Raw genomic sequence first — 54,864 nt, forward strand, 5'->3', positions numbered from 1 at the left:
GCCGTGAGCGGGCTTGCCCTCTCCGTCATCGCTTCGCGATGCCACCTCTCCCAAAGTGAGAGGCCTTGGCAGTCCGCCAAGTTTCCGGTTTCACACTTTACGCCTTGCTGCCGCAAGGGGAGCCGTCAGGTGCTGTGCGGAGACTTCACGCCTTTGCCAAGGGCTCCCACTTTGGGGGAGCTGGACGCCGTTAGGCGGCCTGAGAGGGCAAGCCCGCTGGCGGGGAGACTGCACCCCGGTTTAGCAGGTACTTGCGGCGGGGCGAAGTCCCATCCGCCTCCGCCCCCCTATTCTACCACTTTCTCAAAAAAATATCAAAATCCTCTTGACTTCAGGAAACTGAAGTGATATGATAAGCCCATGCTTCAGGAAACTGAAGTTTGACGAAACAAGCTTACGGCAATGGAGCCGGTCTCCGGTGCCGTTTTTGAGAGGAAAAAGGCAAAGGAGAGATTCCCATGATCATCGTATTGAAACAGGACGCCCCCGACGTACAGATCCACGAATTCTGCCGCGAGCTGGAAGGCATGGGCCTCCAGATCAACGACTCCAAGGGCAGCGACACCCACATCCTCGGCCTCATCGGCGACACCAAGGCCGTTGCTGAGAGCTGGGTGCTGGCGAACCCGGTGGTCGAGACCTGCCGCCGCGTGTCCGAGCCTTACAAGAAAGCCAACCGCAAGTTCCACCCGGACGACAGCGTCATCGACGTGGACGGTGTGAAGATCGGCGGCGGCAACTTCGCGGTCATTGCAGGTCCCTGCAGCATCGAGAGCGAGGAGCAGATCACCTACTGTGCCCAGCGCGTGAAGGCCGCGGGTGCTTCCCTGCTGCGCGGCGGCGCGTTCAAGCCCCGCACCTCCCCCTACTCCTTCCAAGGGATGCGCAGCGAGGGCCTCGACCTGCTCAAGCTGGCCCGCCGCGCCACCGGCTCCCCCATCGTCACCGAGATCATGAACACCGAGCACCTGCCCCTGTTCGAGAACGTGGACCTCATCCAAGTCGGTGCCCGCAACATGCAGAACTTCGAGCTGCTCAAGGCCGTCGGCCGCCAGAAGAAGCCCGTCCTGCTCAAGCGCGGCCTTGCCAACACGCTGGAAGAGTTCGTGATGAGTGCCGAGTACATCATGGCCGAGGGCAACGAGAACGTCATCCTCTGCGAGCGCGGCATCCGCACCTTCGAGACCAGTATGCGCAACACCCTCGACCTTGCGGGCGTGGTCATGCTCCACAAAATGACCCACCTGCCCGTCGTCGTGGACCCCAGCCACGCCTGCGGCCACGCATGGATGGTGCCCCAGCTGGCCAAGGCAGCCGTCGCCGCCGGTGCCGACGGCCTGATGATCGAGGTTCACAACAACCCCGCCAAGGCCAAGTGCGACGGCGCCCAGAGCCTGACCCCCGACCAGTTCGATGAGCTGATGCAGTTCGTCAGCAAGGAAGTCGAATTCTTCGGCAAGAAGATGAACTGATTTTTTCACCCGGAAGCTTCTCCGCTGTGGAGGAGCTTCTTTTTATTTGCCCCTGTTTGTGCTATACTATAGTATATTTTTGAAACACGAGGTCATCAACATGAAAGCACATATCGCACGCAACCAGAACGCCGGGGTCCCGCTGGCGCTGAGCTGGAACCTTTCCGCTGCCGACCGCGGCATCTTGGAGGGCATGGCCCCCGCCTTCGGGATGAAGCTGCTCCTCGTCTCCCCCGCCGACGCGGGCAAGACGGTGGCACAGCTGCTGGGCGAAGTGGAGACGAAGAGCACCCGCACGCTGGTGCTGGAATCCAGCGCCTACCCGCCGGCCCTCGTTCTCGCCAACTTCAAGGATAAGGACGTGGACACTCTGCTGGACCTGATGAAACAGGCGCAGGTGAACATCCCCCTCAAGGCCGTGGTCACCCCCACCAACAAGAGCTGGGTCTTCGGCGACCTGCTGGCCCACCTGCAGGAGGAGCACGCCACCTTCACTGCCGCAAAGGAGACCACCCAAGCATGAACATCCGACGCATCCTGTCCGTTTTCCTTTCTGCCGCCCTTTGCCTGAGCCTGCTGGCCGGGTGCGGCGGGGTCGCTTCGTCCGGCTCCGGCAGCACCTCCGGCACCGCCGACGGCCCGCAGCGCTACTCCACCGTCTTCTACGATGCCTTCGACACCGTGACGCAGGTCATCGCCTACTGCGACAGTGAAGAGGACTTCAACGCTCAGATGACCGCCCTTCACGCAGACCTGCTGGAATACCACAAGCTCTACGACATCTACAACGACTATGACGGCATCGTGAACGTCAAAACCATCAACGACAACGCGGGCAAGGCTCCCGTCACGGTGGACGACAAAATTTTGGGGATGCTGGAACTGGCCCAGCAGATGTACGACACCACGGGCGGCAAGCTGAACATCGCCATGGGCAGCGTGCTGAACATCTGGCACAACTACCGCGAAGCCGCCCTTGCCGATGACGACGACTCCAACAACCAGCTTCCCACGCAGGAGGAGCTGACTTCCGCCGCCCAGCACTGCGGCATCGGAAACCTCGTCATCGACGATGACGCCAAGACCGTCTACCTCGCCGACCCGGAAATGTCGCTGGACGTGGGCAGCGTGGGCAAAGGCTACGCCGTGGAAATGGCGGCACAGGCCGCCGAAGCGCGGGGCCTGACCAGCGCCCTCATCAGCGTGGGCGGCAATCTCCGGGCCATCGGCACCAAGCCCGACGGCTCCGCGTGGGTCGGCGGCGTGGAGAACCCGTGGGACTCCTCCGAGGTCTACACCACGGCCAGTTCCACCGTCGCCGCCGTGAAGATGAGCGACCTTTCCCTCGTCACCAGCGGCGACTACCAGCGCTACTACGTCGTGGACGGCGTCCGCTACCACCACCTCATCGACCCGGCCACCCTTCAGCCCGCCGCCTACTTCGACAGCGTGAGCGTCCTCGCCCCCGACTCCGGCGTGGCCGACTGCCTCACCACCGGCCTGTTCTGTATGCCGCTGGAAGAAGGCCAAGCCCTCGTCGAATCCCTCGACGGTGTGGAGGCCCTCTGGTGCACCACCGACGGCCAAGTGATCCCGTCGAGCGGCTGGAACAGCCACAGCAATTGATCCAAAGATACAAAAAGACCTGACAGTTTTCCCGCTGTCAGGTCTTTTTTGTTGTTATTTAAGATCCAATTCCGGCGGCACATCGATCTCATCCGAGACATATCTGCCGTTCTTTTTCCGCTGACGCACGCACTCGGTGAGCAGATACTCGATCTGCCCGTTCACCGAGCGGAAGTCGTCCTCCGCCCATGCGGCAATGGCGTCGTAGAGCTTCGCGTTCAGACGGAGCGGGACCTGTTTTTTCGGTTCGGCCATCAGTACAGGCTGCCGCTGTTCACAATGGGCTGAGCGTCACGGTTGCCGCAGAGCACCACCAGCAGGTTGGAGACCATTGCTGCCTTGCGCTCATCGTCAAGCTCCACCACCTTGTTTTCATTCAGACGTTCCAGCGCCATTTCCACCATGCCGACCGCACCATCCACGATCATCTTGCGGGCGTCGATGATGGCGCTGGCCTGCTGGCGCTGGAGCATGACGGCTGCGATCTCCGGCGCGTAGGCCAGATAGGTGATGCGCGCTTCGATGATCTCGATGCCCGCCTCGGTCACGTTTTTCTGGATCTCGTTTTGGATGCGCTTGGCCACGACTTCGGAGGAACCGCGAAGGCTGCCCTCATCGGCCACACCGTCGCCGGTGGTGTCCACATTGGGAGACACATCGTAAGGGTACACCCGCACGACGTTACGCAGGGCGCTGTCACACTGCAAAGACAGGTACTCCTTGTAGTTGTCCACATGGAAGACCGCCTTTGCGGTATCGGTCACTCGCCAGATGACCGCAATGCCGATCTCCACCGGGTTGCCGAGGCAGTCGTTGATCTTCTGGCGGGAGTTATTCAGGGTCATCATCTTCAGCGAGATCTTCTTGCTGGTCAGCTCAGCGGTCTGGGTGCTACCGCTGCCGCCTGCCTTGAACTGGGTGTTTTCCCCGTTGTTCACGTCTCCGCTCTGGCTCAGGCGGGTGCCTGCGGCCGGGTTGACGGCGGTGCAGAAGGGATTCACCCAGTAAAAGCCCTGTCCTTTCAGGGTGCCGATGTAATCGCCGAACAGGGTAAGCACCAGCGCTTCCTGTGGCTTGAGGACCCTCAGGCCGCAGAGCACAAAGATGCCCGCGACCACATACACGATGGACACGATCAACAGCGGCACACCCAGAATGTAGTTTTCCAGTTCCATCTGGAACACGGCCAGCACAAAGGCAGCGATCGCCGCCACATAGCCCACCAGCGTCAGCAGCAGGACGGCCATGCCGTTTTTCTTCGTTTGCAGAATCTTTTCTTCCATAACAGAGTTCCTCCTTGTGGGATCCGGAAGCGTTTCTTTCTGATATCATAATCATATCATTTTGTTCCGGCATTGTCAAGACTTCCGGAAGGAGCCACATACAAAAAAAGACGCCCCCGTCTTTCGACGAGAGCGCCTTCATTTTCAAGAATAAAGATTCAAGAAAGAACGTTCAGGGGGACCAAATCACTTGATCTCGACCTTAGCGCCAGCCTCTTCCAGCTTCTTCTTGATGTCCTCAGCCTCAGCCTTGGAAGCCTTCTCCTTGACAGCCTTGGGAGCGCCGTCAACGATAGCCTTAGCTTCCTTCAGGCCCAGACCGGTGATCTCCTTGACCAGCTTGATGACCTGCATCTTGGTGGCGCCAGCCTCAGCGAGGATGACGTCGAACTCGGTCTTCTCTTCCTCAGCGGCAGCAGCAGCGCCAGCAGCAGCGGGAGCAGCAGCAGCAACAGCGGAGACACCGAACTCTTCGCAGTAAGCGTCGATGAGTTCCTTCAGCTCCAGAACGGACAGCTCCTTGACGGAGTCGATGATGGCAGTAATCTTCTCAGAAGCCATGGTAATAACCCTCCAATATAAATGGTTTTGTGTTTGTTGATTTCAGATTGTTAAGCAGCGGTCACGCAGCCATTAGGCAGCGGGCTCCTCCTGCTTGTCGGCATAAGCCTGCATTGCAACGGCCAGACCAGACAGAGTGCTGGTGAGGGCGCCTGCAAACATGGACAGCATGCCTTCGCGGTTGGGCAGCTTTGCGATGGCGTTGGTCTCGGCAGCGTCCATGACCTTGCCTTCCATGAAGCCGCCCTTGACGACGAACTTCTTGGACTTATCGCCATCCTGATACTTGCACAGGATGCGGGCAGCGGACATGGGGTCTTCCTCGTGAGCAAAAGCGATAGCGGTATCGCCCTTGAAGTTCTCGGACAGACCCTCCAGAGAAGTACCCTTAACAGCCAGACGCAGCATGGTGTTCTTCACGACCATGTAATCGACGCCTGCCTCACGCAGCTCCTTACGGAGCTTGGTGTCGTTCTCGACGTTAATGCCGCCGTAAGCGACGACGCAGCCGGAAACCGCACTCTCAAACTTTGCCTTCAGATCAGCGACATAAGCCTGCTTTTCAGAAAGAATCTTTGCACTGGGCATTCGGTTTCACCTCGTTTCAAAAACTTGTATCGAAAAACCGGAGTTCTGCATGAAAAAAGCCTCTTTCCCGCACTGTGTCCGAGAAAGAGGCATAAAACAACGTTACGCGCGTTTCTCGGCAGGCGGCATAGCCTTACGCTGGAACTCCAGCACCTGCTGTCTCAAAAACAGCATGATTATTTTACCGCAAACGCGCGGTGTTGTCAAGTACTTTTTTGAAGATTTTTTATTTTCCTCTATTTTGCTCCCCCGCTGGGGGAGCCGGCTGCGCCAAAGCGCAGACGGAGAGGTTTTATTTCTTCAAATCAGACACCGTACTTCAGGGTGTTCAGGCGGATGCCGGGGCCCATCGTGGTAGCGATGGTAGCGCTCTTGAAGTAGGTACCCTTTGCAGCAACAGGCTTTGCCTTTGCAATGGCGCTCATAACGGTGTCGAGGTTGGTGTACAGCTTCTCTGCACCGAAGGATGCCTTGCCCACGGGGACATGGATGATGTTCTGCTTGTCCAGACGATACTCGATCTTACCAGCCTTGGCCTCGGTGACTGCCTTGCCCAGATCGGGAGCGACAGTACCAGCCTTGGGGTTGGGCATCAGGCCGCGGGGGCCCAGCACCTTACCGAGACGGCCAACGCGGCCCATCATGTCAGGGGTGGTGACAACAACGTCGAAGTCCATGAAGCCGCCGGCGATGCGGGCGATCAGCTCGTCATCACCAACGATGTCAGCGCCGGCTGCCTCAGCAGCAGCGGCAGCAGCGCCCTTTGCGATGGCGCAGACGCGGACAGTCTTGCCGGTGCCGTTGGGCAGAACGACAGCGCCACGGACCTGCTGGTCAGCATGGCGGCCGTCAACGCCCAGACGGACGTGCAGCTCAACGGTCTCGTCGAACTTGGCGGAAGCGGTCTTGCAAGCCAGCTCCAGAGCCTCGTTCATATCATACAGCTTAGAAAAATCGACCTGCTTAGCAGCATCGACATAGTGCTTGCCATGTTTCATTGTATTTCCTCCTATGTGGTCATGCGGGCAGTCTTATGCCCTCCCACTGTTGTTGTCTCAGCCCTCGACGGTGACGCCCATGGAGCGGCAGGTGCCACGGACCATGCTACATGCAGCTTCCAGAGAAGCAGCATTCAGGTCGGGCATCTTGGTCTTTGCGATCTCTTCCACCTGAGCGGCAGTCAGAGAAGCGACCTTTTCCTTGTTGGGCTTGCCGGAAGCGGTGTTGATGCCAGCGGCCTTCTTGATCAGAACGGCTGCCGGAGGAGTCTTGGTGATGAAGCTGAAGGAGCGGTCAGCGTAAACGGTGATGACGACGGGGATGACATAACCCATCTGGTTCTTGGTACGCTCGTTGAACTCCTTGGTGAAGGCCATGATGTTGACGCCCTTCTGACCCAGAGCAGGGCCAACAGGGGGAGCCGGAGTCGCCTTGCCGGCCTCGATCTGCAGCTTAATGTAGCCAGTAACTTTCTGTGCCATGATAAATGCACCTCCAAAAATCTGTGGTGAGTTGCGGCGCCCGTGTAGGCGCCTCCCACGAGCATGAGCCCAATGCCCACGCTCTATAAGAACCGCACTGCGGTCTTACCTTGGTAAACGGATGCCGGTTGGTTACGGCAGCTCGACCTGCGCGATGTCCACTTCTGCGGGCGTCTCGCGGCCAAACATATTGACCTTGAGCTTGACTTTGAAGCTCTCGGTATCGACGCCCTCGACAAGGCCCATAAAGCCTTCCAGCGGGCCGGCGGTGATCTGCACGGTGTCGCCGACTTTGAAATCGACGGTCAGCGGAGCCGCCTTCTCAACACCCATCTTCTCGACCTCTTCCGCCGAGAGAGGAACGGGCTTGGATGCGGGGCCGACGAAGCCGGTGCAGCCGCGCGTGTTGCGCACGACGTACCATGTATCGTCGTTCATGACCATCTTGACCAGAACGTAGCCGGGGAACAGCTTGTGCTCCACCATACGCTCCTTGCCGTCCTTGATCTCCGGGACCATCTCGGTGGGGACCTTGATGTCGCAGATCAGGTCTTGCAGCCGGCGGTTCTCCACCATGGTCTGTAAGTCGTTCGCAACCTTATTCTCGTAACCGGAATAGGTATGGACTACATACCAGAGGGCTTCATTGGATTGTTCTTCCATTTTTCAAACCTCCGTTCAAGATGTTTAGGCGCCGATGATCAGCCCCAAGATGCCGCCGAAAATGGCATCCAGTGCGATCATGACAACGGCTGCGATCGCCACGGTGACGAGCACGACGATGGTGTTGGTCTTGGTGTCCTCTTTGGACGGCCACACCACCTTCTTCAGCTCGCTCTTCGTGTCGCGGAAGAACTTTGCAACGCGGTCACAAAAGCCCTTCACGGCGGCCTTCATTCTGGCCACAAAGCCCGGCTTTTTCTCGGTTTTGTCTGCCATGATGTTGTCCGCCTTTCTTACTTGGTCTCGCGATGAACGGTGTGCTTCTTGCAGAAGCGGCAGTACTTCTTCATCTCCAGACGATCGGGGTTGTTCTTCTTGTTCTTCGTGGTGTTGTAGTTGCGCTGCTTGCACTCGGTGCAGGCCAGAGTGATTTTAACGGTCATTTGTTGACACCTCCATTATAACGGTTGTTTTGAACCTCCCTCGGCTTGCGGTCAGCGCCCTAAAAACAGGGCGCACTTAATAACCCCGCAAAAGAGGTGTTATCATTGTATCACGTCCTTTTCCATCCGTCAAGCGGATTTTTTCGTTTTTTCAACTTTTTTGAAAATTTTTTCTTTGCCTCCCTTTGTCGTTCTGCCCGCTTGCATCCCGCGCATAGATATTGTATAATAACAGCGTCTATACCTATATAGAGAATTTTCGCAAGATCAGGAGAGATCATGATGCAATCTGAAGATAAACTTTGTGTCGTCGTTTTGTTCGGCGGCATGTCCAGCGAGCACGAGGTCAGCTGCGTGTCCGCCGGGACGTTCGTAGACAACCTCGACCGCAGCCGCTACGAAGTGCTCACCGTGGGCATCACCAAGGAGGGCCGCTGGCTGTACACCGAGGCTTCCAGCGCCCAGATGGCCGACGGCAGCTGGGAAGAGCTGCCGGGCAATATGCCCTGCGTGCTCAGCCCGGACCGGGCCGACCACGGCATGATCCTGTTCACCCCCGCCGGGCAGGTGGAGAAGCTGCATGTGGATGTGGTCATCCCAGCGCTCCACGGCCTGTGGGGCGAGGACGGCACCGTGCAGGGTCTGCTGGAGCTGGCCGGCATCCCCTACGTGGGCTGCGGCGTGCTGGCAAGCGCAGTCTGCATGGATAAGGCGGTAGCCAACGCCCTGTTCGACGCCGCCGGCATCCCCCACACCAAGTGGCTGGCCGCGAACCGCTGGGAGATTGAGTCCGACCTCGAAGGCGTCTGCGACGGTGCCATCGCCAAACTCGGCTGGCCCATCTTCGTCAAGCCCGCCAACGCCGGTTCCAGCGTGGGCATCACCAAGGCCCATGACCGCGCCGAGCTGAAGGACGCCATCGCCCTTGCGCTGAAAAACGACCGCAAGGTGGTCTTCGAAGCCTTCGTGGACGGCCACGAGGTCGAGTGCGCCGTCATCGGTTCCGACCCCGCTGTGGCCACCCGCCCCGGTGAGATCCTCGCCGGTGCCGAGTTCTACACCTACGACGATAAGTACAAGAACGGCGTCAGTCAGGTGGTCATCCCGGCCAAGCTCGACGAAGCCAAGCTCGACGAGGTCAAGACCTACGCCGCCATGGCCTATACGGCCCTGAACTGCGAGGGCCTCGCCCGCTGCGACTTCTTTGTGGAGCACGGCACCAACAAGGTGATGATCAACGAGATCAACACCTTCCCCGGCTTCACCCCCATCAGCATGTACCCCAAGCTCATGGAGCATGAGGGCACCCCTGTTCCGGCTCTGATCGACCACCTGATCGAGCTGGCGCTGGAAAGGACGGAAAAGCAGCATGGATAACCGCCCCATCGGCGTTTTCGACAGCGGCCTCGGCGGCCTGACCGGCGTGAAGGAACTGCGCAAGCGGCTCCCCCACGAGAACATCGTCTACTTCGGCGATACCGGCCGCGTCCCCTACGGCAGCCGCAGCCCGGAGACCATCTTGCAGTACGCCCGGCAGGACATCGCGTTCCTGCTCTCCCAGAACGTCAAGTGCATCATGGCCGCCTGCGGCACGGTGTCCAGCACCTACCCCGCCGCAGAGGCCGCCAAGCTCCCCGTGCCCTATCTGGGCGTCGTGGACGCTGCCGCGCGGGAGGCTGCTTTTGCCACCCGCAACCGCCGCATCGGCGTCATCGGCACCGCCGCCACCATCCGCTCCCGCAGCTACGAGACCCTGCTGCGCAAGCTGGTGCCGGGCGTGGAGATCACGGCCCGCCCCTGCCCCCTCTTTGTGCCGCTGGTGGAAGCCGGGTACGTGGACCACAGCTCCCCGGATAAGGAGCAGATCACCAAGCTGGTCATCGCCCAGTACCTCACCGAGGTGCGGGACGCCGGGGTGGATACCCTCATCCTCGGCTGTACCCACTACCCCCTGCTCAATGCCATGATCGGCGAGTTCATGGGCCGGAACGTGGTGCTGGTGGATCCGGCCAAGACCGCCGCGCACCACTTGGAGCGCACCCTCAGCGAGCGCGGGCTGCGGGCCGACCACCCCGCCGGGCAGGCGCATTTCTATGTCAGCGACACGCCGGACAGCTTTGCGCAGACGGCCGACCTCTTCCTCGGCGAGTACAAGGGCGGCCCGGTGGAGCAGATCGCCATCGACAAATTCTAAAGCGAAGGATAAACAACTGTGAAGGAAGATTTCATCATCCGCATCAAGAGCCGCACCGAGCAGTTCGACCACATGCAGCCCGTCCGTACGGGCGAGGACGACCGCATCGAGATCATGACCTACGGCAGCCTCGTCAAAAAGGGCGACACGTATTATATCACCTACAAAGAGACCCAGACCATCGGCTTTGAGGGCTGCACCACCACCATCAAGATCGCCGCCGACGGCAGCCGGGTGGCGATGCTCCGCTTCGGCCCGGCCAACGCCCAGCTCATCATCGAGCGGGACCGCCGCAACATCTGCTACTATGAAACGGAGGTCGGCGGCCTGACGCTGGGCGTCACCGGCGACGGCATTGAATGCGCCCTCTCCGAAAAGGGCGGCACCGCCGCCTTCAGCTACCTTCTCGACGCCGACGACCCCATCTCCATCATCAACCGCAATACGCTGGAGATCAGCGTACAGAAGCCGAACTAACCTCTCAGTCTCGCTCACGCTCGCCAGCTCCCCTAGTAGGGGAGCCCTTGGCAAAGAGGTTTTCTCTCTGCGCAAAGGGGAACTTGCAAAACTTCCCACAACGCCAGAGAGGTTGTACGAAGGACAGCCTGATAAAAAAGCAATCGATTTACAGGAAAGGATCTACTAAATGACAGACTTTGAAAAGACCTACCAGAACTACAATCCCCGTCAGGCGGCGCTGGATGAGGCCCGTGCTCTGCTGACCGAGGCTGCCAAGGCCGCCATGGCCGACGGCACCCTGCCCGAAGCCGAGCTGCCCGCTTTCATCGTGGAGATCCCCGCCGACGTCAAGAACGGCGATATCGCCTCCAACCTCGCCATGGCCGGTGCCCGCACGTGGCGCAAGGCCCCCAAGATGATCGCCGATGCCCTCATCGCCCATCTGCCCTCCATCGAGGGCAGCGTCTTCTCCAAGGTCGAGGTGGCCGGCCCCGGCTTCATCAACCTGTTCCTGTCCCAGTCCTTCTGGGCCGGCGTGGTGCTAGGCGCTTGTGCCAATAAGGAGTACGGCCGCACCGACCACGGCAAGGGTGCCAAGTACAACGTGGAGTTCGTTTCCGCCAACCCCACCGGCCCCATGCACATGGGCAACGCCCGCGGCGGCGCTCTGGGCGACTGCCTTGCTGCCGTCCTCGACTGGGCGGGCTACGATGTGACCCGTGAGTTCTACATCAACGACGCGGGCAACCAGATCCAGAAGTTCGGCAAGAGCCTTGCCGTCCGCTATTTGCAGCAGTTCTGCGGCGAGGAGGCCTATCCCCTGCCCGCCGAGTGCTATCAGGGCGGCGACATCAAGGTACTGGCCGGTGAGTTCGCCGAGATCCACGGCGACGCCTATGTGGCCCCCTGCAAGGGGATGAGCGAAGAGGAGCTGTTCGCCAGCGAAGCCTTCGAGACCCTGAAGAACGCCCTCGTGGACTACGCCCTGCCCAAGAACATTGCCGCCCTCCAGCGCGACCTCGGCAAGTACCGCATCGATTACGATGTCTGGTTCCACGAGAGCACCCTGCACGAGTCCGGCGCGGTCAAGGCCGTGGTGGACAAGCTGCTGGAGCTGGGCGCCTGCTACAAGGCCGAGGACGGCGCTGTGATGTACCGCAGCGCCCAGTACGCAGCCAAGTACGGCACCGTCAACAAGAAGAAGACCGAGGACGGCACCGAAGAGGAAGCCAAGGACGAGGTCCTCGTCCGCGCCAACGGCATCCCCACCTACTTCGCCGCCGACATCGCGTACCACTACAACAAGCTGGCCACCCGCGGCTTTGCCAAGGCCATCGACGTCTGGGGTGCCGACCACCACGGCCATGTTGCCCGCATGAAGGGCGCCATGGACGCCATCGGCCTGAACGGCAACGACCTCGACGTCGTCCTGATGCAGATGGTCAACCTGATGCGCGACGGTCAGCCCGTCCGCATGTCCAAGCGCACCGGCAACGCCATCACCCTGACGGACCTGCTGGAAGAGGTGCCCATCGACAGCGCCCGCTTCCTGTTCAACATGCACGACGCGGGCAGCGGCATCGACTTCGACCTCGATCAGGCCGTCAAGACCGACAACGACAACCCTGTTTATTACGTTCAGTACGCCCACGCCCGCATCTGCTCCATCCTCAAGAAGATGGAGAGCGAAGGGGTCTCCTTCGCCGGTGCCGAGCAGGTGGACGCCACCCTGCTGACCGAGCCCTCCGAGATGGACCTGATTCGGATGCTGGCCGCCTTCCCGCAGGAGATCGTCATGGCCGCCGAGAAGTATGACCCCAGCCGCATCAACCGCTTCGTCATCGACCTCGCCAGCGCCTTCCACCGCTTCTACGGCAGCTGCCGCATTCAGGGCGCAGACCCCGCCCTCCAGCAGGCCCGTCTGGCCCTCTGCATCGGCGTCAAGAACGCCATCTTCAACGTGCTCACCATGTTCAAGATCAACGTCCCGGAGAAGATGTAAGGCTCTCTTCTGATCGCTAAAAAACCGCACCGTTCCTCATCTTTGAGGTACGGTGCGGTTTTGTTTTTATAGTGGCTGCTATGATCGTAATACGGACAAAGTGGTGGCTTCCCTTATTGTGGGAGGCCACCGCCTTTTGCTGTGTCTATGCAAAAAGAAAAGCACCATACTTCCTACAAAGTACAGTGCTTTTTTGGTGGAGAATAGCGGGATCGAACCGCTGACCTCTTGCATGCCATGCAAGCGCTCTCCCGAACCACGCACTCACGCACCCCCACACAAAGGTGCGGGGATGATCGATATTCGTCGTTATAACGCTTTATTTCGAGAAAGACGCATTCTCACCCAGAAGCAACTCTGTTGCTTAAACGAGTTTTATTGACGATGTATAGTTTACAACCTGTCTCTAGGTGTTGTCAAGATGTTTTATCCCTCTTTCGGTACCAAACAGGTTGAAATCTTCTTATTTATCAAGCTGAAAAGCGCAATTTTGATTTTCAAAAATCGGAATTGCGCTTTTTTATTTCAAAAAATCTATTGCGAGGAGGTTTTCTACAATGTCAACATCTTACCGACGCTATTTCAGAGCACAGCCGCATGACCCTTGATTACTTCTATGGACAAGCCGGAGAGCTTTTCTCATTCTACCGCATACCCAAAGCACTGTTTCAGGAACCACGATTCCAGAGCCTGTCAACCAATGCCAAAACACTGTACGGTATCCTGCTCGACCGCATGAGCCTATCTGCTAAAAATGGTTGGCTGGACGAACAAGGCCGGGTGTTCATCATCTTCACAATCGAAGATGTCAAGAGGGCATTGTGTTGCGCAGACAACAAAGCCACCAAGCTGCTGCGGGAACTTGAAGAATTTGGTTTGATTGAACGAAAACGCAGAGGTTTGGGCAAACCAAGTTTGGTGTATGTGAAAAACTTTTCGGCAGAATCGTCAAAATCAATATTCCAGAATCGTGATTTTCACGATTCTGGAGGCTTCAAAAGCGCAAGTCAAGACCCTGCAAAACCACGATGTAATAAGACAGAGGAGAATAATACTGAAATGAGTGAAACTTATCCATTCTATTCGGAAGAAGAGGATGGGATGAGCAAACGCGAACAACTGGAAGAATATTTTTCACAGTCTTTGGAGGTGGATACCCTGCTCCGGCTCTGCCCTGACGATGAGGACACCATCTATCAGATCGTAGATCTGCTGGTGGACACCTGCGCCACCAATCGCAAGATGCTGCGCATTGCTGGGGACGATAAGCCTGCCGAAGTCGTGCGCAGCCGCTTTATGAAGCTGAACGCCGACCACATCCAATTTGTGTTGAAGTGCCTTGCAGAGAACAGCAGCCCGATCCGAAACATGAAACAATATCTGCTTGCCTCTCTGTACAACGCACCGACCACAATGCAGCTAGTCTATCAAAATCGAACGAACCATGACTTTGCGCATGGCTCCACGAGGGGGTGATTTTATCGCAAAGAAATGTACCACGATTGCCATTGTCAACCAAAAGGGCGGCACCGGCAAGACCACCACCTGTGAAAATCTGGGCATCGGGTTGGCGATGGAGGGCAAAAAGGTCTTGTTGGTGGACGCTGACCCACAGGGGTCACTGACCATCAGCATGGGCTGGCAGCAACCCGATGAACTGCCCACCACCCTTTCCACCTTGATGGCAAAAGCCATGAACGACCAGAGCATTCCGCCCGGCGAGGGCGTTCTGCACCATGCAGAAGGCGTTGACCTGATCCCTGCAAACATCGAACTGGCAGGGCTGGAAGTTTCCCTTGTCAACTGCATGAACCGCGAAAAAATGTTGAAACAGGTGCTGGAAGGTGCAAAGCATGAATACGATTTCATTCTGCTGGACTGTACCCCTTCCCTTGGGATGCTGACCGTCAATGCCTTGGCAGCAGCCGACACCACCCTGATTCCCGTGCAGGCGCAGTACCTTTCGGCCAAAGGTCTGGAACAGCTTTTGCAGACCGTCCAGAAGGTCCGGCGGCAGATCAACCCCAAGCTGAAAATTGAGGGCATCCTGTTGACCATGACCGACAGCCGCACCAACTACGGACAGCAGATCGACAATCTGATTCGGGGTGCTTACGGCAGCAGGATCAAGGTGTTCGACCAGACCATTCCCCGGTCTGTCCGTGCTGCGGAGATCAGTGCCGTGGGTAAGAGCATTTTCCAGCACGACCCCAAAGGCAAGGTGGCAGAAGCCTACCGCTCTCTGACGAAGGAGGTGATGGCGAATGCCGAAAGGCAGCTTAAACGTGTCGCTGAAAGGGGCAGATGACATTTTCTCCACGGAAGAATCCCGACAGGAACAGCAGCGGGAGCAGGTGCAGCAGATTCCCATTGGAGAGCTGTTCCCTTTCAAGAACCACCCCTTTAAGGTTTTGGACGACGAGTCCATGCAGCGCACTGTAGAGAGTGTAGAACAGTACGGTGTGCTTTCTCCGCTGATTGCCCGCCCACGCCCGGAAGGTGGCTATGAGATCATCTCCGGGCATCGCCGCCAGCACGCTGCACAGCTTGCCGGGCTGGATGCCCTGCCGGTCATTGTCCGCAACATGGATGATGATGCCGCAGTTTTGCTCATGGTGGACAGCAATCTCCAGCGTGAGAACATCCTGCCCAGTGAAAGGGCTTTTGCCTACAAAATGAAGCTGGAAGCTCTAAAAAATCAAGGTGCTAGGTCGGATTTAACTTCCGCCCAACTTGGGCGGAAGTTGGAAACAGCAGACATTGTTGGTCAGGAATCTGGCGACAGTAGGAATCAGGTTCGGCGCTTTATCCGCCTGACCAATCTTGTACCTGAACTGCTGGACATGGTAGACGAAAAGAAGATTGCCTTCAATCCCGCTGTGGAGTTGTCGTATCTCGACACGAACCAACAGCGGGATTTTTTAGAAGCGATGAACGACACCCAAAATGCGCCATCCCTTTCCCAAGCGCAGCGGCTTAAAAAGCTGGCGCAGGAGGGGCACTTCTCGTATGATGTTGCCTTTGCCGTCATGGGCGAAGAAAAAAAGGACGAGCTGGACAAGGTGGTCATCAAAAACGACACCCTGCGGAAATACTTTCCCCGCAGCTACACCCCGAAACAGATGGAGGACACCATCATCAAGCTGCTGGAACAGTGGCAGCGCAAGCTCCAGCGGCAGAACGAACGCTGACTCACACCGTAACGAAAGACCCGATGGGGTCTTTTTCTTTTGCAAACAAAGGAGAAAAAGCCTATGAAAAATAACGCCATCCGTACCATCCGCTCCGAAGAGATCACCATTGACGTGCGTATCTGCGCTGCACTGGCGGCAAACAGGGGCAGCGGTGAGGTCTACCTCGCAGCCATTGCCCCGGATATGGAGTTGACCATCATCACGCTGGATGAGGCTCCCGGCATTCTGCCCTGCTTTGAGGAGGACGATGCCTGCCTGAACCTCCCTGACACCTCGCTGCTGCTCTGCTACAATCCGGCGCAGGTGCTGAAGATGGGCGGCAAGCACTACCTGACCGGCCCGGTGATTCTGGCTCGTACCAACATGGACGGCAGGGTCATCTCTCTGACCATTGATGAGGTCTACCTGTTCCAGAAGTATCTGGAAAGCCACAGCATCACCCTGATGGCAGATGACCAGAAGCTGCCCTGCATCTGCATCGACTGAGGTGCCACTATGTCAACGAGAGCGGAATTTTTCCAGAGTATGTATCCGGGACTGTCCGATGGTGAAGTCATTGATGAACTTATCAAAGCCAGTATATACGGTTTTGAGCACGGCCCGGAAGTTGTGACCATCAGTGCCGCAGAGGGCATCCATTATGTTCCTTATGATGCGGCAATGCAGAAAAAATCCCCGTATTGGGAGGGCACCTACAAAGCCTGCAATATTCCTTTTACGGATTTCCAAATCCGCTATCAGCCGGAGCAGGTTCGCATTGTGGATGGCAAACGCATCCTAGAGGATACAGCCTTTCTCTGCCGGAAGGACAATGACCACTTCCTTATTCTTCCGAGCATATATGAGAAGCTGGACTTGGATGACTGGCTTCTGGCACACCTGTTTTTCTACGACAAAGACGGAAAACGGTGTATCGGTGTGGAACTGTCGGAGGATGACTGATGCGATTTGTCTTTGGATTTATGCTTTTTGAAGCCGGCGCTATTTTTGGCTTCTTTGTGGCAGCGCTGTTGAACGCCGCCCGTGCCGGGCAGGAAATCACGATCAAATTCAAGGAGGACGATAATGGAACAGAACGAGAACACTCTGTCAGTGCTGAAAATTGCACCGGGACAGTATCCGCAGCAGGTCGAGATCGATAACGAATTGAAGGCTTTGCAGCAGGCTGTGGGCGGCTCCATCGGCGCAAGCTATCCTTTTGAAGATCCGGTCGCCATTGTCTACAACGATGATGGCAAGCTTATGGGACTGCCGTTGAACCGTGCCCTGTGGGACGAGGACGGGCTTATGTACGATGTCATTGCCGGAACCTTTCTGGTGGTGGGACTGGGAGAGGAGGACTTTGTATCGCTCTCCCCGGAACTGGCGCAGAAGTATGAAGAAGAATTCCATCAACCCGAAGCCTTTCTCCCTCTGGGGCGTCGCCTGATGGTCATTCCGGTGCCGGATGAATCGATTCGGAGTGATGCAGAAAAGGCTGTGAGCAAGCCCCCGGTGGAACATGACCGTTAAGCTGAATTTCTCTCAGGGAGGTGGTAACGATGCAGGAAGAAATCGAGCATAAGACGGTCAACTTTGCCATCTCGACCACAAAACTGTCTGCCCGCACCCTGCTGCGCGGGATGCAGTTTCTGCTGCGGCAGTACGACAAGCACGCTTCGCAGGGCAAGCAGTCCATGAAGCGGCTGGTGCGGCAGAATCGTGGCGTGACAAATGTGGAGATCCAGAAAACCGGCATCAAGGATTTTGACCGCTTCGCCAAGCGGTATCACATCGACTACTCCATCCAGAAAGACCTGTCCTGCACGCCGCCCCGGTATATGGTCTACTTTAAGGCACAGGACACGGACGCATTGAACGCAGCTTTCAAGGAATATTCGGCATCGGTGCTGGATAAAACCAAGCGTCCTTCCGTGCTGGCAAAGCTGCATGATCTGGCGCAGTCCGTTGCAAACCTACCGGACAAGGTGCGGCATAAGCAGGAGGAGCGCGGTCTATGAGCAAAAAGAAACTCTCTAAGCTGCTGGCGCTCTATCTGCCCTATGTGGTAATTGGCTTGCTGGCAACCAATCTGGGCGAGGCATGGCGGCTGGCTGTGGGCAAGGAACTGGGCGATAAAATCGTATCGCTGATGGATACGCTCCCGGCTGCATTTTCCAATCCGCAGCCCAGCCTGCATCCGTTTGACCTGTTCATTGGTCTGTGCTGCGGTGCAGGGATGCGGCTGGCGGTGTACCTGAAAGGCAAAAACGCCAAGAAGTACCGTCACGGCATGGAGTACGGCTCTGCCCGGTGGGGCGGGCCTAAAGATATCGAACCTTTCATGGCTCCGAAATTTGAGGACAACATCATCCTCACCAAAACAGAACGCCTGATGATGTCCAACCGCCCACCTGACCCCAAGAACGCCCGGAACAAAAATGTGCTGGTAGTCGGCGGCTCCGGCAGCGGTAAGACAAGGTTCTTTATCAAGCCGAATCTGCTGCAATGTGATTCCAAGAATTTTCCGGTATCATTCGTGGTTACAGATCCGAAAGGTAGTATCGGCGTGGAATGTGGAGAAGCTCTGTTAAAGCACGGCTACAAGCTAAAATTCTTCAACACCATCAACTTTTCCAAGAGTATGCGCTATAACCCCATGGCGTACATCCACAGTGAAAAGGATGTTCTGAAACTCGTGACCGCACTGATGACCAACACCAAAGGCGAGGGTCAGGGCGGCGATCCATTCTGGGACAAAGCGGAACGGCTTTTGCTCGTTTCGCTGATCGCATACCTCCACTATGAAGCCCCAGTTGAAGAGCAAAACTTCGCAACGCTGTTGGAAATGCTCAACACCATGCAGGTCTCGGAAGATGATGAAACTTACCAGAATCCGGTAGACCTGCTGTTTGAGGATTTAGGCAAGAAAAAGCCCAATTCTTTCGCTGTGCGTCAGTACAAGCTCTATAAATTAGCTGCCGGCAAGACGGCTCGCTCGATACTGATCTCCTGCGGTGCCCGGCTTGCGCCCTTCGACATTCAGGAAGTTCGGGATGCCACCATGTACGATGAACTGGAACTGGACAAGCTGGGCGACCGGAAAACGGCGCTGTTCCTTATCATGAGCGATACGGACAGTACGTTCAATTTCCTTATCAGTATGATTTACACCCAGCTTTTTAATCTGCTCTGCGACAAAGCCGATGATGTGTACGGCGGTAAGCTGCCTGTCCATGTCCGCTGCTTGATCGACGAGTGTGCCAACATTGGTCAAATTCCGCAGCTGGAAAAGCTGGTAGCCACCATCCGTAGCCGAGAGATTTCGGCTTGCCTTGTCCTGCAGACCCGCAGCCAGTTGAAAGCCATCTACAAGGATAATGCGGATACCATCGTGGGCAACATGGACAGCCAGATTTTCCTCGGCGGCAGCGAACCCACCACCCTGAAAGATCTTGCCGAAGCACTCGGCAAGGAAACCATCGACAGCTACAACAATTCCGATACCCGTGGCAATAGCCCAAGCTATGGCACCAACTATCAAAAACTCGGCCACGAACTTATGAGCCGGGATGAACTGGCGGTGCTGGATGGCGGTAAGTGCATCCTGCAACTGCGGGGTGTGCGCCCGTTTTTGAGCGACAAGTACGACCTGACCCAGCACCCGAACTACAAGTACACCTCCGACTATGACCCCAAGAACGCACTCGATATCGAGAAGTTCTTGAACCGAAAAGAAAAAATCCACCCGGATGATACCTTCATCATGGTGGATGCCGATTCACTCCCGCCCGCCTGATAAGACGAGCGGTTATTTTTTACCCATCGACCCAACAGGTACACCGGAAAATCAGCCTTCGCCGTGGTTTTCGGCTTTTTGCAACCGGATTTCAGGTGTGTGCAGGGTCACTTTTTCAAAACAAAGGAGACTTTACTATGGAATTCTTTAACAGCGCAGTGGACGTTCTGAAGACTCTGGTCGTGGCACTGGGTGCCGGTCTGGGCGTGTGGGGTGCCGTGAACCTGATGGAGGGCTACGGCGGTGATAACCCCTCGGCCAATGCTCATGTACGGTAGAGAAGCACAAAGCAAAACAAGGATAGCCAGCCCTGCCACTATTCCGAAGTCAGGGGAACGCAATAGAAAAATTCATAGCTGTATGCTATACTTAATTAGCATTTGAACATATCAAGCTGACACAGCAATCTCTTTACTTGCCGTTAATGCGCGTCTACCAATAGTCCGCACAAAGCAAGAGTAGCGTAAAGGTATAAAAATTTCAAACTTCTTTGTAACGAAATTCCGATTTCTCCGTCTAACCTATGAAGCTGAAGGAGGTGATGACAAGTATGGACTATGAAAAACTCTATAAAGCCTACTATTTACAGGTATACTCGTATACTATTTCTCTTGCCAAAAATCGTGAGATAGCAGAGGAAATCACGCAGAACACATTCTATAAGGCTGTTTCTACAACATCACAATTCAAAGGTAAGTCAGATGAATTGACATGGCTCTGCTCCATAGCAAAAAATCTTTACCATGATGAAATGCGAAGCCGTCAGCGAGTAGCTGATGTGAGTGAAATCAATGACTTGCCATCAAATGAAAATGTTGAGAACTCAGTTGCAGATTCTGACATGGCGTTCCGCATACACCTCGTTCTTCACCGTTTGGAAGAACCATACAAAGAAGTCTTTCAGCTTCGCGTATTCGGGGAACTATCTTTTTCACAAATCGCTGCAATTTTTGGAAAAACAGAATCATGGGCGAGAGTTACTTATCATCGTGCAAAGCTAAAAATTCAAGAAAGGATGGATGAAAAGCATGAGTAAACAATGCGATATTGTTCGAGATATTCTTCCGCTGTATGTTGACGATGCTTGCAGCGAAGCAAGCGCAGAGATGGTAAAAGAGCATTTGAACGCCTGTGCTGACTGTAACGCAATTTATCAGAAATTGCTTTCTCACACGAGCGAAGATGTTCTTCACGAAGAAAGCGAAAGCGTTATTATGCGCCATGAGGCAAAAGAAAAGCAGAGAGGCAGAAAAAAGATAACGATTGCTGTTCTCGTTTCCATCGCTCTTTGTATCATTGCAATTTTTACAGCTCTCTTTCTGTTACCTATAAACATTGCTTATGAGCCTGTCAAAATCGACTTCCCATTTGAGGTTGAAGATGTCGAAAACGTTGAAATGTACCACTATGACGGAGTGCCTGCATCAGCAGAAAAGAAAGTAGTTGTTGCTGAAAATGATATAAAGACCCTGTATGATAAGTTCAAGGGCTTATCCCTAAAAGACAAAACGACTGAGGAAACTGCCGGAGCAGATGTGACCAGCTTTAGATTTAACCTCTCAGATGGAACAAGCTACGATTTGATTTACGCCTGCTATGGGGTTAAAAACGGCGAATTGAAGTCAGCAGCAGGCGGTTTTAAGTATTTCACAAGTGCGGATATCGGCTCTTATTGGAACAATTTGAATACGGAACTTGAGGCAATTCCTATCAATGAGAGTGAATTGCCGTGAGCAGATAGCAAACCCAGCCGAGCCTGTCAACGGTCAAGATGAACGGCGCAAATGCGCCGCCGTTGACAGCCCCGCCCGTCTTTGCTGTTCGGTAATCAAGAGGGCGACAGCACAAGATGCTGCCGCCCTCTGCCATTATTCAGAAAGGGGGATTTTCCATGACCGAACACGAAAAGTATCAAGAACATATCCGGCATACACACGATGCCTTTTGCAAGACTGTTATTCGCCACGCTGCCATAGACGCAGCCCGGAGCATACGGAGCCGCCGCAAGCGGGAAATCTCGCTTGAATATCTGATAGAAGAAAAACACTATCCATTCAGTACCACAGATAAATACTTTGCGGAGCAATCCGGCATGACCAGCTATCCGCTTTTCGTCTGTGGTCAGATGGTGCTTTTGGAAAGTCCAGAGCTTGCCGCAGCCCTGTCCGCACTATCACAGATGGAACAGGAAATCATTTTCTTGTACTACTTCCAACGATTGACGCATAGGGAGATTGGACGGAGATATGGACGGGCTGGCAACACAACCGGGCGGCGTATTCAGATGATTTTACGGCGGCTACGGGCAGAGTTGGAGGGTTTGTCCTATGAGCCAGCTACTTCCCTATGAGACAATCGTTAAGGCAAGCGAGGGCGACCCGGAAGCTGTTGCCGCCGTCCTATCCCATTATGCGGGATATGTCCGCTCTTGTGCGAAAATGGACGGACAGATTAACACGGATATGCAGGAGCATATCGTCAGGCAACTGATAGAAAGCCTGTTGAAGTTCCGCTTTGACCGCTAAACAGAAAAGTTGTATAATTAGAGCCTGACAAATTAAACTTCAATGAGGGTAGAGCAAATGGAACAGATTATCAATTATAGAGACATACCCACAGATAAAAGGATTGACATATTAAATGCTCTTGAGCGAATAGGTTTTTTTCCGGCATACGGCGGCGTGAGAACAATGCAGCAAATTATGGAAAAGTCAGTTCCAGGTTCAGGCCCACAATTCTATTTCGTTTTCCGTGAAAATGAGTTGATAGGGTACAATTTTCTCATTGGGGACACTAAGAAATATAAAGCGTTCCCATGGCTTGCTATTAGCAATATGGATGAGCAGAAGTTGACTGTTTGTGAAGAACTGATGAAAATACAAATTGCCTTTTTTGAAGAACTCGGAATGCAAAAGATAGCAGATCATTGCGTTAGGATTATGGAAGATTACAGAAAAGGAATTGGAAAGCGGAAAGAAAGCGATTGCAGATAAATTCCATTTGAAAAACGGCTGACAATTTAATACCGCCGCCCATCACATCGGCATATAAGCAGTAAATCTTGAAAAAGGTTTGCTGCTTTTTTTGCGCCCGTTTTCAAAAATCTTTGGCAAACCATACCGCCAGATTGTTGTAGGGAGCAGACAGGGAAAATAAAAAAATTTTCGCTGCGTTTGCCAAAACGCCCCCTTTTCACCGTTGTAGTGGTGAACAGCGGGCAGAACACGCCGCCGCAATCGCTATATTGGTGGAGCAAGCCAGTATATCCGCAAACCAGAGCCGCCGAGGAAAGCGGTAGTTTTTTAGAGCAAGATTCTACCGCAGTACCAAATTTCGCTTATCGCTCATTTTGTCCTTGCGGGAATCTTGTTGGGGAGTGCCTTCCCCAAACCCTGCTTATGCGGCTTACGCCGCTTGAAAAATTCCCGCAAATTCTTTTCGGATTATTTCAAAAACAGTTCCGCTACACACCCCGTTTTTCTCCTATTAGTGAGAGGACACCACGCACAGAAAGGAGGTCAACCACCTATGAAACGATATAACATGCCCCACCGCAGCAGGGTAGTCAAGACCCGGCTGACCGATGAAGAATACGCCGACTTTACCGCCCGGCTTGCCCCTTATGGTATGAGCCAGTCCGAATTTATCCGGCAAGCCATTACACGGGCAACCATACGCCCCATTGTTACCGTTTCCCCGGTCAATGATGAATTGCTTGCCGCTGTCGGGAAGCTGACCGCCGAATACGGCAGGATCGGCGGCAACCTCAATCAGATTGCCCGGTATCTGAACGAATACGGCGTACCGTATAACGCCCTGTCCGGCGAAGTCCGAGCCGCCATTTCCGACCTTGCAGCCTTGAAGTTTGAAGTCTTGCAGAAAGTGGGTGAAGCTGTTGGCAACATTCAAACATATCAGCTCTAAAAATGCCGACTACGGAGCAGCGGAAGCCTACCTCACTTTTGAGCATGACGAGTTTACCATGAAACCCACCCTTGATGAAAACGGGCGGCTTGTTCCCCGTGAGGGCTACCGCCTTGCCACGCTGAACTGCGGCGAAGAAGATTTTGCTGTTGCCTGTCTGCGCTCCAATCTCCGCTATGGCAAGAACCAAAAACGGGAAGATGTGAAATCCCACCACTATATCATCAGCTTTGACCCACGGGACGGAACGGACAACGGTCTGACCGTTGATAAGGCGCAGTCGCTGGGCGAGGAATTTTGCAACGAGCATTTCCCCGGACACCAAGCCATTGTCTGCACCCACCCGGACGGGCACAATCACTCTGGCAACATTCATGTGCATATCGTCATAAACAGCTTGCGGATTGAAGCCGTCCCGCTTCTGCCCTACATGGACAGACCAGCGGACACGAAGGACGGCTGCAAGCACCGCTGCACAGACGCAGCTATGGAATATTTCAAGTCCGAAGTCATGGAGATGTGCCACCGGGAAAATCTGTATCAGATTGACCTTTTGCATGGCAGCAAGAACCGAGTGACCGAGCGTGAATACTGGGCGCAGAAGAAAGGGCAGCTTGCCCTTGATAAAGAGAACGCCGCCAGAGAAGCCACCGGACAGCCGACCAAGCCCACCAAGTTTGAAACGGACAAGGCGAAGCTGCGCCGGACGATACGGCAGGCACTTTCCCAAGCTGGCAGCTTTGACGAGTTTGCTTCCCTGCTTTTGCGGGAGGGCGTAACTGTCAAGGAGAGCCGGGGGCGGCTTTCCTACCTCACGCCGGACAGGACAAAGCCTATCACAGCCCGGAAGCTGGGGGACGATTTTGACAAGGCTGCTGTCCTTGCCCTGCTCACGCAGAACGCCCACAGAGCCGCCGAACAGACCACAGCCATACCCGAATACCCCCACACCCAAAAGGAACGCTTGCGAGAGGAAAAAACCGCAAAAACCGCCCCGGCAGACAACACCTTGCAGCGCATGGTTGACCGGGAAGCCAAGCGAGCTGAGGGCAAGGGCGTGGGCTATGACCGTTGGGCTTCCCTGCACAACCTCAAACAGATGGCGGCTACCCACAACTTCCTCATGGAGAACGAACTGCTTGACCTTGACAAGCTGGACGCAGCCGTGGAGAGCAGCCGGAAAGCTCTTTCCGAAGCAAGGGAAAGTCTGCGGGGCATTGAGCAGAGCATTTCCGACAAGAAAAGTCTGCGAAAGGTTGTCAACGATTACCGCCGCACCCGCCCCACCATTGACGCTCATAAAAAGCTGTCCGGCAGAAAAGCGGAGAACTACCGCCAGTCCCACGAAGCGGAATTTATCATCTATGAAGCTGCCCTGCGCCAGCTAAAGGTGCTTGCACCGGGAAAGAAGCTGCCCGCCACTTCCAAGCTGAATACGGAGATTGAAGCCCTCATTTCCGAGAAAAACGCAGCTTACAACACCTACCGCACCGCAAAAGCCGAGTATGAGCAGCTTGCCACCGCCAAACGGAACGCAGAGCAGATACTACACGGCACACCGAGCCGACAGAAAAAGCATGAACAGGAGCGTTAAAAACCGCCCCGAAATGATACCGAAACCATACAAAAGGCAGGGGGGTATGCCATACCCTATCCGCAATACCCCTGACCTTTCCAACGGGGCTTACAGGGCAGATTTTTCCCGAAAATGGCACCGGGAACATACAGATTTTGCCCCTGTCCCCTCATACCCGGCCAAACCGAAGAAAGGAGCGTTTTTTCATGCCGAGAATGAGCAAGAAGCGGCGGCTGGAATGGGCGTTCTTCCTCAATGAGCGAAACCGCATTACTTTCAATGCCCTTTGCCGGGGCTGTACCCATGACTGCAAGCAGAGTTTTAGGGCTATCGTGGTACTCTGCCCCCCGGTATTATTCAAAGAGATGGAAAGCCCGCCCCACAGATAAGGAGAACCAAGATTATGTCAGATAACCGCAAATATTATTACCTCAAACTGAAAGAAAGCTATTTTGACGATGACGCTATCGTGCTGCTGGAAAGTATGCAGGACGGTATGCTGTATTCCAATATCCTCTTGAAGCTGTACTTAAAATCGCTGAAATACGGCGGCACTTTGCAGCTTGACGAAAATATCCCCTACACCGCCCAAATGATAGCCACCATTACCCGCCAGCAGGTCGGCACAGTCGAGAGGGCTTTGCAAATCTTTATGAAACTGGGGCTTGTTGAACCGCTGGACAACGGGGCTTTGTATATGAGCAATATCGAGCTTTTCATCGGTCAGTCCTCTACCGAGGGGGAGCGTAAGCGCAGGGCAAGAATGAAGATTTCAGAGCAAAAACGGCTTAGTGGACAAGTGTCCGAAGCAAAAGCGGACATTTGTCCACCAGAGATAGAGATAAAGAAAGAGATAGATATAGAGATAGAAAAAGAGAGAGAGTTAAAACCGGGACGAGCCGCCCCCGCAGCTTACGGCAGATATAAAAATGTGATTTTGACAGATACAGAGCTTTCTGAACTGAAAGCAGAACTGCCCGACAAATGGGAGTATTACATTGACCGGCTATCCGGCTATATCGCTTCTACCGGGAGGAAATACAAGAACCATGCCGCCACTATCCGCAGATGGGCGGCTGACGATACCGCTAAAGCTGCCCCGAAAAAGGGCATACCCGATTACAGCTACAAGGAGGGAGAAAGTCTATGAAACCAGCTTTTGAAGATATGAGTTTACAGATACCAGCAGCCACCGCCGAGCCGGAGGACTACACAGGTGAGGACGGTCTACTCTACTGCGGCAAGTGCCGGACACCGAAAGAAGCCTATTTTCCGGCTGATAAGGTTGCCCTGTTCGGGCGTGACCGACACCCGGCAGAGTGTGACTGCCAGCGGGCGCAGCGCATGGAGCGTGAAGCCGCCGAACAGCAGAGAAAGCACCGGGACAAGGTAGAAGAACTGAAACGCCTGGGCTTTACCGACCCGGCTATGCGGGAATGGACTTTTGCCAATGACAACGGCAGAAACCCGCAGATGAAAACCGCCCGTTTCTATGTGGAGCATTGGGAGGACATGAAAGCCGGGAACATCGGCTATCTGCTCTGGGGCAGCGTCGGCACAGGCAAAAGCTACCTTGCCGGGTGCATTGCAAACGCCCTCATGGAGCAGGAAATCTCCGTAAAAATGACGAACTTCGCCGCTGTCCTCAATGACCTTGCCGCCACCTTTGAGGGCAGGAACGAATATATTTCCAAGCTCTGCCGCTATCCGCTGCTTATTCTTGATGATTTTGGAATGGAGCGTGGAACAGAGTACGGCTTAGAGCAGGTCTACAATGTGATTGACAGTCGTTACCGAAGCGAAAAGCCGCTGATCGTCACGACCAATCTAAGCCTTGACGAGCTGAACAATCCCCCGGACACAGCCCACAAGCGGATTTATGACCGGGTAACAGAGATGTGTACCCCTGTCTGCTGCTCCGGCGTGAATTTCCGCAGGGAAAAGGCACAGGAGAAAATGGAACGGCTGAAAAAGCTGATGAACGATTGAAAGGAGTTTGCCTATGACCGATAAAAAAGAGCATATCAAACACAGCATGAAAAGCACCGCACCCGCCGACTGCGTGACGGAAATCCGCATAGGGAACTCTGTTCTTGTGGTGTCCGGCTTTTTCAAGCAGAGTGCCACGGAAACCGCAGCCGACAAAATGGCTAAGGTGCTGGAAGCGGAAGCTGCTACACAAAAATCGGCAATATGACGGGCGGTAAAGAAGCATTTTTCACATTTTGCCGCTATACACGCCGCCCCGCCATGTGGTACAATCGAAGTACGGAATAGTGGGGCTGGCTGTCAGAAACGGAGGAAACCATGTTAAGACAGACAACCCAAAACCTTATTACCGCCCTTTATCCGAGATTATCCCATGAAGATGAATTGCAGGGGGAGAGCAACTCTATATCCAACCAAAAGCGCATTTTAGAAACCTACGCCAAGCAGAACGGCTTTACCAATCTCTGCTGGTACACGGACGATGGTTATAGTGGTGCGAACTTCCAAAGACCCGGGTTTCAAGCCATGCTTGCAGACATTGAAGCCGGAAAAGTCGGCACAGTCATAGTCAAGGATATGTCACGTTTAGGGCGAAATTATCTCCAAGTGGGAATGTACACAGAAATGCTTTTCCCACAGAAAGGCGTCCGCTTTATCGCTATCAATGACGGAGTGGACAGCGCAATGGGCGACAACGATTTTACCCCGCTGCGTAATCTTTTCAACGAATGGATGGTGAGAGATACGAGCAAAAAAATCAAGGCAGTTAAGAAAGCAAAAGGTCTAAGCGGAAAGCCTGTTACCAGCAAGCCCGTGTACGGCTACCTCATGGACGATGACGAGAATTTCATCATTGACGAGGAAGCCGCCCCGGTAGTCAAGCAGATTTACCAGCTTTGCCTTGCCGGAAACGGGCCTACCAAGATAGCCCGTATGCTGACCGAGCAGCAAATCCCCACGCCGGGGACGCTGGAATACCAGCGCACAGGCAGCACACGCCGCTACCACCCCGGCTATGAATGTAAGTGGGCGACCAATACTGTTGTTCATCTTCTGGAAAACCGGGAGTACACAGGCTGTCTTGTGAACTTCAAGACGGAAAAACCGTCCTACAAGATGAAGCACAGCATAGACAATCCCATTGAGAAACAGGCGATTTTCGAGAACCACCATGAGCCAATCATCGACTTGCAGACATGGGAACGGGTGCAGGAGTTACGCAAGCAGCGCAAACGCCCCAACCGCTACGATGATGTGGGCTTGTTCTCCGGCTTGCTGTTCTGCGCCGACTGCGGTCATGTGATGTACCAGCAGCGGTATCAGACCGACAAGAGAAAGCAGGATTGCTACATCTGCGGCAGCTATAAGAAGCGCACCGCCGACTGTACGGCGCACTTCATTCGCACCGACCTTTTGACGGCGGGTGTGCTGGACAATCTGCGGAAAGTGACCGCCTATGCACAGAAGCACGAAGCCCGGTTCGTGAAGCTGCTTATCCAGCAGAATGAAATGGGCGGCAAGCGGAAGCTGGCGGCGGCAGCCAAGCAGCTTGAACAGGTGCAGAGCCGCATTGCAGAACTTTCCCGCTACATCAAGCGTCTGTATGAGGACAATGTAAACGGGAAAATCAGTGATGAACGTTTCATGGAAATGTCCGCAGACTACGAAGCCGAGCAGCGGGAACTGAAAGACAGAGCCGCCGCTTTGCAGGGCGAGCTGGACAAGGCACAGGAAGCCACGGTAAACGCTGAAAAGTTTATGAGCGTTGTCCGCAAGTACCTTTCTATCGAAGAACTGACACACACTCTTTTGCGTGAAATGGTGGAGAAAATCGTTGTTTATGAATGTGAGTATGACGAGAACGAAGTACGCCGCCAGCGCATTGATATTTATTACAGCTTTGTAGGCAAGATTGACTTGCCCGAAGAATAAAGCCCGACCTATCCGACACCCTGCGCAAGTGCCGGATAGGAACGGCAAAATTTTTTACACTTCTATTACTTCTTTATCACACATAAGCAAAGAGTCAGGGTATGAAGCAGTTCATGGCTAATTAAAGGGAACAAAAAGAAAGGAAAAGCACAATCCAGACGGTATCAGCGGCAGTCTACAAGAATAAATTGTGATTACACAAGATTGGTGCTATAATAAGAGAAAAGTTCCTGCCGGGGCAGCCGCCCCGGTGGTATGGATAGAAAGGCAGGAAAGCAATATGCACATCAGCTATAAACCACTCTGGCATACACTGTTAGAGCGTGATATGAGAAAAGAAGATTTAAGGCTTGCCGCCGGTATGACAACGAATATGATTGCCAACATGAGCAAAGAGGGAAAGCACATCAGCATGGACACATTAGCCCGTATCTGCGAAACGCTGAATTGTGAGATTACTGATGTAATTGAGTTAGTACCAGACGAGCCTGCTTCCACAGGAGGTAAGGAACATGAGCGAACTGAAACCAAGAATAACGGAAAACGGAATTGATTATATCCTTGTCGGAGATTACTATATCCCGGATTTGAAGCTGCCGAAGGAACACCGCCCTATTGGAAAGTACGGACGGATGCACAGGGAATATTTAAGGGAAGTCCACCCAGTCAGATTGAACACATTGACCTTGACCGGGGAGTTATGGACATACCTTGCAGACCTGAACGAACAGGCACAGGAACGGTTAGACACCATCATGGAGCAGATGAAAGATGCCGAGGGCGTGACCGAGGAATTGAAACGAACCCAAGAAATGGAATGGGTGCGGCGTTGCAATAACATTCACAACCGGGCAGAAGAAATTATTTTGCAAGAGATGATTTATTCATAACGGTATGATAGAATGATTATGACAAATCGGGATTTGCAAAGGAGCGTGATTGTATATTTTGTTGGACGCGTTGTTGGAAATGTTGTGCCGTTTAAGTTGGATAGGTAGACGAGCGACAATTTGAAGTTGTGGAGGAAAAGCATTATGAAAAAAATTATGTTTGGTAACAGTTTAATGCTCTTAGGTATTGCAATAATGATTCTTGCAGGTTTAGAGCTGATATACATTGGTATTGTGTGGGCGTCTTTTCTTTTAATACCTGTAGGATTTATTATGGCTGTTATAGGGTTTTTTAGCAAAGACAGTTAAATACCGGTTTGTCGAATTAAGAAAATCGGTAGTTGACAAGGAGTTTTGATAGCATGAAAAAAATATTTCTTAAAATTGTGATAGGGGTTGTTCTTGTTTGTATTTTATTTGTTTGTTTTCTTTATACGAACAATGAGATCGGCGTGACTTCATCTAAGCTGGAGACAGATATTCGTTCGTCGCAGAAGATTAAGGATGATTGGACGGTCGATGGAAGCGTTTCCAGCACGATGGCTGCATATATTTCTTACCCTCAGGATTTGAGTGACCATTCTTTTTCCGTCTATGTCAACCGCCCTGGTCTTTCCTTTGGATACTTTTTCCGTGGGGGTGGAAAACTTTCGGGGGTTCAAAGAGGAATTGCCGAGTACACTGTAGAAGGATATAATGAGCGAGCATTTATTTCTATGAATCAGCAACAGGTAACACAGCTTGAAATAGATGACGGCAACACAATTCAAGCGCTTGACATTGACAGCAATAAACCTTTTGCGATTGTTTTGCCTATAAATGCGGGAACCATTACATTCTATGATGTGAATGGCAATACTGTGGAATACTGGAACAATTCTCTTTGACAACTTCCAGTTTGTCGTTCTAAAAATTCAACTGAATAATCCCAGCAAAAACCGCTGCTACATGGAAGCCAACAAACCATGCAACAGCGGTTTTTCTTTACCGTTTTTTCCTTTGGCTGATAGGCGTTCCCATTTTCTTTGATTTTTTGAGAATCCGAATCAGCCAGCGAAATTCTTCGTCTGACAGATTTTTATAGTTGATACCGAGCTGTTTACAGTAAAGGACAACCAGCTTTTCATCCCGGCTGCCCTTGAAATTTTCGACCGCTTCCAGATTTTCTTTCAGTTCATTGGCAACAGTGGTCTGGGGTGCACTCTCACTGTCCTTTTTATGGGCTTCTCGAATATCCCGGATAATGAGGTTGAGGTCATCCCGTACCATCTGACTGAAATATTCATCATCACTGATATGGGCGGCTTGTAGCACTTTCAAATGGGGGTCGTCTTCGCCAGGGCGATACCGTTCAATGATTTCATGTCGGACAGTATCAACAAGGGCATTGAGGTTTTGAATCTGCATGGTGGCAATCCCGTCCACATAAATCTCAATGTCCGCAAGAAACTTGATAAAATCTTTATGTGTGGCAAGCTCACAGAGCAGACGGTTGTTAATCCGACCGCTTTTCAGGAGAGCAACCATCTCATCATTCAAATGCAACTCCGTCAATGGCGTGTTGATCTGCTCCCTGTTCTCTGTCCGGCACAGCAGATAATCAACGGAAACCCCATAGAAGTCTGCCAGTGTGATAAGGTTGCCATGATTGATTTCTTTATAATCCTCTTTCTCATAACTTCCAAGAGCTGATTTGGAAATACCCGTCAACTCTGACAACTCTTCCAGATTTAAGCCTTTGTCCTTGCGGAGTTCCCAAAGGCGTTCCTGTATGCTTGTCGCTCCTTTCATGGGCGCACGCTCCTTTCCGGCGGTTTCATTGTTGCCGTTTAACTGGATTATATCACACTTTCCGCAATCGTGGAAATTTCTGATTTTTACCCCTAATTCCTACTTTGTGGACATACGGCACAGGGCACAAAAATGTTCTATGATACAGGTAGTTCATCGATGGATTATTCCAATCGAATGACCAGCCTGTGTGGGATATGCTTCCCCGGCGATGTAGCGCCATGACTTTTGGCAGGGATATGGAGGAACCCTGACCGAAACGAGCGTACCAAAGGGAGCGATACGCCGCTGTGAGATTCAGGGGAGGAACGACACCGGGGAGAACTGGCGAACTGACACCGAAATGATACCGAAACACGACAATCTGATAGGGGGATAGTCTACCCTATCGCTGATACTTTGGGAGATTTTAAGCGGCTCTATGGCTGTAATTTTGCCGAAAATCGCCCCGAAACCATACACGAAAACGGGAGGAAACACAATATGCCGAGAATGAGCAAAAAGAGGAAGCATGAGCTTTCCTTTTACCTCAATGACCGGGGGCGTGTCACTTACAACGAATTATGCCGGAAATGCCAGCATGGGTGCAAGCAGAGCTTCCGGGCGGTTGTGGTTGACTGCCCCCGTTATTTATCCAAACGAGCAAAGAAAAAGGAGGAACACACAGAATGAATTTTGAATTTATGACGATAGACACACCATTGCCGCTCTGTATGTCCTTTCCCAGAGCGTTAACAGGATTTCCAGTCAGCAGCACCGCAAAGGTCATGTACTGCCGGATGCTGGACGCTATGCTATCCAAAGGGCAGGAGGACGAGAACGGAATCCTGTTTGTCTGCTTCCCTGTCACAGCCCTTGCCGCAGTCCTGTCCCGCAGCTCTATGACGGTCAAGCGTTCTTTGAATGAACTGGAAACCGCCGGACTTATCATGCGGGTGCGTCAGGGCGTGGGAGAACCAAACCGGATTTATGTGCTGATACCGGGAAAGGAGGACGCTGCCCTTGCCTGATACATCAAAGCTGGAAAAGCTCAACCGGGAGCTGGAGAAAAGCGAAAAGAAACTGCGGAAAGCCATCAATGATGAAAAGGCATTGCAGCACCAGTTGAAGCAGCTTACCCGAAAGGAACGGACACACCGGCTCTGTACCCGTGGCGGTATGCTGGAAAGTTTTCTGCAAGAGCCGGAACGCCTGACAGATGATGATGTAATGCTGTTGTTGAAACTCATTTTTCACAGACAGGACACGCAGGAACTATTGAAAAAACTGCTGGAACGGGAGAAGCCGGAAACCCCTTAGTTTACTAAGGGCGCAATTATACACCACCCAGAGGTTGGTGTATTGCGTTCTCCGAAGGCTCCTCGCCGGAGGGCTGTGATTTTCCGCAGTCATGGTCTGCTTCAAATCAAACAGGGGACGCTACGCTTCCCCTGCGCTGGCTGCTGCCAGCTACCCTTTTGTGGACTTGCCATCTGGGGACACCTTGCGTTGCAAGCTGTTCCCAGCCGACAGGTTTCATAAAATATGCTATCTTTTCTATAAGCAATAAAGTATAATGAAGTCAGTAATAAATCAGGAATTTGAGGTCAAGGCTTAAACGGGAGGTTTATATGAAAAAATACCAATGTCCTTGCTGCGGATATTTTACCTATAATGTTCCGGCAAATGAAGATTGTGGGTATATCTGTCCCGTTTGTTTTTGGGAGAAGGACCCGTTCATTGCTTCTGATAACGAACCAAGTGACTCTAATCATGGAATAACGCTAAAAGAAGCGAAATCCAATTTCTCAAAATTTGGTGCTTGTGAAAAAGAAATGTTATGTTATGTCCGACCACCAAGAGATGATGAAAAAGAAATTTCATAGTAGTGTGTAAAGGAGAATCAAATGAAGCATAAAAAGTTTTTGTTAATTGCACTGATATGTTTAATCGGTATAGGTATTAGCTTTCTTTTGTTTTCTGCTCATAGACCATTCAAAGATTTAGAGGCAGCAGATATTACTTCGGCAAGTGTTCGGTTATCGCCACCTGATACAACAATTCAGATAGTAGAAACAGAGGAATTAGTATCATATCTCAATGAGGTAGTTATTTACAATAAGGACAACTCATATACAGAATATGCCGGACAAGCAGTTATTTTCACTCTGTCTTTGGCAGATGGTTTTCAAGTGGAGATTATAGCATACAATCCATTTATTATAATTGACGGTATTGGTTATAAATGCAAATATGAACCTTGTGAAGCTCTTAATCATTATGCTAATGAGCTAATGACAAGAGAACCATAATTTTTAAGTGTACCATCTACCCATCGGGTCAACTTGTCCCGAACTTTTACAACTAAATATCCGCCGCCCTCACAGCGGCACACCGAGCAGGAAATCTGAAAAAGGTCTCCTGCTTTTTTTCTGCCCAAAATGAGGTGGTAAAACGCCACCCCATCCACCAAGCGTAGAAAGGAGGGACACGAAATGCCCTGTCCACACAATGAAATCACGATTGTGCAGCGCAGCCAGCGACAGTCTGCGGTTGCCGCCGCTGCTTACCAGAGTGGCGAAAAGCTGTTCTGTGAATACGACCAGCAAGTGAAGCACTACCCGGAAAAGCGTGGCATCGTCCACAATGAAATCCTGCTCCCGGCAAATGCCCCACGGTCGTATGCAGACCGCAATACCCTATGGAACGCCGCCGAAGCGGTGGAAAAGCAATGGAACTCCCAGCTTGCAAGGCGGTGGGTGCTTACCATTCCCAGAGAGATACCGCCCGACCAGTACGCTGTCCTTGTCCGGGAGTTTTGTGAGCAGCAGTTTGTTTCCAAAGGCATGATCGTTGACTTTGCCATCCATGACCCCCATCCGCCGGGACACAATCCCCACGCCCATGTCTTGCTCACTATGAGGGCAATAGACGAACATGGGAAATGGCTTCCCAAGAGCCGCAAGGTTTATGACCTTGATGAAAGCGGAGAACGGATAAAACTTCCGTCCGGCAGGTGGAAAAGCCACAAGGAGGATACGGTTGACTGGAACGACCAGAAATATTGTGAAATCTGGCGGCATGAATGGGAAGTAATCCAGAACCGCTATCTGGAAGCCAATGACCGCCCGGAGCGTGTGGACTTGCGTTCCTATGCCAGACAGGGGCTTGATATTATCCCTACTGTCCATGAGGGGGCTGCTGTCCGGCAGATGGAAAAGCGTGGTATCCAGACGAATATCGGCAACCTGAACCGGGAAATCAGAGCCGCCAACAGTCTGATGAAGTCTATCAGGCAGCTTATCCAAAACCTCAAAGGCTGGATTACCGAGTTGGGAGAAAAACGGAAAGAACTGCTTGCACAAAAAGCGGCGGAGGAAGCGACACTTCTTCCCAATCTGCTGATGAAGTATATGGAGATACGAAAGGAAGAACGGAAGGACTGGACAAGAGCTGGACAGAACCGGGGGACTTCACAGGACTTAAAGGCAGTCAGCGAAGCCCTGTCCTATCTCCGGCAAAAGGGGCTTTCTACTGTGGAGGACTTAGAAGCATTTCTGGAATCTTCCGGGAAATCAGCCGCAGATTACCGCAATCAGATGAAGCCAAAGGAAACCCGCAGCAAAGTGATTGACGGGATTCTTGCCAGCCGGACAGACTGCAAGGAAGGTAAGCCTGTCTATGAGAAGTACCAGAAGATATTTTTTAAGAAAACAAAGGAGAAATTCAAACAGGAACACCCGGAGGTTGCCCGGTATGAGAAAGCCGCAGCCTACCTTGCCAAGCACCCGGACGATAAGGACAGCACCCAAAAGGAGCTGCAAGAGGAGCAGGAAACGCTTCTTAGCGAAATCGCAGAGCTGAAAGTACCGCTGACCGAGGTACAGGAGGATTTGAAGAAGCTGCGGGACATCCGCTACTGGGTACGGAAAGCCACACCCGGCACAGAGGAAAGCAAAGAGCCGCCCAAGAAACAGCCCATCAAAGAAGTCTTGCAGGATAAGGCAGACGAGAAAAAAGCACAAAGAACCGCCCCGGAACAGACGAAACACAGACAACAGGATATGGAACTTTAACAGGCACTTGCCATTTTCAATCAGAGAATGTCAGGTGCTTTTCTTTTTTTCAAGGAGGGATAGATTTGAATGTATTTGAAGCTGTGAAGCAGTCCGTCACAACCAGACAGGCTGCGGAGCATTATGGAATCCATGTAGGTCGGAACGGGATGGCTTGCTGCCCGTTCCATCACGATAAAACCCCAAGCATGAAGCTGGATCGGCGTTACCACTGCTTCGGCTGTGGTGCGGATGGGGATGTGATTGATTTTGCCGCCGCCCTGTATGGGCTGGGAAAGAAAGAAGCCGCCGTACAACTGGCACAGGACTTCGGGCTTTCCTATGAGGACTGGAAGCCGCCGGGAAAGGCGAAAAAGCCCAAGCCCCGGCAGAAATCCCCGGAGGAACAGTTTCAGGAAGCAAAGAACCGCTGCTTCCGTATTCTTGCCGATTATCTCCATCTGCTTCGGGCATGGAGAAGGGACTACGCCCCGCACTCCCCGGAAGAAGCCTTTCATCCCCGGTTTGTGGAAGCCTTACAGAAGCAAGCCCAAGTGGAATATCTGCTGGATGTGCTGCTGTTCGGGGAGACAGAGGAAAAAGCGGCTTTGATTACGGACTACGGAAAGGATGTGATACAGCTTGAACAGCGAATGGCAGAGCTTGCAGCCGCAGACGCAGAAAGAACTAAAAAACACCATGAACGCCATGCAGCCGCCCCAGAGCATTGAGGAAATCAAGGCGGGGCTGGAAACCACCGAGAAAGGCGGTGTCCGTCAGAGCATCCGGAACTGCCTGACCGTATTCCAGCGTGACCCTCTGCTTTCCGGGGCTATCGCATACAACATCCTAACTGACCGCAAGGACATCATAAAGCCCATCGGCTTCCACAGAGAAAGCACCGCCCTGAACGATACGGACATGAAGTATCTGCTTCTCTATCTGGAAGAAACCTACGGGCTTACCAATGAGAAAAAGATTGATAACGCCATCGGGATTGTGGCGAATGAAAACAAGTACCATCCCATCCGGGACTACCTAAGTGCCCTTGTGTGGGACGGGACAGAACGAATCCGTTTCTGCCTGCGGCACTTTCTGGGGGCTGACGCAGACGATTACACCTATGAAGCGTTGAAGCTGTTCCTGCTGGGTGCAATCTCACGAGCCTTTCAGCCGGGGTGTAAGTTTGAAATCATGCTCTGTCTGGTAGGCGGTCAGGGGGCTGGCAAGTCCACCTTCTTCCGTCTGCTGGCAGTCCGGGACGAGTGGTTCTCCGATGATTTGCGGAAGCTGGACGATGACAATGTGTACCGCAAGCTGCAAGGTCACTGGATTATCGAAATGTCGGAAATGATGGCAACCGCCAACGCCAAGAGCATTGAGGAAATCAAGTCATTTTTAAGCCGGCAGAAAGAAGTTTACAAGATACCCTATGAAACCCACCCGGCAGACCGCCCCCGTCAGTGCGTGTTTGGCGGCACTTCCAATGCCCTTGACTTCCTGCCCCTTGACCGTTCCGGCAACCGCCGCTTTATCCCCGTCATGGTGTACCCGGAGCAAGCCGAGGTTCACATTTTGGAGGACGAAGCTGCTTCCAGAGCCTATATCGAGCAGATGTGGGCAGAAGCTATGGAGATTTACCGAAGCGGCAGGTTCAAGCTGGCTTTCAGCCCCACCATGCAACGGTATCTCAAAGAACACCAGCGGGATTTTATGCCGGAGGACACCAAAGCCGGAATGATACAGGCGTATCTTGATAAGTACACCGGGAGCATGGTCTGTTCCAAGCAGCTTTACAAGGAAGCCTTGAACCATACCTTTGACGAGCCGAAGCAATGGGAAATCCGGGAAATCAACGAGATTATGAACCAGTGCATTACCGGCTGGCGGTACTTCCCGAACCCAAGAATGTTTTCCGAATATGGCAGACAAAAGGGCTGGGAGCGTGAAAACCCGGCAACGGACTCCGGAAACCCGTCTGAAAAAACGATGGATGGTTTTGTGGAGGTCACAGAACAGATGGAGCTTCCATTCTGAAAATGACCGCCCGTTGCACCCCCTGTTGCTATCCCGTTGCCGAGCCGGTTGCAGGACATTAGCCCGGGAAAATCCCTTATTTCCGGGCTTTTCTCCTTTATAACAACCAAAACAACAGAAAAATAAAAGAAAAGTATAAATAGTAACCATCGCCAGATTGAGATTGTTTGCAAGGTCTTTTGAAGCCCGTTGCCGGACTTCGTTGCCGACACCCTCTGTCTGGCTATTTTCATGTATGGAGGATAACTGCCTATGGCAAAAAACAAAACAGAGATTCATGTTACAACGGTGTTTGACGGGGAACTGGACGCAACCGATGTGTTCGTCAGCCTGATTTCCCAGAAATATGGGAAGACAAATACAAAAGAATATCTTGCTAAAAAGAAAGATTTGAAGTATAATGAAGATGAGGTTCAAAAGAGCCAGATACCGTCTGGATTGTGTGGGTAAATGGCTATGATGAACGAAATGGAATATAGAACAATCGGAAAGGCACTTGCCGGGGGCTATCGTGCAGCGGTCTATTGCAGGCTGTCAAAGGACGATGACCTGCAAGGCGAAAGTGCCAGTATCGCAAACCAGCGTGATATGCTGGAAAAATACTGCGAAAAGCAGGGATGGGAGGTTGTGGCAGTCTATCAGGACGATGGTTTCACAGGTCTTAATATGGAGCGTCCTGATTTACAGAGAATGTTGAGAGCCATTGAGCGCAGGCAGATCAACCTTGTCATCACGAAAGACCTCAGCCGTCTGGGGCGTAACTATCTGCAAACCGGGCATTTGATTGAGGACTTTTTCCCAAGAAACGGTGTCCGCTATATCGCCATGAATGACGGTATCGACACCCTGCGGGATAACAACGATATTGCCCCGTTCAAGAATATCCTGAACGAGATGTACAGCAAGGATATTTCCAAGAAAGTCCATTCCTCTTATCTTCTGAAAGCGCAGAAAGGACAGTTTACCGGGTGTCTTGCCCCGTTTGGGTATCGGAAAGACCCGGAGGACAAAAACCATCTGCTCATTGACGAGGAAACCGCCCCGATTGTGCGGCTGATTTTCGGATATGCCCTAAACGGTCATGGTCCGAACTATATCCGCAGACGGCTGGAGGAAGAAAAAATCCCCTGCCCCACATGGTGGAACCGGGAACGGGGGCTTCGCAATACCCGCACCAAATGGGAAAAGAAAGACCCGGAAAACGGGCGGTATATGTGGGACTTCTCAGTTATCAAAGACCTTTTGATGAATCCCGTCTACACCGGGGCGATTGCTTCCCAGAAAAAGGACTACCGTTTCAAAATCGGCACGATTGGGGAAAAGAAGCCGGAGGACTGGATTGTAGTGGAGGAACAGCATGAACCGCTGATTGACCGCATGAGCTTTGACATTGTGCAGAACAAGCTGAAATCCCGCCAGCGTCCGGGGCAGACCAATGAAATCAGCCTGTTTGCCGGACTGATAAAATGCGGCGAGTGTGGGAAGTCGCTGACGGTACGCTACACAAACGCAAAATATCCCCAGCGGATTTACTCCTGCAAGACCTACAACGCCTTTGGAAAGAACCACTGCACCCAGCACCGGATTGACTATGACACCCTTTACAGCCATGTGCTGCGGAAAATCCGGGAATGTGCCAGAGCTGCCCTGATGGACGGGGAAGCGGTTGCTGACCGCCTGACCAATACCTGTGAAGCCGAGCAGCGGGAACATCGGGAAGCAATGGAACGCTCCCTTACAAGGGACGAGGAACGGATTGGGGTTCTGGACAAAATGGTCATGCGGCTTTATGAGGATATGATTGCAGGGCGTATCAGTGAGCAGAATTTCAACACCATGCTGGAAAAGACACAGACCGAGCAGACGGAGCTTAAAGCAAAAGTGTCCGAGGGCAGAAAGCGGCTGTCCGATGAAGTCCAGCTTGCCAATGACGCAAAACAATGGGTGGAAGCCATTCAGGAATACGCCAACATCACAGAGCTGGACGCAGCCACCCTCAACCGCTTAATCAAAGAAATCGTCGTGCATGAGCGCATTGACGAAGATAAAACAAGACACATTTCTATCGAAATTCATTTTAATCTCAAACCCATCCCGGAGGTGGAACAGGTCACTGCCTGACCTGTCCCGCCGGGACGGTTCTCTTAACAACACCATATAGATTTTTTGTACGCCGCCGCCCGCCATCGAGCAGAGTTTTACACCTAATTGGGGATAAAACAGCTCATGGCTGGCGGCGGCGTTGCTCTGGTGGGCATCACCCTGATTCCCCTGCTGAGCGGTCTGTTCGGCTAAGAGCCGCAGGCGGGTTTTCCCGCCTGTACATAATCAATCTGCCAATTTATATGCCCAGTAGCGACCATTTCGCACTTTGACGAGCTTTCCTTCTTTTGTCAAGGTGTTCAGAACTCGACTTGCAGTGGCAGGAGAAACATCGAGAAGATTCTGTACATCGACGTTCTGGATAATATGGTTTGTGCGGAGAAATGCTGCAATTTTCGTCCAACGCACTTCTTCCTTGCTCTGTGCAACAGGCTGTTCATTGATTGCTTCGGTCAAAGCCTCTTTGATGATTCCCAGCATAAATTCGATAAAAACAGTTCCTTCACCCTGTGCATTAGACTGATTGATTGCTGCGTAATACTCGGTCTGATGGTCGTGAATGATGGATTCGATGGGAAGCCATGCGAATAAGGGATTCCATTTTGACAGCAGCAGTGTGTGCCAGAGCCGTCCAATACGGCCATTGCCATCTGCAAATGGATGGATCACTTCAAATTCATAATGGAAAACACAGCTCTTAATTAAAAGAGGAAAGGGACTATTTTCTGTCCACTGAATCAGTTCCTCCATCAAAGAGAAAACGTACTGCGGCAATGTTCCAAAATGCAGGACATTCCCCTTGTTGTCTACAACGCCAACAGGTCGGGAACGAAACTCTCCCGCTTCACGCACAAGTCCCTGCATCATCGTTCGATGCGCAAGCAAGAGGTCATCCATCGAATATGGATTCAACTCTGCAAGATGGTCGTAGATCTCGTAGGCATTTTTTACTTCAGCGATGTCTTTTGGAGGGGCAAGCACACGTTTTCCAGACAGAACAGCCGTCACCTGCTCCAAAGAGAGTGTGTTCTGCTCGATCGCCAGAGAAGAATAAATCGTTCGGATTCGATTCTGGCGGCGCAGAATCGGACTTGTGGAAAGATTCTGGGTGGAACTGATTTTGCCTACCAGTTCGCTGATCTCCATAACATCTGAAAGAGCTGCTTCTGTGATTTCAAACGGCGGTTTCTTGTTTCGCACGGTGTATACCTCCCATATCGTTTCTTTTATCATATCATTTCATCTATCATTCATCAATCAAAATTTTGAAAAAATGATAGATGAAATGAGACCATTGTTCCATACGGCGGCTTGAGCAGCAGCGGAAAGCCCTCTGCGGTTTGCAGTTTTATTGAATGTCCGTGCCCCAAGCCGTGTTTTTATCCACCCATCAATGAAAGGCGGTGCTTTATGCAGTTTTTGACCCACATTATTTTTCTCCTGAATCTTCTCAAGACCCTTATCAACCACTTCAGCTAAGGACGGTGACTGAATGGAAACCGTTCTCAAAGCCATTGCCGACTGGATCAAAGGCATCCTGACGGCAGGCATTATGTCAAACCTTTCCGGGTTGTTCGATGATGTGAACACGCAGGTGGGAAACATCGCACAGCAGGTGGGCACTAAGCCCTCCAGCTTTGAACCGAGAGTGTTCGCCATGATCGAAGCCCTCTCCCGGAATGTGGTGCTGCCCATTGCAGGCGTGATTTTGACCTTCATTGCTTGCTATGAATTGATTCAAATGATTACTGAACACAACAATATGGCACAGTTTGAACCGGCACTCATCATGCGCTGGATTTTTAAGACCGCTGTTTCGGTGTGGCTCATCAGCAATACTTTTGATATTGTGATGGCAGTCTTTGACCTTACGCAGAAAGTTGTGTCCGATTCCAGCGGCATCATTGCCGGAAACACCCGTGTCAACGACATTGGCTTGTCGATGTTGGAAGCCAGCCTGATGCAGATGGATGTAGGCCCCCTGTTCGGACTGTTTTTGCAGTCCTTCTTTATCGGCATCACCATGCGGATCTTGAGCATCATCATTTTTGTGATCGTCTACGGGCGCATGATTGAGATCTATTGCATGGTAAGCCTTGCACCCATCCCCATGGCGACCTTCGGCAACCATGAGCAATCGCACATGGGGCAGAACTACCTGAAATGCCTGTTTGCACTGGGTTTTCAGGGCTTTCTCATCCTCATCTGCGTGGCGATTTATGCGGTGCTGATCCAGAGCGTGGCAATTTCCGGGGATGCCATCAATACCATCTGGAGCATCGTAGGCTATACCGTTCTGCTCTGTTTCAGCCTGTTCAAGACCAGCTCCGTGACAAAATCCGTTCTCGGAGCGCATTAAAGGAGGTGCTTTATTGGCTGCGTATATTTCCGTTCCCCGTGACCTGACGAAAGTGAAATCGAAGGTCGCATTCAATCTGACCAAACGGCAGCTCGTCTGCTTTGGCACAGCGGCTCTCATTGGAGTGCCGCTGTTTTTTGTTCTCCGGGATTCCGGCGGCAACACTGCCGCCACCCTCGGTATGATGGCGGTGATGCTGCCGGCGTTTTTCCTTGGGATGTACGAGAAAAACGGTCAACCTATGGAAAAGCTGCTGTCGTACTATGTGCAGTCCCGGTTTCTCCGCCCGAAGATTCGCCCCTACAAGACCAACAACTACTATGCACTGCTTATGAAGGGAGGCGTGACCCATGATCCCGTTTTGGAAAAAGACCGATAAGGGCGGCAAGAAAAAGCCGCAGAAACCCGCTGTGCCCCGAACCGCCCAGCAGTCCATCCCCATGCAGCGGATGTTTGAGGACGGCACCTGCCGGGTGAAGCCCAATTACTACACCCGCACCATCCAGTATCAGGACATCAATTATCAGCTCGCCCAGCAGGAGGATAAGACTGCGATTTTTGAGGAATGGTGCAGTTTTCTGAACTTCTTTGATTCCAGCATCAAATTTGAACTGTCCTTTGTGAACATGGCAACCGACAGCACCGAGTTTGAAAAGAGCATCCGCATTCCGTTCCAGAAGGATGGTTTCGATGATGTTCGTGCGGAGTATTCCCAGATGCTGCGCCAGCAGCTTGCCAAGGGCAATAATGGTCTGACTAAGACCAAATTCATCACCTTTGGCGTGGAGGGCGAGAGCATGGCGCAGGTCAAGCCCCGTCTGGACCACATCCAGAACGATCTGCTGAACAACTTTCACCGGCTGGGTGTGCAAGCAAAGCCCCTGAATGGTGTCCAGCGGCTGAAACTCATGCACGATATGTTCAACATGGACGGTGCCAGCAAATTTCATTTTGACTGGAAAGACCTTGTGAAAAGCGGCCTTTCCGTGAAGGATGCCATTGCGCCTACCGCCTTTGCATTCAAGAACAGCCGCACCTTCCAGATGGGCGGTATCTTTTGCGCCGCCAGCTTTCTGAGCATCACGGCGTCCGACATCAGCGACCAGTTGCTGAAAGACTTTCTCGATATGGATTCGTCCCAGATCGTTACCATGCACATCCAGTCTGTTGACCAGAACAAGGCCATTAAGACGGTCAAGCGCACCATCACGGAACTGGATCGCAGCAAGATCGAGGAGCAGAAGAAAGCCATCCGTGCCGGATATGATATTGACATCATTCCGTCGGATTTGGCGACCTACGGCAGAGATGCAAAAGCCCTGCTGAAGGAATTGCAGAGCCAGAACGAGCGGATGTTCCTTGTTACCTTTCTGGTGCTGAACACTGGACGCACAGAGCAGGAACTGGAAAACAACGTTTTTCAGGCATCCAGCATTGCACAGAAGCACAACTGCAACCTGTGCCGCCTTGACTTTCAGCAGGAGCAGGGGCTGATGAGCAGCCTGCCGCTGGCTGACTGTCAGATCGAAATTCAGCGAGGACTGACCACCAGCAGCACGGCCATCTTCATTCCGTTCACCACACAGGAACTTTACCAGTCTGGCAAAGAAAGCCTGTATGCTGTATCGCCGGGAGCTGTTTGATTTTATTTCCGACTTTTTTGCGTTCCAGTGAGAACACCATATCTGGAGTGCGCTCAAAAAATCCTATGTCACGCGCCAGCTTGTCCCACACTTGCAATGGAACAGCCCTGTGAACTGCTGTTTCATCTTGCGCCCGCAGTTTGGGCAGATATGTTTACTTGCCCCCCATACGTCGAAGCGATAGTTTCGCTACAAAGAGAAATCTAGTAGAAATCCTCCGTTTTACGTTATTTTCTCGTCACGTTGTGTTCGATGGCGAGGGCGATAAACTCCGCAACAAACGCATTGAAAATCACATTACTGTTTCGGTGGTAATTGATATGGAGTGCGGAAACACAAAGAATTGAATATCTAACAATCGGCATAGCCGCAGACTTTCACAAAAAGCCTGCGGCTTTTTCTTTGCCCAAAAACAGAAAGGAGGCATCCGTGAAATGGCAGTTTTTCGGGTAGAAAAAAACAGCGACTACACGGTCATGTCAAACCACCACCTACGAAACCGTGCCTTGTCCCTGAAAGCCAAGGGCTTACTCTCCCAAATGCTCTCCCTGCCGGAAGATTGGGACTACACCCTGCAAGGGCTGGCCCGTATCAACCGGGAAAGCATAGACGCGATACGGCAGGCTATCCGGGAACTGGAACAGGCAGGCTACATCCAGCGTTCCAGAGAACGGGACGAGAAAGGGCGGCTGCGCGGTGCAGACTATGTGATCTTTGAGCTGCCGCAGCCCGTTCCTGCATCGGTTTCACCTACATTGGAAAATCCAACGTTGGAGAATCCCACGCAGGAAAACCCTACGTTGGAAAATCCAATGCAATTAAATAAAGATAAACTAATTACAGAAAAACAAAAGAAAGAGGGATTACTACAAACTACAGACATTCCTCTACCTGCCCGCCAACGGCATCGTGCAGGGAATGCGTCCCCTCATCAGCTACAACTACGGTGCCGGGGAGCACAAACGGGTACGCCGGCTCTACCAGATCACCCTCATCCTGAGCGCCGCCATCATGGCAGCGGGCACCCTTGGCTGTCTGGTGGCCTCGGAGCCTCTCATGCGGCTCTTTACCTCTACCCCGGAGACGGTGGAAGCCGGAAAAGTTGCTCTGCGGATCATCTGCCTGGGCTTTGTGGTCTCCGCCATCTCCACCACCTCTTCCGGCGCGCTGGAGGGTCTGGGCAAGGGCACGCAGTCGTTGGTGATCTCCCTGTGCCGCTACATCGTCTTCATCATGCCGCTGGCCTGGGTGCTCTGCCGACAGTTTGGCCCTGTGGGCGTCTGGAACGCGTTCTGGGCCACGGAAGTGCTCTCCGCCATCGTTTCCCTTATCGTCTACAAAAAGAGCGTCTGACACGTTTTCCGTATACGCAAAAAAGGCTCCGGGCCTGCACTCCCCTTTCACAGGGAGGCAAGCCCGGAGCCTTTTCCGTTTCAGCCCAAGGGCTGGTTTTTATTTGGTGTGCTGCTCGGTGCTCTGGTCGTCCGATTCAATCGGCGTATCCAGTTCCTCCACGGGGGCAGCGTTCTTTTTGGCCTTACGGGCCTTACGCTTGTGGATCAGCTTCCGTGCGAGGAATGCTGCCACCAGCAGCGCGGCTACCGTGCCGCCGCAGAGCTCCCAGAGCGGGATGCCCTTGGGCACAAAGGCCATGACGATCTCGGTCCCGGCAGCCGTAAAGGTGATGTAGCTGCCAAAGGTATCGGTAGGCACTTTGATCCATTTGCCATCCTGCTGGACATAGACGCTGCCCTGCTTGCCCTGCGGCAGATAGCGGATGGTGTGGGTCTCCTGCCCGTCGTCCGAGAAGTCCAGCAGCCACTGCTCGGTGGCATTGGCCACGCCGGACGGCGTCTGGGAGGTAACGCTCAGGGCATTGGAGCCGCCAAACAGGCCATCCACATAGAAGATCGGACGGCCGTTGATGCGGACATCAATGCTCTTCAGTGCCGGGGTGTAAGAGGTGTACAGCGCCGTGACCACGGTGTCCAGATGGAGGTCATCCAGCACCGGGGTGTTCCACTCGGCAAGGTAACCGTCTTTCTGGGGCAGTTCGGGGTAATCCGCCTCGGTAAACGATGCACCGTAAGTAAAGGTGCGCTGGTCCACGATGTGGCCGTCGGCCATAAAGGTCAGCGTCAGCTTCTGGAAGCCCTTGGGCGCGCCCTCCAGTGCCCGCATGGTATCGTAATCAATGGGCTCTGCCTGACCGGCACGGCTGATGCGGTCAACGCCGCGCAGGGTATCGGAGACAAACAGGTTCCCCGTGAACGTACCATCCTGGCCGCCGGAAATGGCGCCCCAATACTGACCGTTGGTGTTGCTGCTGCTCGTGGAGAGGGCCACTTCGGAGTCATCCCCGTCATCGTCCGGCTCATGGATCTCCACCATGGCGCGGTTATCCTTGATGATGCAGCTGTTGCCGGTCAGGACACTGTCCGCGCCCTGGCCCACGATGCCGCCAATGTACTTGCTGCCAGTCAGCTCACACTTGGCCCAGTTGGAGATCAGCTTTGCGGAGGAATGGCCTGCAATGCCGCCCACCTTGTTGTTGCCATCCACTTTGCCGTAAGCTTCGCAGCCCGTGATGTAGCCCAGATTCATCTCGCCGCAGATGCCGCCTGCCGCCTCTTTCTTGGAGGTAACGGTGCCCTCGTTGACACAGTTCATCACCACCGCGCTGATGGTGTACTCGGTGCGCAGGAGCGAACGGTTCTCATCCTTATCGTCGTCTTCGGGGTCAAGGGTGTTTTCCACCGCCATGGTACCCGCGATGCCGCCCACATTCATGTCGGCTTCCACGGTGCCGCGGTTGGTGCAGCCCTCGATCTTGCCCTCGTTCTGAGCCGTCAGGTTCTCGGACTCATCTTCAAAGATGTTCTTGCTGCCGGGGTCGCTGATCTCTTCCACAGCATCCAGCAGCAGGTTGGAGACCACATTGATCTGGTCGTTGATGGAGCGGAGGTTGCTGGTGAGGGTGTTGCTGGCCGAGAGCATATCCCGGTTGAGGGTGCTCATCTGGTCGGTCATGTTCGTCACAGCGTCAAACAGTTCATCCTTGGTCGCGGTCATCTCGGAAGAGGGGCGCGGCACATGGATGGGATCCTGCTCCGCCAGCCAGTGGACGATATCCGCCGCCTGGCTGGTCATGCTGGTCAGGCCGCTCATGCCCTCCGCCATGATGCCGAGGCTGGCGGACATGTGGCCCAGCGTTGCGCTGGTGAGGGCGGAATCCGTCTTGAGGATATCCAGAGACTTGTCAAAATCATCCGCAGCCTTGCCCAGATCCTGTGCGGCATCGCTCAGGGAATCCAGACCCGCCTGAATGGAGGCATTGCCGGAACTGATGTTGCCGGTGTTGAAGCCCAGCTTATCCAGAATATCTTCCAGATTGCCCAGCTGGTCGCCCACATTGCCAAGCGCGCCGGACATGCTGGTAAGGGCAGAAGCCATCTGGGGATTGCCCTGCTCCGAAACGAGGTTGGCGGTGTTGCCCAGCAGCGCGCCGATCTGCGTGGCCCGGCCTGCCATATTGCCCACGGCGCGGGTGACCTGCTTGCCGGCGGAAGCCAGCTGGCCGTCATCGGCCAGCAGCGTGGCGCTCCGCAGCAGACCCAGGCCGGTGGTCAGCAGCTTCATCTGGCCGCTCATGCCGGAGCCCAACGAGAGGATGCTCATGGCGGAATTCGCCACCTGCAGCAGGGAGATGGCTGTTTTGATGTGATCGTCCACCGCGTCACCGGACACGCTGGAATAGCCGCCCAGAATGGTGCTGATGGCGCTGCTCAGGCCGCTGTCATCCTTGCCCGGCAGCGAGGCGATCAGGTCGTCCAGGCCCTTGCTGATCTGCTCCAGACCCTGCTTGCTGGAATCCAGCGCGTCGCTGGCCTTGTGCGCGCCGGAAGAAGCCTTGGCCAGTGCCGTGGAGGCGGTCAGCATCTCGGCCGCCATCTCCGCGGTGACCCACTTGAGCTGGCCCACGGCGGTGGTCATCTTATCCAGTGCGTCGACACCCGTGTCCATCACGGGCTCCAGCCGGGTAAATGTATCGGAGATGAGGTCTCCCGTGCGGTCCACCTCGTCCGCCACTTCGTCAAAGTAATCGCCTCCCTGCTCCTGCAGACGGCGGGCTGCCTGCACGGCAGTGTCCATCTGAGAGTTCAGGGTGTTGAGGTCGGTATTGAGGAGGCTGGTGCTGCCGTCCATGTCATCGGCCGCGCCGTTGACCATGGTGTGCAGCGTGTCCAGCTCGGTGCGCAGACGGTTGATGGTGCTCTGGTCCAGGTCCAGCTCCACATAGGGCTCTGCCTGGCCGGCAATGCCGCCCACGTCCTTGCGGCCCTGTACCAGGCCCTGGTTGACACAGCCGGAGATCAGGCCATCGGTCCGGCCCACGATGCCGCCCACGTTATAGCCTACATGGGCATAGCCCACGTCGCCCGCGTTGGCACTGCTGAGGATCAGGCCGGAGGAGCGGCCTGCAATGCCGCCGGTATCCGAGGAGACATTGGAGATGTTATTGCTCAGGTCATCGCCCATATCCTTCTTGACCAGCTCCAGCAGGGTGGCCGGGAGGCCCTCCATATCGAGGGCGGACTCCTGATACTCGGAGTTGACGGCGCCCACATTGGTGCAGCCGGTGATGACACCGAGGTTGTAGCCCACGATGCCGCCGGTGGCATACGCACCGCTGACCATGGCACGGGAAGTGCTGTGGTCGATGGTTCCGCTCGTCTCATTGCGGCCCACCAGACCGCCCGCCTCCTCCTCGCCGTGGACAGCACCGGAGAACGTGCAGTTGATGATGGTGCCGTAGTTGGTGCCCACCAGACCGCCTGCGGTCTTCTGGGTACCAGCGGGATTGACCACACCCTTGATGGTAAGGTCCTGAATGGAACCGCCCTCTTCCAGGATGCCGAAGAAGCCGGCTGGAGAATAAGCCCCCACGAGGCTGACATCCGAGATGGTGTGGCCGTTGCCCTTGAACGCGCCGCTGAACGACGCAACGGGGGCCCACTCCGTATCCTCCAGCGAGAGGTCTTCCTGCAGGATCACGGTCTTGCCTTTGGACCACTGATCAAAGCCGCATTTGTCGGCAAAGGCCAGCAGGTCCGAAACACTGTTGATGTAAATGGTATCCGTCGGCGCGGTGTCGGCCGCAAATACCGGCAGCGCCGCCGAAGCCGCCAGCACCAGTGCCAGCAGCGCAGCGGTCAGGCGGTGCAGCAGCCGGGTGCTGCCCGCCGCAGACTCATTCGTCCGCATGGGAGTCGTTTTCATCCTGCACCTCCTGTGAGATTTTACCAGAAAGAACGGTAAGATGTACGTTTCCATCCACAACGGCGTTCATGGTACCGGCCACGGAGCCGTTCACCTCGCCCTGCACCATGCCATTGACACGCACCCGGCCGCTGGCCGTGTTGGTGTGCAGCACCACATGATGCATGGAGAACGAAGTTTTATCCACCAGCTTGCCACCCACCAGCAGGATCTGCGGCAGGACGAACAGCACCAGGAAGATGGAGATGATGGTACCGCGGCCCAGGCACTGGCCGATGCCCACGATGCAGGCATCGGACGTCATCTGACCGATAAGGGTACCGGCCACCGTCATGATGGTGCCGGAAGTGAGGATGGTGGGGAACGCAAAGTTCAGCGTCTCGATCATGGCTGTCTTATGGTCCATCTTATCCCGCAGCTCGTTGTAGCGGGTTGCAATAACGATGGCGTAATCGATGTTTGCACCCATCTGGATGGAGCTGACGATCAGGTAGCCCATGAAGTACAGCGGCGTGTGGATAAAAGCGGGGACGGAGAAGTTGACCCAGATCGCGCCCTCGATGACGAGGATCAGTAGGATGGGCATTGCCACCGACTGGAACGTGAACAGCAGGACGATCAGCACGATCAGCACGGAGACCACGCTGACCACGATGTTGTCGATGGCAAACGACTTCTGGAAGTCGTACTCGTTGGTGGCGTCGCCCGCCAGATAGATGTCGCCGTCCGGGTAATACTTCCGGGCGATGGTGCGCATCTGGTCCGTGAACTCATACATTTCATCCCCGCTCTGGAGGCTGGGGTTCAGGTAGACCAGAATACGGTTGTAATCCGCACCCTGCAGCTGGGCCTTTGCGCTCAGCATCTGGGTCTGGGCATCATGCAGGTCGTTGATCTGATCCTGGTCCAGGCTGACAATGCCGGAATCGACCTCGTCACAGACGTAGAGGAACATATCAATGAGCGGCACACTGTAGTTGGAGAAGTTGCCAATGACCTGGCCGTACTCATCATTTTCCAACGCGTAGCCTGTGTAGACCACTTGGGCCAGCTCGTAATCCAGGCCCGCCATCTCAGAGAACTGGCGGGAAGTGAGCCGGTCTTCCAGCATGTAGCCGTCCATGGCCTCAATGTTGGAAAGGCCGCGGGTGTGGTCCACCTCATCGTGGCTTTCCAGTTCTTTGATCATGGCTGCTTCCACCCGGTAATCGTCGTTCTTTGGTACGACGAGAGCCACCAGGTTGGACTTGGTAAAGTTTTCGTCGATCATGTTATCGGCGATCTGCGTCTCATTCAACACTGGCGTCTTGATCGGGCCGTAGCCATAGGCGTAGGGGCACTGTGTCTGGAAATGGTAGGCAAACACCAGCATCACTGCAAAGACGATGGGAACGATCTTGCGGGTTTTGTAAGCATAGCGGCCCACGAACGAGATCTTGGGCACAAAGTTGCGGTGCTTGGTCTTGCTCATGTAAGGGCCAAACAGCATCAGCAGGCCGGGCATGACCACGAAGACCGACAGCATGGAGAACAGGATGGCCTTGATGAGGCAGATGGCCATATCCGGGCCGATCTTGAACTGCATGAACAGCATGGCCACCAGACCGCCGATGGTGGTCAGGGAGCTGGAACTGATCTCCGGGATACTCTTGGCCAGCGACTCGATGACCGCCTCTTTCAAGGGCAGGGTCTCGTGTTCTTCTTTAAAATGGTTGCAGAAGATGATGGCGTAGTCCAGCGAAAGGGCCAGCTGCAGAATGTTCGTGACCGAGTTGGAAACGAACGAGATGGTGCCCAGCAGGAAGTTGGTGCCCATGTTGAGGATCATGCCCACCACGAAAGTGAGCAGCAGCACGGGAACTTCCGCATAGGTCTGGGAGGTGAAGATCAGCACCACCACAATGATGATGGCAACATACACCATGATGACATTGACTTCACGCTCAATCGTCTCCTCCTGCGTATTGCCCAGCGAGGTGGAAACGTAGATATCGTAGTCTTTCAGGTACTCCTTGACGCTTTCCAGCGTTTCCAGGCACTGGTCGTCGTCCTCGGGGTAATCGAATGTGATGGAGTACAGCGCCGATACATTATTATAATGGGCGGTGGTATCATCGTACTCGATCATCTGGATGCCCCTGAGGCCCGCCAGCTCGTCGTTCAGCTGGTCTGCCTCGTCCGGCGTGATGTTTGCCACCATGACATCGGCAGAACCGTAGGTGGTAAACTCTTTTTCCATAATGTCCAGGCCCATGCGGGTCTCGCTGGTCTTGGGCAGATAGGTGGTCAGGTCGCTTTCCACCTTGACCCAGCTGCGGGAGAAGATGGTGAAGATGGTTCCCAGAATGACGATGAGGAACACAAGGTTGCGCCGCTCAACAATTTGCAGCGCGAGCTTGTGCATAAAATCGTTTTTGGGCTGTTCCTGCTCGGTCATCGTGTTCCCTCCTCTCGGCATTGCATTACTGGAGTTTTGCAAGGATTTCCTCAGCCGTCATACCGCTGGCCAGCAGCTTCTTCAGCACATCTTCTGCTTCGCCTTTCTTTGCTTCTTCCATTGCCTTTGCTTCGGCGGCAGCTTTTTTGTTTTCGGCTTTAGTAAGTTCCTTGGTGGCGGCTTTCAATTCTGCTTTCTTGGCTTTCAGCTGCGTCTTCAGATCATCGAGATTTGCAGTCAGCGCAGCAACCTCAGATTCGATTTTTTCCTTTTCGGCGGTCTTTTCTGCAACGACGGCTGCATAATCAACGTTGGCATTTACAATACGGGTCTTATTCTTGCTTCCCTTGGGTCTTGCCATAATAATTTCCTCCCATACAGTGAAATAATTTGATACTTACAAGTATATTCCAAATAGTCAGAATTGCAATAGGTAACCTGAGCTGTTTTCAACTGCTACTGTGCCACATCAGAAGGTAAGGCTTCATAATGGCAAGATACTTATCGCGTGCAGAACTTTCGTGCATATGCTTCTTGAGAATCCATCTAGTGAATACCGACACCCTCCATGATCTTTTCTATCCAATTTGTGGAAGAATCATTTTTCTCACTAAATGACCCCAAATAATGTGACGAACTCTCAACCTCTATTATTACACCATCCGGCATTCTGTATTTTTCTAAACTGAGATTCAAACCTTTAAGTGGGATTGTTCTAGCCAGTTGAGGGATAGAAACTGTATGGAGAATATCAATTTTTGATAAACCTCTATACGTTTCTGTCTTTTCGGCTTCACTTAGCAACCGTTCTGCATACTGATTTGAAATAACCTGTATGCGAAATTGTTCTTTTTCATCCTCGGTCATCTCAAGTGGAACGCCGTGCAATGTGTCTACAATATAGGACGAAATTTTGGCGAAGTGCTCGTCAAAATCAGTGGTATTCAAATTTTCTTCCTGATTCACTTCACTCTGCATGTACGGTCACCTCACTTTCCTTTTTTTTAGGCATAAACCAATAAAATATAACACAAAATGCTAAAGCAAACACAACACCAAAAACATTTTGACTCACTCTAAGACTAACCGCTCCTTGTAGTCCATATGTCTCTGCAGCAATGGCTAAAGCACCAAATGTGTTAAATACTGCCTGCCAGCCATATTGTGCTGAAAATCCTACACCGATTCCACCAAGAATTCCTATATATGCATAGATTGACGAAGGAAGCAGAAAATATAATACTGTAAAACATATAACACCTGCAATATTTCCGACAATCCTTTTACGGACTCTGTAGTGCATATCTTCCATAGACGGCAAAATCACGGACATGGCCGCAATACCAGCCCACATTGCACGTGGCATATTACAAAGTTCTGCAATGCAAAGGACAATCGGTACGCATAAAATCTGACATATCTGCCATTTTGTTCTGGAAGAAGTGATATCAAATTCTTGTATCAGATCTTTCAGATTTCTTTTATAAGTTCTGTTTTTATGATTTCGATAAAATACGAAGCAGGTAAGTGCTGCACCTAAAGCCATTCCGACTAATCGCATCTGATAGCTTTTTCCCGTAACATCATAACCATATAGCAGCAGATACCCAAGAACCAATGTAGATTGATTAAACATGGATGGATTATGGCATCCGAACAGAATCAACACAGCCAGTGCCGCAATATTTAACAGCATTCCCAATACCGGTGAAAACTGATTTGCTAAATGCGGACATACAGTCATAATTACAAAGAACAAAGCCAAAAGCATCGTAGATTGTCCGGTGTGGATCCCCAGATCCGCATTCCTAAACACCATGAGACATAATAAGACTACTACACCTACAATGCTGTTCTCATTTCCAAATAGGATGCTGAAAATACTAACAAAGAAAAAACAAAATGCCATTGTAGCAGCTATCTTCACCAGATATACCCACATATGATATAATTTTTCTTTTAGTGTTTCACTCTTTTTCAACAGGTTTTTAGAACCTGCCTGATTTAACTGCAACTCCTGATAAAATGTCATATAAATTCTCCCATCTTCTAATTTATCTTAAAACTAGATAATCTCATCTTTCTGCTTTGGCAGCTCTATAACAAATCTGCATCCACCATATTCACGGTTTTCTGCTTTGATTGTTCCTCCGGCACTATCTACAATCCGTTTTACAAGTGCAAGACCTAGGCCATTTCCTTCTGCTTTATGAGATCCATCTACCTGATAGAACTTGTCAAATATTCTGGATTTTACATCATCCTCTATTCCTGGTCCTTCATCTTCCAGAATGAACTTAACAGAATCCTGTTCTTGTTTCAGAAACATCGTAATTGTCCCCTTTGAAGGGCTGAACTTAATCGCATTATCTAAAAGATTTATCCAGATATGCATAAAAAGTCCTTCATTCGCAGTATATTTAACTTCCTCCAATTCTACCTGAAAACCAATTTCTTTTTCTGTCCATTTTGTTTCCAATGAAAGAACTGCCTGGCGGATCTGTTCATCCAGACGATATTCTGTTTTTTTCATTGGTATATTCTGATTCTCTAACTTGGATAACAGCAAAATATTACCAACCAATCCGGAAAGTCTTTGGGTGTTAAATAAGATTTTTTCTACATATTCCTCTTGTTCCGGAGACAGTTCTTCTCCCTGAAGCAGCATTGTATATCCTTCAATGGCATTAATCGGGGTCTTAAACTCATGAGAAACATCAGATACAAAATCCATCTGCAGCACCTCTGTTGCACGAAGTTCTTTTGTCATAACGTTAAAACTTTGATAAGATTCTCCAACTTCTGCTATACGGCTGTTCGTTTCCAAATGCTGTTCAAAATCTCCCCGAGAAACTTCCTTCATTGCTTTACTAAGTCTTGTAATTGGTTCCAGTAACTTTGCATTAATAAAGGAAGTGATCAGCCCTGCAATCAATGTATTGAAAATCAAAAGCCAGCCAAGCACAGGTATGCTGCCCGGCAGATTAAAAAAATGATTCAAAAAAGCAAATAATAACGCAGATATGACTGTTGAAAATACAAGTGCCAGCCAGATTGCACCAGTCAGACAGGATCGGATCCGCAATCCTTTTTCTTTCTTTTGTTCCATTATTTTTTCACCACCT

63 protein-coding genes and 5 pseudogenes (1 of these 68 only partly in view) are annotated in these 54,864 nt (G+C 52.6%); 47 read left to right on the forward strand and 21 right to left on the reverse strand.

The window, feature by feature from the left end:
• Positions 1–458 precede the first annotated feature (458 nt).
• The 3 genes from aroF (at position 459) to C4N23_RS11565 (ending at position 3,098) form a co-directional block, all read left to right on the forward strand.
• Positions 459–1,472: a 3-deoxy-7-phosphoheptulonate synthase gene (aroF, locus tag C4N23_RS11555; protein WP_055189500.1), complete on the forward strand. Its 1,014-nt coding sequence runs from the start codon at positions 459–461 to the stop codon at positions 1,470–1,472.
• A 100-nt stretch (positions 1,473–1,572) separates the two neighbouring features.
• The gene (locus C4N23_RS11560; protein ID WP_112146198.1) at positions 1,573–1,995 is read left to right on the forward strand and encodes a DUF3783 domain-containing protein; all 423 of its coding nucleotides are present in this window, start codon (positions 1,573–1,575) and stop codon (positions 1,993–1,995) included.
• Positions 1,992–3,098, forward strand: coding sequence for an FAD:protein FMN transferase (locus tag C4N23_RS11565; protein ID WP_112146200.1), 1,107 nt, complete (start codon positions 1,992–1,994; stop codon positions 3,096–3,098). The genes C4N23_RS11560 and C4N23_RS11565 overlap by 4 nt, the downstream gene beginning before the upstream one ends.
• Before the next feature lie 54 nt (positions 3,099–3,152).
• Here C4N23_RS11565 and C4N23_RS11570 read toward each other — a convergent pair whose 3' ends face one another.
• From C4N23_RS11570 to rpmG, 9 genes are all read right to left on the reverse strand, one after another.
• Positions 3,153–3,353 carry a type II toxin-antitoxin system antitoxin gene (locus C4N23_RS11570; protein ID WP_055189507.1) on the reverse strand — a complete coding sequence of 67 codons (201 nt, stop codon included), beginning with the start codon at positions 3,351–3,353 and terminating at the stop codon, positions 3,153–3,155.
• Positions 3,353–4,381, reverse strand: a complete 1,029-nt coding sequence (locus tag C4N23_RS11575) for an SPFH domain-containing protein (protein WP_112146202.1) — start codon at positions 4,379–4,381, stop codon at positions 3,353–3,355. Before C4N23_RS11575 ends, C4N23_RS11570 begins: the two co-directional genes overlap by 1 nt.
• Before the next feature lie 186 nt (positions 4,382–4,567).
• Positions 4,568–4,942 (reverse strand): 50S ribosomal protein L7/L12, encoded by a 375-nt coding sequence (gene rplL, locus C4N23_RS11580; RefSeq protein ID WP_055189512.1) that lies wholly within the window; start codon positions 4,940–4,942, stop codon positions 4,568–4,570.
• 72 nt (positions 4,943–5,014) lie between these two features.
• Positions 5,015–5,530: a 50S ribosomal protein L10 gene (gene rplJ / locus C4N23_RS11585; RefSeq protein ID WP_097839221.1), complete on the reverse strand. Its 516-nt coding sequence runs from the start codon at positions 5,528–5,530 to the stop codon at positions 5,015–5,017.
• Between the two features lie 305 nt (positions 5,531–5,835).
• Entirely contained in the window at positions 5,836–6,528 is a 693-nt protein-coding gene (rplA, locus tag C4N23_RS11590; RefSeq protein ID WP_097839220.1) for a 50S ribosomal protein L1, read from the reverse strand.
• 57 nt (positions 6,529–6,585) lie between these two features.
• Positions 6,586–7,011 (reverse strand): 50S ribosomal protein L11, encoded by a 426-nt coding sequence (gene rplK / locus C4N23_RS11595; RefSeq protein ID WP_005920496.1) that lies wholly within the window; start codon positions 7,009–7,011, stop codon positions 6,586–6,588.
• 132 nt (positions 7,012–7,143) lie between these two features.
• Positions 7,144–7,674 carry a transcription termination/antitermination protein NusG gene (gene nusG / locus C4N23_RS11600; RefSeq protein WP_055189516.1) on the reverse strand — a complete coding sequence of 177 codons (531 nt, stop codon included), beginning with the start codon at positions 7,672–7,674 and terminating at the stop codon, positions 7,144–7,146.
• A 24-nt stretch (positions 7,675–7,698) separates the two neighbouring features.
• Positions 7,699–7,950: a preprotein translocase subunit SecE gene (secE, locus tag C4N23_RS11605; RefSeq protein WP_055189518.1), complete on the reverse strand. Its 252-nt coding sequence runs from the start codon at positions 7,948–7,950 to the stop codon at positions 7,699–7,701.
• Between the two features lie 17 nt (positions 7,951–7,967).
• A complete protein-coding gene (gene rpmG, locus C4N23_RS11610) occupies positions 7,968–8,117 on the reverse strand; it encodes a 50S ribosomal protein L33 (RefSeq protein ID WP_005920501.1) in 150 nt (49 codons plus the stop codon).
• Between the two features lie 282 nt (positions 8,118–8,399).
• Here rpmG and C4N23_RS11615 point away from each other — a divergent pair, with 282 nt between their 5' ends.
• From C4N23_RS11615 to C4N23_RS11765, 28 genes and pseudogenes are all read left to right on the forward strand, one after another.
• A complete protein-coding gene (locus C4N23_RS11615) occupies positions 8,400–9,494 on the forward strand; it encodes a D-alanine--D-alanine ligase family protein (protein WP_112146204.1) in 1,095 nt (364 codons plus the stop codon).
• Positions 9,487–10,311, forward strand: coding sequence for a glutamate racemase (gene murI, locus C4N23_RS11620; RefSeq protein ID WP_112146206.1), 825 nt, complete (start codon positions 9,487–9,489; stop codon positions 10,309–10,311). The genes C4N23_RS11615 and murI overlap by 8 nt, the downstream gene beginning before the upstream one ends.
• Before the next feature lie 18 nt (positions 10,312–10,329).
• The gene (locus tag C4N23_RS11625) at positions 10,330–10,788 is read left to right on the forward strand and encodes a YwiB family protein (protein WP_242983785.1); all 459 of its coding nucleotides are present in this window, start codon (positions 10,330–10,332) and stop codon (positions 10,786–10,788) included.
• Positions 10,789–10,957: 169 nt separating this feature from the next.
• Positions 10,958–12,772: an arginine--tRNA ligase gene (gene argS, locus C4N23_RS11630; RefSeq protein WP_055189526.1), complete on the forward strand. Its 1,815-nt coding sequence runs from the start codon at positions 10,958–10,960 to the stop codon at positions 12,770–12,772.
• Positions 12,773–13,369: 597 nt separating this feature from the next.
• On the forward strand, positions 13,370–14,248 hold the full coding sequence (locus C4N23_RS11640; RefSeq protein ID WP_112146210.1) for a DUF6017 domain-containing protein: 879 nt from the start codon (positions 13,370–13,372) through the stop codon (positions 14,246–14,248).
• Complete coding sequence (locus C4N23_RS11645) at positions 14,229–15,080, forward strand: ParA family protein (protein ID WP_112146213.1); 852 nt, start codon at positions 14,229–14,231, stop codon at positions 15,078–15,080. The genes C4N23_RS11640 and C4N23_RS11645 overlap by 20 nt, the downstream gene beginning before the upstream one ends.
• The gene (locus C4N23_RS11650) at positions 15,037–15,963 is read left to right on the forward strand and encodes a ParB/RepB/Spo0J family partition protein (RefSeq protein WP_112146215.1); all 927 of its coding nucleotides are present in this window, start codon (positions 15,037–15,039) and stop codon (positions 15,961–15,963) included. Before C4N23_RS11645 ends, C4N23_RS11650 begins: the two co-directional genes overlap by 44 nt.
• A 63-nt stretch (positions 15,964–16,026) precedes the next feature.
• Positions 16,027–16,452 (forward strand): hypothetical protein, encoded by a 426-nt coding sequence (locus tag C4N23_RS11655; protein WP_112146217.1) that lies wholly within the window; start codon positions 16,027–16,029, stop codon positions 16,450–16,452.
• 39 nt (positions 16,453–16,491) lie between these two features.
• Positions 16,492–16,908 carry a hypothetical protein gene (locus C4N23_RS11660; protein ID WP_146746487.1) on the forward strand — a complete coding sequence of 139 codons (417 nt, stop codon included), beginning with the start codon at positions 16,492–16,494 and terminating at the stop codon, positions 16,906–16,908.
• Positions 16,909–17,031: 123 nt separating this feature from the next.
• On the forward strand, positions 17,032–17,478 hold the full coding sequence (locus tag C4N23_RS11670; RefSeq protein WP_112146224.1) for a DUF3846 domain-containing protein: 447 nt from the start codon (positions 17,032–17,034) through the stop codon (positions 17,476–17,478).
• A gap of 29 nt (positions 17,479–17,507) precedes the next feature.
• Positions 17,508–17,966, forward strand: a complete 459-nt coding sequence (locus tag C4N23_RS11675; protein ID WP_112146226.1) for a PcfB family protein — start codon at positions 17,508–17,510, stop codon at positions 17,964–17,966.
• Positions 17,963–19,744, forward strand: a complete 1,782-nt coding sequence (locus C4N23_RS11680; protein ID WP_112146228.1) for a VirD4-like conjugal transfer protein, CD1115 family — start codon at positions 17,963–17,965, stop codon at positions 19,742–19,744. The genes C4N23_RS11675 and C4N23_RS11680 overlap by 4 nt, the downstream gene beginning before the upstream one ends.
• Before the next feature lie 137 nt (positions 19,745–19,881).
• A pseudogene (locus C4N23_RS11685) lies at positions 19,882–20,010 on the forward strand (Maff2 family mobile element protein); the annotation flags it as partial.
• 257 nt (positions 20,011–20,267) lie between these two features.
• Positions 20,268–20,780: an RNA polymerase sigma factor gene (locus tag C4N23_RS11690; protein ID WP_003533443.1), complete on the forward strand. Its 513-nt coding sequence runs from the start codon at positions 20,268–20,270 to the stop codon at positions 20,778–20,780.
• Positions 20,773–21,477: a zf-HC2 domain-containing protein gene (locus C4N23_RS11695; RefSeq protein WP_015527904.1), complete on the forward strand. Its 705-nt coding sequence runs from the start codon at positions 20,773–20,775 to the stop codon at positions 21,475–21,477. The genes C4N23_RS11690 and C4N23_RS11695 overlap by 8 nt, the downstream gene beginning before the upstream one ends.
• Positions 21,478–21,593: 116 nt before the next feature.
• Positions 21,594–22,094, forward strand: a complete 501-nt coding sequence (locus C4N23_RS11700) for an RNA polymerase sigma factor (protein ID WP_004853592.1) — start codon at positions 21,594–21,596, stop codon at positions 22,092–22,094.
• Positions 22,072–22,269 (forward strand): helix-turn-helix domain-containing protein, encoded by a 198-nt coding sequence (locus tag C4N23_RS11705; protein WP_005921293.1) that lies wholly within the window; start codon positions 22,072–22,074, stop codon positions 22,267–22,269. Before C4N23_RS11700 ends, C4N23_RS11705 begins: the two co-directional genes overlap by 23 nt.
• Before the next feature lie 42 nt (positions 22,270–22,311).
• Entirely contained in the window at positions 22,312–22,737 is a 426-nt protein-coding gene (locus tag C4N23_RS11710; RefSeq protein ID WP_005921288.1) for a hypothetical protein, read from the forward strand.
• 535 nt (positions 22,738–23,272) lie between these two features.
• On the forward strand, positions 23,273–23,668 hold the full coding sequence (locus C4N23_RS11720) for a plasmid mobilization protein (protein ID WP_009255338.1): 396 nt from the start codon (positions 23,273–23,275) through the stop codon (positions 23,666–23,668).
• On the forward strand, positions 23,640–25,262 hold the full coding sequence (locus tag C4N23_RS11725; protein WP_044983951.1) for a relaxase/mobilization nuclease domain-containing protein: 1,623 nt from the start codon (positions 23,640–23,642) through the stop codon (positions 25,260–25,262). The genes C4N23_RS11720 and C4N23_RS11725 overlap by 29 nt, the downstream gene beginning before the upstream one ends.
• 385 nt (positions 25,263–25,647) lie before the next feature.
• Entirely contained in the window at positions 25,648–26,394 is a 747-nt protein-coding gene (locus tag C4N23_RS11735) for a phage replisome organizer N-terminal domain-containing protein (protein ID WP_009255335.1), read from the forward strand.
• On the forward strand, positions 26,391–27,233 hold the full coding sequence (locus tag C4N23_RS11740; protein ID WP_009255334.1) for an ATP-binding protein: 843 nt from the start codon (positions 26,391–26,393) through the stop codon (positions 27,231–27,233). Before C4N23_RS11735 ends, C4N23_RS11740 begins: the two co-directional genes overlap by 4 nt.
• 46 nt (positions 27,234–27,279) lie before the next feature.
• Positions 27,280–27,441 carry a transposon-encoded TnpW family protein gene (locus C4N23_RS11745; RefSeq protein WP_286161366.1) on the forward strand — a complete coding sequence of 54 codons (162 nt, stop codon included), beginning with the start codon at positions 27,280–27,282 and terminating at the stop codon, positions 27,439–27,441.
• A gap of 110 nt (positions 27,442–27,551) precedes the next feature.
• Complete coding sequence (locus C4N23_RS11750) at positions 27,552–29,165, forward strand: recombinase family protein (protein WP_009255332.1); 1,614 nt, start codon at positions 27,552–27,554, stop codon at positions 29,163–29,165.
• A gap of 190 nt (positions 29,166–29,355) precedes the next feature.
• On the forward strand, positions 29,356–29,718 hold the full coding sequence (locus tag C4N23_RS11755; RefSeq protein ID WP_342587762.1) for a helix-turn-helix domain-containing protein: 363 nt from the start codon (positions 29,356–29,358) through the stop codon (positions 29,716–29,718).
• Positions 29,678–30,055 carry a TnpV protein gene (locus tag C4N23_RS11760; protein ID WP_003020283.1) on the forward strand — a complete coding sequence of 126 codons (378 nt, stop codon included), beginning with the start codon at positions 29,678–29,680 and terminating at the stop codon, positions 30,053–30,055. Before C4N23_RS11755 ends, C4N23_RS11760 begins: the two co-directional genes overlap by 41 nt.
• A 144-nt stretch (positions 30,056–30,199) precedes the next feature.
• Complete coding sequence (locus C4N23_RS14090; protein WP_006060468.1) at positions 30,200–30,364, forward strand: hypothetical protein; 165 nt, start codon at positions 30,200–30,202, stop codon at positions 30,362–30,364.
• A gap of 53 nt (positions 30,365–30,417) precedes the next feature.
• Positions 30,418–30,942: a hypothetical protein gene (locus C4N23_RS11765; RefSeq protein WP_112146230.1), complete on the forward strand. Its 525-nt coding sequence runs from the start codon at positions 30,418–30,420 to the stop codon at positions 30,940–30,942.
• Between the two features lie 97 nt (positions 30,943–31,039).
• Here C4N23_RS11765 and C4N23_RS11770 read toward each other — a convergent pair whose 3' ends face one another.
• A complete protein-coding gene (locus C4N23_RS11770; RefSeq protein ID WP_009323504.1) occupies positions 31,040–31,846 on the reverse strand; it encodes a helix-turn-helix domain-containing protein in 807 nt (268 codons plus the stop codon).
• A gap of 483 nt (positions 31,847–32,329) precedes the next feature.
• On the opposite strand from C4N23_RS11770, the gene C4N23_RS11780 reads away from it, so the two are divergent.
• The 5 genes from C4N23_RS11780 to C4N23_RS11800 all read left to right on the forward strand — a co-directional run bounded on the left by C4N23_RS11780 (position 32,330) and on the right by C4N23_RS11800 (position 34,137).
• Positions 32,330–32,518, forward strand: a complete 189-nt coding sequence (locus C4N23_RS11780) for a hypothetical protein (RefSeq protein WP_025544156.1) — start codon at positions 32,330–32,332, stop codon at positions 32,516–32,518.
• Positions 32,519–32,559: 41 nt separating this feature from the next.
• Complete coding sequence (locus C4N23_RS11785; protein WP_425349594.1) at positions 32,560–32,856, forward strand: DeoR family transcriptional regulator; 297 nt, start codon at positions 32,560–32,562, stop codon at positions 32,854–32,856.
• On the forward strand, positions 32,849–33,145 hold the full coding sequence (locus C4N23_RS11790) for a DUF3847 domain-containing protein (protein WP_002594808.1): 297 nt from the start codon (positions 32,849–32,851) through the stop codon (positions 33,143–33,145). Before C4N23_RS11785 ends, C4N23_RS11790 begins: the two co-directional genes overlap by 8 nt.
• Before the next feature lie 311 nt (positions 33,146–33,456).
• Positions 33,457–33,711, forward strand: a complete 255-nt coding sequence (locus tag C4N23_RS11795) for a CPCC family cysteine-rich protein (RefSeq protein ID WP_112146232.1) — start codon at positions 33,457–33,459, stop codon at positions 33,709–33,711.
• A gap of 21 nt (positions 33,712–33,732) precedes the next feature.
• Positions 33,733–34,137: a hypothetical protein gene (locus C4N23_RS11800; RefSeq protein ID WP_112146234.1), complete on the forward strand. Its 405-nt coding sequence runs from the start codon at positions 33,733–33,735 to the stop codon at positions 34,135–34,137.
• A 69-nt stretch (positions 34,138–34,206) separates the two neighbouring features.
• Here the strand turns inward: C4N23_RS11800 and C4N23_RS14225 are convergent, their stop codons facing one another.
• Positions 34,207–34,470: a hypothetical protein gene (locus C4N23_RS14225; RefSeq protein ID WP_242983790.1), complete on the reverse strand. Its 264-nt coding sequence runs from the start codon at positions 34,468–34,470 to the stop codon at positions 34,207–34,209.
• Here C4N23_RS14225 and mobQ point away from each other — a divergent pair.
• The 3 genes from mobQ to C4N23_RS11815 all read left to right on the forward strand — a co-directional run bounded on the left by mobQ (position 34,351) and on the right by C4N23_RS11815 (position 37,917).
• Positions 34,351–35,901 carry a MobQ family relaxase gene (gene mobQ, locus C4N23_RS11805; RefSeq protein WP_242983789.1) on the forward strand — a complete coding sequence of 517 codons (1,551 nt, stop codon included), beginning with the start codon at positions 34,351–34,353 and terminating at the stop codon, positions 35,899–35,901. The genes C4N23_RS14225 and mobQ overlap by 120 nt on opposite strands.
• 65 nt (positions 35,902–35,966) lie before the next feature.
• Positions 35,967–36,611, forward strand: a complete 645-nt coding sequence (locus C4N23_RS11810) for a CHC2 zinc finger domain-containing protein (protein ID WP_112146236.1) — start codon at positions 35,967–35,969, stop codon at positions 36,609–36,611.
• A complete protein-coding gene (locus C4N23_RS11815; RefSeq protein ID WP_055262336.1) occupies positions 36,580–37,917 on the forward strand; it encodes a virulence-associated E family protein in 1,338 nt (445 codons plus the stop codon). Before C4N23_RS11810 ends, C4N23_RS11815 begins: the two co-directional genes overlap by 32 nt.
• A gap of 28 nt (positions 37,918–37,945) precedes the next feature.
• On the opposite strand, the pseudogene C4N23_RS14415 reads toward C4N23_RS11815, so the two are convergent.
• A pseudogene (locus tag C4N23_RS14415) lies at positions 37,946–38,196 on the reverse strand (tweety protein).
• On the opposite strand from C4N23_RS14415, the gene C4N23_RS11825 reads away from it, so the two are divergent.
• The 3 genes and pseudogenes from C4N23_RS11825 to C4N23_RS11835 all read left to right on the forward strand — a co-directional run.
• Complete coding sequence (locus C4N23_RS11825; RefSeq protein ID WP_004612761.1) at positions 38,170–38,367, forward strand: hypothetical protein; 198 nt, start codon at positions 38,170–38,172, stop codon at positions 38,365–38,367. The pseudogene C4N23_RS14415 and the gene C4N23_RS11825 sit on opposite strands and share 27 nt — an antisense overlap.
• Positions 38,368–40,038 (forward strand): recombinase family protein, encoded by a 1,671-nt coding sequence (locus C4N23_RS11830; protein ID WP_112146238.1) that lies wholly within the window; start codon positions 38,368–38,370, stop codon positions 40,036–40,038.
• A 90-nt stretch (positions 40,039–40,128) separates the two neighbouring features.
• Positions 40,129–40,212, forward strand: a pseudogene (locus C4N23_RS11835) (Maff2 family mobile element protein); the annotation flags it as partial.
• A 33-nt stretch (positions 40,213–40,245) separates the two neighbouring features.
• Here C4N23_RS11835 and C4N23_RS11840 read toward each other — a convergent pair.
• Together C4N23_RS11840 and C4N23_RS14095 are read right to left on the reverse strand one after the other, a co-directional pair.
• A complete protein-coding gene (locus tag C4N23_RS11840; RefSeq protein WP_242983786.1) occupies positions 40,246–41,220 on the reverse strand; it encodes a Fic family protein in 975 nt (324 codons plus the stop codon).
• A 57-nt stretch (positions 41,221–41,277) separates the two neighbouring features.
• Positions 41,278–41,448 (reverse strand): hypothetical protein, encoded by a 171-nt coding sequence (locus C4N23_RS14095; RefSeq protein WP_179860563.1) that lies wholly within the window; start codon positions 41,446–41,448, stop codon positions 41,278–41,280.
• 64 nt (positions 41,449–41,512) lie between these two features.
• Between C4N23_RS14095 and C4N23_RS11845 the strand changes: the two genes are divergently transcribed.
• The 5 genes and pseudogenes from C4N23_RS11845 (at position 41,513) to C4N23_RS11875 (ending at position 45,375) form a co-directional block, all read left to right on the forward strand.
• The gene (locus C4N23_RS11845) at positions 41,513–42,379 is read left to right on the forward strand and encodes a VirB6/TrbL-like conjugal transfer protein, CD1112 family (RefSeq protein WP_112146242.1); all 867 of its coding nucleotides are present in this window, start codon (positions 41,513–41,515) and stop codon (positions 42,377–42,379) included.
• Between the two features lie 13 nt (positions 42,380–42,392).
• Positions 42,393–42,758, forward strand: coding sequence for a PrgI family protein (locus C4N23_RS11850; protein ID WP_112146244.1), 366 nt, complete (start codon positions 42,393–42,395; stop codon positions 42,756–42,758).
• Positions 42,730–43,998: pseudogene (locus C4N23_RS11855) on the forward strand (VirB4-like conjugal transfer ATPase, CD1110 family); the annotation flags it as partial. The gene C4N23_RS11850 and the pseudogene C4N23_RS11855, both read left to right, overlap by 29 nt.
• Positions 43,999–44,456: 458 nt before the next feature.
• Positions 44,457–44,912 (forward strand): annotated as a pseudogene (locus C4N23_RS11870) (helix-turn-helix domain-containing protein); the annotation flags it as partial.
• A 28-nt stretch (positions 44,913–44,940) separates the two neighbouring features.
• The gene (locus C4N23_RS11875) at positions 44,941–45,375 is read left to right on the forward strand and encodes an MATE family efflux transporter (protein WP_425349595.1); all 435 of its coding nucleotides are present in this window, start codon (positions 44,941–44,943) and stop codon (positions 45,373–45,375) included.
• A 99-nt stretch (positions 45,376–45,474) separates the two neighbouring features.
• Here the strand turns inward: C4N23_RS11875 and C4N23_RS11880 are convergent, their stop codons facing one another.
• The 7 genes from C4N23_RS11880 to C4N23_RS11910 form a co-directional block, all read right to left on the reverse strand.
• A complete protein-coding gene (locus C4N23_RS11880; protein ID WP_242983787.1) occupies positions 45,475–49,302 on the reverse strand; it encodes a GLUG motif-containing protein in 3,828 nt (1,275 codons plus the stop codon).
• Positions 49,274–51,739 carry an efflux RND transporter permease subunit gene (locus C4N23_RS11885; protein ID WP_097838512.1) on the reverse strand — a complete coding sequence of 822 codons (2,466 nt, stop codon included), beginning with the start codon at positions 51,737–51,739 and terminating at the stop codon, positions 49,274–49,276. The genes C4N23_RS11880 and C4N23_RS11885 overlap by 29 nt, the downstream gene beginning before the upstream one ends.
• A gap of 25 nt (positions 51,740–51,764) precedes the next feature.
• Positions 51,765–52,100 carry a hypothetical protein gene (locus C4N23_RS11890; protein ID WP_055189757.1) on the reverse strand — a complete coding sequence of 112 codons (336 nt, stop codon included), beginning with the start codon at positions 52,098–52,100 and terminating at the stop codon, positions 51,765–51,767.
• Positions 52,101–52,285: 185 nt separating this feature from the next.
• Positions 52,286–52,717 carry a hypothetical protein gene (locus tag C4N23_RS11895; RefSeq protein ID WP_005921183.1) on the reverse strand — a complete coding sequence of 144 codons (432 nt, stop codon included), beginning with the start codon at positions 52,715–52,717 and terminating at the stop codon, positions 52,286–52,288.
• Complete coding sequence (locus C4N23_RS11900) at positions 52,707–53,771, reverse strand: FUSC family protein (RefSeq protein ID WP_005946426.1); 1,065 nt, start codon at positions 53,769–53,771, stop codon at positions 52,707–52,709. Before C4N23_RS11900 ends, C4N23_RS11895 begins: the two co-directional genes overlap by 11 nt.
• A gap of 33 nt (positions 53,772–53,804) precedes the next feature.
• Entirely contained in the window at positions 53,805–54,848 is a 1,044-nt protein-coding gene (locus C4N23_RS11905) for a HAMP domain-containing sensor histidine kinase (protein ID WP_097838510.1), read from the reverse strand.
• Positions 54,848–54,864, reverse strand: the end of a protein-coding gene (locus C4N23_RS11910; RefSeq protein ID WP_005946428.1) for a response regulator transcription factor. Its footprint extends 694 nt past the window's final position; only the last 17 of its 711 coding nucleotides appear in the window; its start codon lies off the right edge, out of view; it ends in the stop codon at positions 54,848–54,850. Before C4N23_RS11910 ends, C4N23_RS11905 begins: the two co-directional genes overlap by 1 nt.

Source organism: Faecalibacterium hattorii, from assembly GCF_003287455.1.
GTDB classification, from domain to species: Bacteria; Bacillota; Clostridia; order Oscillospirales; family Ruminococcaceae; genus Faecalibacterium; species Faecalibacterium hattorii.

Excerpts from the sequence above, each read along its gene's own strand:
- C4N23_RS11705 (WP_005921293.1), top strand. The coding sequence starts at position 22,072 with ATGAGCCAGCTACTTCCCTATGAGACAATCGTTAAGGCAAGCGAGGGC.
- C4N23_RS11890 (WP_055189757.1), bottom strand. The coding sequence starts at position 52,100 with ATGGCAAGACCCAAGGGAAGCAAGAATAAGACCCGTATTGTAAATGCC.
- rplL (WP_055189512.1), bottom strand. The coding sequence starts at position 4,942 with ATGGCTTCTGAGAAGATTACTGCCATCATCGACTCCGTCAAGGAGCTG.
- C4N23_RS11720 (WP_009255338.1), top strand. The coding sequence starts at position 23,273 with ATGAAACGATATAACATGCCCCACCGCAGCAGGGTAGTCAAGACCCGG.
- C4N23_RS11740 (WP_009255334.1), top strand. The coding sequence starts at position 26,391 with ATGAAACCAGCTTTTGAAGATATGAGTTTACAGATACCAGCAGCCACC.
- C4N23_RS11745 (WP_286161366.1), top strand. The coding sequence starts at position 27,280 with ATGAAAAGCACCGCACCCGCCGACTGCGTGACGGAAATCCGCATAGGG.
- secE (WP_055189518.1), bottom strand. The coding sequence starts at position 7,950 with ATGGCAGACAAAACCGAGAAAAAGCCGGGCTTTGTGGCCAGAATGAAG.
- C4N23_RS11825 (WP_004612761.1), top strand. The coding sequence starts at position 38,170 with ATGGCAAAAAACAAAACAGAGATTCATGTTACAACGGTGTTTGACGGG.
- aroF (WP_055189500.1), top strand. The coding sequence starts at position 459 with ATGATCATCGTATTGAAACAGGACGCCCCCGACGTACAGATCCACGAA.
- C4N23_RS11880 (WP_242983787.1), bottom strand. The coding sequence starts at position 49,302 with ATGAAAACGACTCCCATGCGGACGAATGAGTCTGCGGCGGGCAGCACC.
- C4N23_RS11785 (WP_425349594.1), top strand. The coding sequence starts at position 32,560 with ATGTCCTTTCCCAGAGCGTTAACAGGATTTCCAGTCAGCAGCACCGCA.
- C4N23_RS11660 (WP_146746487.1), top strand. The coding sequence starts at position 16,492 with ATGTATCCGGGACTGTCCGATGGTGAAGTCATTGATGAACTTATCAAA.
- C4N23_RS11615 (WP_112146204.1), top strand. The coding sequence starts at position 8,400 with ATGCAATCTGAAGATAAACTTTGTGTCGTCGTTTTGTTCGGCGGCATG.
- C4N23_RS11650 (WP_112146215.1), top strand. The coding sequence starts at position 15,037 with ATGCCGAAAGGCAGCTTAAACGTGTCGCTGAAAGGGGCAGATGACATT.
- C4N23_RS11885 (WP_097838512.1), bottom strand. The coding sequence starts at position 51,739 with ATGACCGAGCAGGAACAGCCCAAAAACGATTTTATGCACAAGCTCGCG.
- C4N23_RS11675 (WP_112146226.1), top strand. The coding sequence starts at position 17,508 with ATGCAGGAAGAAATCGAGCATAAGACGGTCAACTTTGCCATCTCGACC.
- C4N23_RS11780 (WP_025544156.1), top strand. The coding sequence starts at position 32,330 with ATGCCGAGAATGAGCAAAAAGAGGAAGCATGAGCTTTCCTTTTACCTC.
- C4N23_RS11815 (WP_055262336.1), top strand. The coding sequence starts at position 36,580 with ATGAACGCCATGCAGCCGCCCCAGAGCATTGAGGAAATCAAGGCGGGG.
- rplK (WP_005920496.1), bottom strand. The coding sequence starts at position 7,011 with ATGGCACAGAAAGTTACTGGCTACATTAAGCTGCAGATCGAGGCCGGC.
- C4N23_RS11570 (WP_055189507.1), bottom strand. The coding sequence starts at position 3,353 with ATGGCCGAACCGAAAAAACAGGTCCCGCTCCGTCTGAACGCGAAGCTC.
- C4N23_RS11895 (WP_005921183.1), bottom strand. The coding sequence starts at position 52,717 with ATGCAGAGTGAAGTGAATCAGGAAGAAAATTTGAATACCACTGATTTT.
- C4N23_RS11670 (WP_112146224.1), top strand. The coding sequence starts at position 17,032 with ATGGAACAGAACGAGAACACTCTGTCAGTGCTGAAAATTGCACCGGGA.
- C4N23_RS11750 (WP_009255332.1), top strand. The coding sequence starts at position 27,552 with ATGTTAAGACAGACAACCCAAAACCTTATTACCGCCCTTTATCCGAGA.
- rpmG (WP_005920501.1), bottom strand. The coding sequence starts at position 8,117 with ATGACCGTTAAAATCACTCTGGCCTGCACCGAGTGCAAGCAGCGCAAC.
- C4N23_RS11655 (WP_112146217.1), top strand. The coding sequence starts at position 16,027 with ATGAAAAATAACGCCATCCGTACCATCCGCTCCGAAGAGATCACCATT.
- C4N23_RS11645 (WP_112146213.1), top strand. The coding sequence starts at position 14,229 with ATGGCTCCACGAGGGGGTGATTTTATCGCAAAGAAATGTACCACGATT.
- C4N23_RS11845 (WP_112146242.1), top strand. The coding sequence starts at position 41,513 with ATGGAAACCGTTCTCAAAGCCATTGCCGACTGGATCAAAGGCATCCTG.
- argS (WP_055189526.1), top strand. The coding sequence starts at position 10,958 with ATGACAGACTTTGAAAAGACCTACCAGAACTACAATCCCCGTCAGGCG.
- C4N23_RS11710 (WP_005921288.1), top strand. The coding sequence starts at position 22,312 with ATGAGGGTAGAGCAAATGGAACAGATTATCAATTATAGAGACATACCC.
- C4N23_RS11565 (WP_112146200.1), top strand. The coding sequence starts at position 1,992 with ATGAACATCCGACGCATCCTGTCCGTTTTCCTTTCTGCCGCCCTTTGC.
- rplJ (WP_097839221.1), bottom strand. The coding sequence starts at position 5,530 with ATGCCCAGTGCAAAGATTCTTTCTGAAAAGCAGGCTTATGTCGCTGAT.
- C4N23_RS11905 (WP_097838510.1), bottom strand. The coding sequence starts at position 54,848 with ATGGAACAAAAGAAAGAAAAAGGATTGCGGATCCGATCCTGTCTGACT.
- C4N23_RS11690 (WP_003533443.1), top strand. The coding sequence starts at position 20,268 with ATGAAGCTGAAGGAGGTGATGACAAGTATGGACTATGAAAAACTCTAT.
- nusG (WP_055189516.1), bottom strand. The coding sequence starts at position 7,674 with ATGGAAGAACAATCCAATGAAGCCCTCTGGTATGTAGTCCATACCTAT.
- C4N23_RS11735 (WP_009255335.1), top strand. The coding sequence starts at position 25,648 with ATGTCAGATAACCGCAAATATTATTACCTCAAACTGAAAGAAAGCTAT.
- C4N23_RS11830 (WP_112146238.1), top strand. The coding sequence starts at position 38,368 with ATGGCTATGATGAACGAAATGGAATATAGAACAATCGGAAAGGCACTT.
- C4N23_RS11700 (WP_004853592.1), top strand. The coding sequence starts at position 21,594 with ATGCTGCCGCCCTCTGCCATTATTCAGAAAGGGGGATTTTCCATGACC.
- C4N23_RS11765 (WP_112146230.1), top strand. The coding sequence starts at position 30,418 with ATGAAAAAAATATTTCTTAAAATTGTGATAGGGGTTGTTCTTGTTTGT.
- C4N23_RS11770 (WP_009323504.1), bottom strand. The coding sequence starts at position 31,846 with ATGAAAGGAGCGACAAGCATACAGGAACGCCTTTGGGAACTCCGCAAG.
- C4N23_RS11640 (WP_112146210.1), top strand. The coding sequence starts at position 13,370 with ATGACCCTTGATTACTTCTATGGACAAGCCGGAGAGCTTTTCTCATTC.
- C4N23_RS11800 (WP_112146234.1), top strand. The coding sequence starts at position 33,733 with ATGAAGCATAAAAAGTTTTTGTTAATTGCACTGATATGTTTAATCGGT.
- C4N23_RS11875 (WP_425349595.1), top strand. The coding sequence starts at position 44,941 with ATGCGTCCCCTCATCAGCTACAACTACGGTGCCGGGGAGCACAAACGG.
- C4N23_RS11795 (WP_112146232.1), top strand. The coding sequence starts at position 33,457 with ATGAAAAAATACCAATGTCCTTGCTGCGGATATTTTACCTATAATGTT.
- C4N23_RS11695 (WP_015527904.1), top strand. The coding sequence starts at position 20,773 with ATGAGTAAACAATGCGATATTGTTCGAGATATTCTTCCGCTGTATGTT.
- murI (WP_112146206.1), top strand. The coding sequence starts at position 9,487 with ATGGATAACCGCCCCATCGGCGTTTTCGACAGCGGCCTCGGCGGCCTG.
- C4N23_RS11900 (WP_005946426.1), bottom strand. The coding sequence starts at position 53,771 with ATGACATTTTATCAGGAGTTGCAGTTAAATCAGGCAGGTTCTAAAAAC.
- C4N23_RS11560 (WP_112146198.1), top strand. The coding sequence starts at position 1,573 with ATGAAAGCACATATCGCACGCAACCAGAACGCCGGGGTCCCGCTGGCG.
- C4N23_RS11680 (WP_112146228.1), top strand. The coding sequence starts at position 17,963 with ATGAGCAAAAAGAAACTCTCTAAGCTGCTGGCGCTCTATCTGCCCTAT.
- C4N23_RS11575 (WP_112146202.1), bottom strand. The coding sequence starts at position 4,381 with ATGGAAGAAAAGATTCTGCAAACGAAGAAAAACGGCATGGCCGTCCTG.
- C4N23_RS11760 (WP_003020283.1), top strand. The coding sequence starts at position 29,678 with ATGAGCGAACTGAAACCAAGAATAACGGAAAACGGAATTGATTATATC.
- C4N23_RS14090 (WP_006060468.1), top strand. The coding sequence starts at position 30,200 with ATGAAAAAAATTATGTTTGGTAACAGTTTAATGCTCTTAGGTATTGCA.
- rplA (WP_097839220.1), bottom strand. The coding sequence starts at position 6,528 with ATGAAACATGGCAAGCACTATGTCGATGCTGCTAAGCAGGTCGATTTT.